The sequence below is a fragment of the Massilia sp. IC2-476 genome (assembly GCF_020707295.1).
In the GTDB taxonomy this organism is placed as follows: Bacteria; Pseudomonadota; Gammaproteobacteria; order Burkholderiales; family Burkholderiaceae_D; genus Telluria.
Genome location: NZ_JAJFER010000009.1, coordinates 224,960 through 281,958 on the forward strand (window position 1 = coordinate 224,960; position 56,999 = coordinate 281,958).

50 protein-coding genes (1 of these 50 cut by a window edge) are annotated in these 56,999 nt (G+C 65.6%); 26 read left to right on the top strand and 24 right to left on the bottom strand.

The features are described from left to right. The 10 genes from LK539_RS21665 to LK539_RS21710 all read right to left on the bottom strand — a co-directional run. On the bottom strand, positions 1-1,852 hold the 5' portion of the coding sequence (locus tag LK539_RS21665; protein ID WP_227803130.1) for a DNA internalization-related competence protein ComEC/Rec2. Its footprint begins 506 nt before the window's first position; only the first 1,852 of its 2,358 coding nucleotides appear in the window; the start codon lies at positions 1,850-1,852; its stop codon lies beyond the left edge, outside the window. A gap of 35 nt (positions 1,853-1,887) precedes the next feature. Beyond that, positions 1,888-2,196: a PAAR domain-containing protein gene (locus tag LK539_RS21670; protein WP_227803131.1), complete on the bottom strand. Its 309-nt coding sequence runs from the start codon at positions 2,194-2,196 to the stop codon at positions 1,888-1,890. A gap of 108 nt (positions 2,197-2,304) precedes the next feature. Next, positions 2,305-3,414: a T6SS immunity protein Tli4 family protein gene (locus LK539_RS21675; protein WP_227803132.1), complete on the bottom strand. Its 1,110-nt coding sequence runs from the start codon at positions 3,412-3,414 to the stop codon at positions 2,305-2,307. 111 nt (positions 3,415-3,525) lie between these two features. Beyond that, entirely contained in the window at positions 3,526-5,232 is a 1,707-nt protein-coding gene (locus LK539_RS21680; protein ID WP_227803133.1) for a T6SS immunity protein Tli4 family protein, read from the bottom strand. Next, complete coding sequence (locus LK539_RS21685; RefSeq protein WP_227803134.1) at positions 5,229-6,971, bottom strand: GPI inositol-deacylase; 1,743 nt, start codon at positions 6,969-6,971, stop codon at positions 5,229-5,231. The genes LK539_RS21680 and LK539_RS21685 overlap by 4 nt, the downstream gene beginning before the upstream one ends. Before the next feature lie 15 nt (positions 6,972-6,986). Continuing rightward, on the bottom strand, positions 6,987-9,788 hold the full coding sequence (locus LK539_RS21690) for a type VI secretion system Vgr family protein (RefSeq protein WP_227803135.1): 2,802 nt from the start codon (positions 9,786-9,788) through the stop codon (positions 6,987-6,989). 195 nt (positions 9,789-9,983) lie between these two features. After that, complete coding sequence (locus LK539_RS21695) at positions 9,984-10,793, bottom strand: TatD family hydrolase (RefSeq protein WP_227803136.1); 810 nt, start codon at positions 10,791-10,793, stop codon at positions 9,984-9,986. Between the two features lie 5 nt (positions 10,794-10,798). Next, on the bottom strand, positions 10,799-11,494 hold the full coding sequence (gene lolD, locus LK539_RS21700) for a lipoprotein-releasing ABC transporter ATP-binding protein LolD (RefSeq protein WP_227803137.1): 696 nt from the start codon (positions 11,492-11,494) through the stop codon (positions 10,799-10,801). Next, a complete protein-coding gene (locus LK539_RS21705) occupies positions 11,487-12,752 on the bottom strand; it encodes a lipoprotein-releasing ABC transporter permease subunit (RefSeq protein ID WP_227803138.1) in 1,266 nt (421 codons plus the stop codon). The genes lolD and LK539_RS21705 overlap by 8 nt, the downstream gene beginning before the upstream one ends. An 82-nt stretch (positions 12,753-12,834) precedes the next feature. Further along, positions 12,835-14,109: a lipoprotein-releasing ABC transporter permease subunit gene (locus LK539_RS21710; RefSeq protein WP_227803139.1), complete on the bottom strand. Its 1,275-nt coding sequence runs from the start codon at positions 14,107-14,109 to the stop codon at positions 12,835-12,837. A 134-nt stretch (positions 14,110-14,243) separates the two neighbouring features. On the opposite strand from LK539_RS21710, the gene LK539_RS21715 reads away from it, so the two are divergent. Then, the gene (locus tag LK539_RS21715; RefSeq protein WP_227803140.1) at positions 14,244-15,260 is read left to right on the top strand and encodes a hypothetical protein; all 1,017 of its coding nucleotides are present in this window, start codon (positions 14,244-14,246) and stop codon (positions 15,258-15,260) included. A 61-nt stretch (positions 15,261-15,321) separates the two neighbouring features. Then, positions 15,322-16,971: a single-stranded-DNA-specific exonuclease RecJ gene (gene recJ / locus LK539_RS21720; protein WP_227803191.1), complete on the top strand. Its 1,650-nt coding sequence runs from the start codon at positions 15,322-15,324 to the stop codon at positions 16,969-16,971. 7 nt (positions 16,972-16,978) lie between these two features. Here the strand turns inward: recJ and LK539_RS21725 are convergent, their stop codons facing one another. Further along, positions 16,979-17,866, bottom strand: coding sequence for a LysR substrate-binding domain-containing protein (locus tag LK539_RS21725; RefSeq protein WP_227803141.1), 888 nt, complete (start codon positions 17,864-17,866; stop codon positions 16,979-16,981). Between the two features lie 48 nt (positions 17,867-17,914). Here LK539_RS21725 and LK539_RS21730 point away from each other — a divergent pair, with 48 nt between their 5' ends. Continuing rightward, positions 17,915-18,907 carry an NADPH:quinone reductase gene (locus LK539_RS21730; RefSeq protein ID WP_227803142.1) on the top strand — a complete coding sequence of 331 codons (993 nt, stop codon included), beginning with the start codon at positions 17,915-17,917 and terminating at the stop codon, positions 18,905-18,907. Here LK539_RS21730 and LK539_RS21735 read toward each other — a convergent pair. Beyond that, positions 18,885-19,580, bottom strand: coding sequence for a DJ-1/PfpI family protein (locus LK539_RS21735; protein ID WP_227803143.1), 696 nt, complete (start codon positions 19,578-19,580; stop codon positions 18,885-18,887). The two genes, LK539_RS21730 and LK539_RS21735, sit on opposite strands and share 23 nt — an antisense overlap. 84 nt (positions 19,581-19,664) lie before the next feature. Between LK539_RS21735 and LK539_RS21740 the strand changes: the two genes are divergently transcribed. Beyond that, positions 19,665-20,633: a GlxA family transcriptional regulator gene (locus LK539_RS21740; RefSeq protein ID WP_227803144.1), complete on the top strand. Its 969-nt coding sequence runs from the start codon at positions 19,665-19,667 to the stop codon at positions 20,631-20,633. Positions 20,634-20,642: 9 nt separating this feature from the next. Here the strand turns inward: LK539_RS21740 and LK539_RS21745 are convergent, their stop codons facing one another. Beyond that, the gene (locus LK539_RS21745) at positions 20,643-21,074 is read right to left on the bottom strand and encodes a DUF4440 domain-containing protein (RefSeq protein ID WP_227803145.1); all 432 of its coding nucleotides are present in this window, start codon (positions 21,072-21,074) and stop codon (positions 20,643-20,645) included. 159 nt (positions 21,075-21,233) lie between these two features. On the opposite strand from LK539_RS21745, the gene LK539_RS21750 reads away from it, so the two are divergent. From LK539_RS21750 to LK539_RS21760, 3 genes are read left to right on the top strand one after another with little or no spacing between them, the layout of a single operon-like run. Further along, positions 21,234-21,671: an MbcA/ParS/Xre antitoxin family protein gene (locus LK539_RS21750; RefSeq protein WP_227803146.1), complete on the top strand. Its 438-nt coding sequence runs from the start codon at positions 21,234-21,236 to the stop codon at positions 21,669-21,671. Positions 21,672-21,673: 2 nt separating this feature from the next. Continuing rightward, on the top strand, positions 21,674-22,354 hold the full coding sequence (locus tag LK539_RS21755) for an RES family NAD+ phosphorylase (protein WP_227803147.1): 681 nt from the start codon (positions 21,674-21,676) through the stop codon (positions 22,352-22,354). A gap of 13 nt (positions 22,355-22,367) precedes the next feature. Further along, complete coding sequence (locus LK539_RS21760; protein WP_227803148.1) at positions 22,368-22,688, top strand: DUF2288 domain-containing protein; 321 nt, start codon at positions 22,368-22,370, stop codon at positions 22,686-22,688. A gap of 15 nt (positions 22,689-22,703) precedes the next feature. Here the strand turns inward: LK539_RS21760 and LK539_RS21765 are convergent, their stop codons facing one another. Then, positions 22,704-23,093: a hypothetical protein gene (locus LK539_RS21765; RefSeq protein ID WP_227803149.1), complete on the bottom strand. Its 390-nt coding sequence runs from the start codon at positions 23,091-23,093 to the stop codon at positions 22,704-22,706. Further along, positions 23,090-25,051 carry a bifunctional 2',3'-cyclic-nucleotide 2'-phosphodiesterase/3'-nucleotidase gene (locus LK539_RS21770; protein ID WP_227803150.1) on the bottom strand — a complete coding sequence of 654 codons (1,962 nt, stop codon included), beginning with the start codon at positions 25,049-25,051 and terminating at the stop codon, positions 23,090-23,092. Before LK539_RS21770 ends, LK539_RS21765 begins: the two co-directional genes overlap by 4 nt. A gap of 196 nt (positions 25,052-25,247) precedes the next feature. Between LK539_RS21770 and prfB the strand changes: the two genes are divergently transcribed. The 3 genes from prfB to lysS all read left to right on the top strand — a co-directional run bounded on the left by prfB (position 25,248) and on the right by lysS (position 28,582). Then, a protein-coding gene (gene prfB / locus LK539_RS21775) for a peptide chain release factor 2 (protein WP_227803151.1) occupies positions 25,248-26,352 on the top strand; the annotation gives its coding sequence in 2 pieces (ribosomal slippage) (positions 25,248-25,328 and positions 25,330-26,352; 1,104 coding nt in all). A gap of 3 nt (positions 26,353-26,355) precedes the next feature. Further along, positions 26,356-27,018, top strand: a complete 663-nt coding sequence (locus LK539_RS21780; protein ID WP_227803152.1) for an HAD family phosphatase — start codon at positions 26,356-26,358, stop codon at positions 27,016-27,018. A gap of 25 nt (positions 27,019-27,043) precedes the next feature. Then, positions 27,044-28,582: a lysine--tRNA ligase gene (gene lysS, locus LK539_RS21785; protein ID WP_227803153.1), complete on the top strand. Its 1,539-nt coding sequence runs from the start codon at positions 27,044-27,046 to the stop codon at positions 28,580-28,582. Between the two features lie 61 nt (positions 28,583-28,643). Here the strand turns inward: lysS and ppnN are convergent, their stop codons facing one another. Further along, positions 28,644-30,014, bottom strand: coding sequence for a nucleotide 5'-monophosphate nucleosidase PpnN (ppnN, locus tag LK539_RS21790; RefSeq protein ID WP_227803154.1), 1,371 nt, complete (start codon positions 30,012-30,014; stop codon positions 28,644-28,646). Positions 30,015-30,271: 257 nt separating this feature from the next. Between ppnN and LK539_RS21795 the strand changes: the two genes are divergently transcribed. Then, positions 30,272-31,771 carry a peptide MFS transporter gene (locus tag LK539_RS21795; protein WP_227803155.1) on the top strand — a complete coding sequence of 500 codons (1,500 nt, stop codon included), beginning with the start codon at positions 30,272-30,274 and terminating at the stop codon, positions 31,769-31,771. 64 nt (positions 31,772-31,835) lie between these two features. Here LK539_RS21795 and LK539_RS21800 read toward each other — a convergent pair whose 3' ends face one another. After that, positions 31,836-32,735 carry a LysR substrate-binding domain-containing protein gene (locus tag LK539_RS21800; RefSeq protein WP_227803156.1) on the bottom strand — a complete coding sequence of 300 codons (900 nt, stop codon included), beginning with the start codon at positions 32,733-32,735 and terminating at the stop codon, positions 31,836-31,838. 105 nt (positions 32,736-32,840) lie between these two features. On the opposite strand from LK539_RS21800, the gene LK539_RS21805 reads away from it, so the two are divergent. Beyond that, entirely contained in the window at positions 32,841-33,758 is a 918-nt protein-coding gene (locus LK539_RS21805) for an NAD-dependent epimerase/dehydratase family protein (protein ID WP_227803157.1), read from the top strand. A 48-nt stretch (positions 33,759-33,806) separates the two neighbouring features. Here LK539_RS21805 and LK539_RS21810 read toward each other — a convergent pair whose 3' ends face one another. Beyond that, a complete protein-coding gene (locus tag LK539_RS21810) occupies positions 33,807-36,074 on the bottom strand; it encodes an OPT family oligopeptide transporter (RefSeq protein ID WP_227803158.1) in 2,268 nt (755 codons plus the stop codon). 199 nt (positions 36,075-36,273) lie between these two features. On the opposite strand from LK539_RS21810, the gene LK539_RS21815 reads away from it, so the two are divergent. Further along, a complete protein-coding gene (locus LK539_RS21815; RefSeq protein WP_227803192.1) occupies positions 36,274-38,643 on the top strand; it encodes a penicillin-binding protein 1A in 2,370 nt (789 codons plus the stop codon). A gap of 101 nt (positions 38,644-38,744) precedes the next feature. Next, the gene (locus LK539_RS21820; protein ID WP_227803159.1) at positions 38,745-39,104 is read left to right on the top strand and encodes a DUF1428 domain-containing protein; all 360 of its coding nucleotides are present in this window, start codon (positions 38,745-38,747) and stop codon (positions 39,102-39,104) included. Positions 39,105-39,110: 6 nt separating this feature from the next. Here the strand turns inward: LK539_RS21820 and LK539_RS21825 are convergent, their stop codons facing one another. Further along, on the bottom strand, positions 39,111-40,346 hold the full coding sequence (locus LK539_RS21825) for an AMP-binding protein (protein WP_227803160.1): 1,236 nt from the start codon (positions 40,344-40,346) through the stop codon (positions 39,111-39,113). A 197-nt stretch (positions 40,347-40,543) separates the two neighbouring features. On the opposite strand from LK539_RS21825, the gene LK539_RS21830 reads away from it, so the two are divergent. The 6 genes from LK539_RS21830 (at position 40,544) to LK539_RS21855 (ending at position 46,038) form a co-directional block, all read left to right on the top strand. Then, on the top strand, positions 40,544-40,933 hold the full coding sequence (locus LK539_RS21830; RefSeq protein ID WP_227803161.1) for a PAS domain-containing protein: 390 nt from the start codon (positions 40,544-40,546) through the stop codon (positions 40,931-40,933). 15 nt (positions 40,934-40,948) lie between these two features. Further along, positions 40,949-42,298, top strand: coding sequence for a sensor domain-containing diguanylate cyclase (locus tag LK539_RS21835; RefSeq protein WP_227803162.1), 1,350 nt, complete (start codon positions 40,949-40,951; stop codon positions 42,296-42,298). Then, a complete protein-coding gene (locus tag LK539_RS21840; RefSeq protein ID WP_227803163.1) occupies positions 42,240-44,066 on the top strand; it encodes an EAL domain-containing protein in 1,827 nt (608 codons plus the stop codon). The genes LK539_RS21835 and LK539_RS21840 overlap by 59 nt, the downstream gene beginning before the upstream one ends. A 138-nt stretch (positions 44,067-44,204) precedes the next feature. After that, a complete protein-coding gene (locus LK539_RS21845) occupies positions 44,205-44,483 on the top strand; it encodes a hypothetical protein (RefSeq protein ID WP_227803164.1) in 279 nt (92 codons plus the stop codon). A 167-nt stretch (positions 44,484-44,650) separates the two neighbouring features. Next, entirely contained in the window at positions 44,651-44,908 is a 258-nt protein-coding gene (locus tag LK539_RS21850; protein WP_227803165.1) for a hypothetical protein, read from the top strand. A gap of 161 nt (positions 44,909-45,069) precedes the next feature. After that, a complete protein-coding gene (locus LK539_RS21855) occupies positions 45,070-46,038 on the top strand; it encodes an HDOD domain-containing protein (protein ID WP_227803166.1) in 969 nt (322 codons plus the stop codon). A gap of 58 nt (positions 46,039-46,096) precedes the next feature. Here the strand turns inward: LK539_RS21855 and LK539_RS21860 are convergent, their stop codons facing one another. Continuing rightward, positions 46,097-46,780, bottom strand: coding sequence for a class I SAM-dependent methyltransferase (locus LK539_RS21860; protein WP_227803168.1), 684 nt, complete (start codon positions 46,778-46,780; stop codon positions 46,097-46,099). A 115-nt stretch (positions 46,781-46,895) separates the two neighbouring features. Here LK539_RS21860 and mfd point away from each other — a divergent pair, with 115 nt between their 5' ends. The 4 genes from mfd (at position 46,896) to LK539_RS21880 (ending at position 53,280) form a co-directional block, all read left to right on the top strand. Then, a complete protein-coding gene (gene mfd, locus LK539_RS21865) occupies positions 46,896-50,342 on the top strand; it encodes a transcription-repair coupling factor (RefSeq protein ID WP_227803169.1) in 3,447 nt (1,148 codons plus the stop codon). 9 nt (positions 50,343-50,351) lie between these two features. Next, positions 50,352-51,194, top strand: coding sequence for a phosphoserine phosphatase SerB (gene serB / locus LK539_RS21870; protein ID WP_373889586.1), 843 nt, complete (start codon positions 50,352-50,354; stop codon positions 51,192-51,194). A gap of 506 nt (positions 51,195-51,700) precedes the next feature. After that, entirely contained in the window at positions 51,701-52,762 is a 1,062-nt protein-coding gene (locus LK539_RS21875) for an SGNH/GDSL hydrolase family protein (RefSeq protein WP_227803171.1), read from the top strand. Between the two features lie 98 nt (positions 52,763-52,860). Then, a complete protein-coding gene (locus LK539_RS21880) occupies positions 52,861-53,280 on the top strand; it encodes a hypothetical protein (protein WP_227803172.1) in 420 nt (139 codons plus the stop codon). A gap of 59 nt (positions 53,281-53,339) precedes the next feature. On the opposite strand, the gene LK539_RS21885 is transcribed toward LK539_RS21880, so the two are convergent. From LK539_RS21885 to LK539_RS21900, 4 genes are all read right to left on the bottom strand, one after another. Next, positions 53,340-53,729 (bottom strand): cupin domain-containing protein, encoded by a 390-nt coding sequence (locus LK539_RS21885; RefSeq protein WP_227803173.1) that lies wholly within the window; start codon positions 53,727-53,729, stop codon positions 53,340-53,342. Positions 53,730-53,823: 94 nt separating this feature from the next. Next, positions 53,824-54,156, bottom strand: coding sequence for a hypothetical protein (locus LK539_RS21890; RefSeq protein WP_227803174.1), 333 nt, complete (start codon positions 54,154-54,156; stop codon positions 53,824-53,826). A gap of 88 nt (positions 54,157-54,244) precedes the next feature. Further along, the gene (locus tag LK539_RS21895) at positions 54,245-55,006 is read right to left on the bottom strand and encodes a Mut7-C ubiquitin/RNAse domain-containing protein (RefSeq protein WP_227803175.1); all 762 of its coding nucleotides are present in this window, start codon (positions 55,004-55,006) and stop codon (positions 54,245-54,247) included. After that, the gene (locus tag LK539_RS21900; RefSeq protein WP_227803176.1) at positions 55,000-55,800 is read right to left on the bottom strand and encodes a DUF72 domain-containing protein; all 801 of its coding nucleotides are present in this window, start codon (positions 55,798-55,800) and stop codon (positions 55,000-55,002) included. The genes LK539_RS21895 and LK539_RS21900 overlap by 7 nt, the downstream gene beginning before the upstream one ends. A 125-nt stretch (positions 55,801-55,925) precedes the next feature. Between LK539_RS21900 and trxC the strand changes: the two genes are divergently transcribed. Beyond that, positions 55,926-56,369 (top strand): thioredoxin TrxC, encoded by a 444-nt coding sequence (gene trxC, locus LK539_RS21905; protein WP_227803178.1) that lies wholly within the window; start codon positions 55,926-55,928, stop codon positions 56,367-56,369. 100 nt (positions 56,370-56,469) lie between these two features. Continuing rightward, positions 56,470-56,832 carry a hypothetical protein gene (locus LK539_RS21910; RefSeq protein ID WP_227803179.1) on the top strand — a complete coding sequence of 121 codons (363 nt, stop codon included), beginning with the start codon at positions 56,470-56,472 and terminating at the stop codon, positions 56,830-56,832. Positions 56,833-56,999: the final 167 nt, after the last annotated feature.

Below are 56,999 nucleotides of genomic sequence, written 5' to 3' on the forward strand. Positions count from 1 at the left end.
CGACCGGATGGCCGGCGGCGAGCGAAGAATGCACCTGTGCCACCTTGACGCCGCCCAGCAGCGTGCGGGCGCCGCCAGCGTGATCGACGTCGCTGTGCGAAACCACCAGCGCATCGAGTTTCCCGATCCCGCGCCCGCGCAAATACGGCAGCAGGATGCGGCCGGCGGCGTCGGCCCCAGGCGCGTACTGGGGTCCGGCGTCGTACAGCAGGCGGTGGCCCCTCGTCTCCACCAGCAGGGCCATGCCCTGGCCGACGTCGAATGCTGTCACCGTGAAGCTGCCGGCGGGAGGCGCGGTCGGCAGCTGGGTCAGCATCGGCATCCATGCCGCCAGCCCCGCCCAGCGGTGCGGCCACCCGCGCGGGGCCAGCATCCAGGCCGTGCCACTGAGGGCCAGCAGGAAGACCCAGGGCTGCGGCGCCGGAGCGTTCAGCACCGCGAGCGGACTGGCGGCGAGCAGCGCGAGGGCGTCGGCCAGCAGCTCGACCGCCAGGTGCGCCAGGCCGAGCACGGGGCCGGCCAGCGGCGCCGGCAACATGGCGCCCAGCAGGGCCAGCGGCGTCACCAAGAGGCTGATGACCGGGATTGCTATCGCGTTCGCGACCGGGCTGGCCACAGACACCTGGGAGAAGAGCAGCATCGTCAGCGGCACCAGGCCGATGGTGACCGCATACTGCGTGCGGGCCGCCACGGCGAGTGTGCGGCGCCAGCCGGTTTCGATCTGCACGCGCCCGAGGTTCGCGTACAGGATGACGGCCACCGCGCCGAAGGACAGCCAGAAGCCCGCGCCCAGCACCGCCCAGGGATCGATCAGCACCACCACGGCCAGCGCCAGGCACAGCACGTGCGAGAGCGCGACCACCCGCCCGAACCAGAGCGCAGCCGCAACCGCCGCCAGCATGTAGAAGGTGCGCTGCGCAGGCACGCCGAATCCGGCCAGCAGCACGTACAGCAGCGCCACCAGTGCGCCCGCCAACGCCGCCGCCTTCTGGGCCGGCAGCGTCAAGGGCAAGGCGGCGCCATCGATGAAGAAGGAGCGGCGCCACAGGTAGGAAATCGCCCACGCCGCCAGGCCTGCCACCATCGTGATATGCAGGCCGGAGATCGACACCAGGTGGCTGATGCCGGTGCGGTTGAAGACGTCCCAGTCCGACTGCGGGATGCCGCGCTGGTCGCCGATGACCAGGGCGACGATCACGCCGGCGTAGCGCTTGCCCTCGAGCTGCTGCAGGATGTGCCGCCGCAGCGCGGCACGGGCGCGTTCCACCACGTGGCCGAAGCGCGGCACGAAGCCATCCAGGCGCTGGTTGCGCGGGCCGGCGGGCCGCACGTAGCCGGTGGCGCGCACGCCTTGCTCGAGCAGCCAGGCTTCGTAGTCGAAACCGTAAGGGTTGGCATTGCCGTGCGGGCGCTGCAGGCGCACGACCAGTTGCCAGCGTTCGCCCGGCTGCACTGGTTCCCGCGCGCCGCCTGCGGGGGCGACCTGGCCGTACCACGAGACGGCGATCGTTCTCGGGACGCTGGCGCCTGGCGTCAGAATCCGCTCGACCCGGACGTTGAAGCGTGAGCCGCCCTCGAATTCGTGCGGCAGGCTGTCGACGGTGCCGATGATGGCGACGTCGCGGCCCTCCATCTCGCGTGGTAGCGCGTCGGCGATGGCCAGGTGGGCCAGTACGGCAGCCCATGAGGCGCCGAGGAGCGCTGCCCCGAGGATGTTCGCGCCATGCCGGCGCAATGCGCAGAGCAGCAGTGCGATGACGACGGCGCTGGCTATGTGTTCAGGTGCGGGCAGCTCGGCGCGTGTCTGCAGCCAGCAGGCGCCGGCGACGAAGGCCAGGATGGCGCAGCGCATTGCTTGGGGCGGCGGTCCGCGCGCTAGATGACGCGCTATCCGAGCAGGCTGTCGGCGACGATCTGGAAGTCGTCGAACTGGTCGGCCAGCAGCTTGGGCGCTGGTGTACAGCCGCACAGGCACAGGTCGTCGCTCAGTGCGTACTGCCTGCCTTCAGACTGGTCCTGGAGGCGCGGGGCGGCGCACTGGATGATGCCCTGTTCGCCGCATGCAGGGCACTCGACCGGATCGCCTTCGCGAGCGAGCGCCCTGCCGTCCTGGGCGCTGAATGTGCAGGATGCCTTGACGACGCCATCGGCGGTGGTCTTCGCGCCGTCGCGGATGTAATAGCGTTTCTGGCTCATTCCTGCTCTCCATGGTGCGGAAAGATGGAATGTAGCGGAATGAGATTGTTCGCCTTTGCGACAACGCAGGCGATTCACGTCAAATGACCGTCAGAGAGGCGCTACACGCTATCTCGCAACGACTGATGCCGGCATTGATGTTCCACGCTGACTGTGATCGATTGGCCGAATCCGAATACTGGACGATATCTTGTCCCACAGACCTAGTGCTGCGCCGTTAGACAGCGAGGACGGAACGGGTTTCCGATCGCCGTTCCCGGTACTCATTCTGAATACAACGTGTGGGACAAAAACATTGTCTTCGGTCCCGCTAAGCTCCCACCAGAAACTGTGGCCACGTGTTTCATTTTCCTCTACCACCAGCTCCACCAGTTCCTCCCCGACCAAGCCACCAATGTTTCGCGGCGCGGCCCGCAACCTGGTAATACGCATGCGTTCGACTAACGACAGCCGACTGTCTGCAAGCTCGTTCCTTGCCAGGACGCCGTCCTTCTCGGGCTTGAGTCCTGCCGAGACAATAAACATGAACTCAATATCCGGATGATGTGGCAGACGGGCGAACATCATGATTTGTTCGCGTTGATCGGCACTGAGCAGGTCGCGGACATAGGCGCGGTCGATGCAGAATCCCGGTTCGGACGGGATACGGTTATCGGGGTTCGGCACCAGCTGGTTGACCAGCTTGGGCAAATCCTCGATCCACTCGATGTCCCGACCCTCCGAAAACAGATCAATGCTGATGCCACGGCCATGCACCAAGGCTTCGGTAGAAATGCCTTCATAACGATAGCGCTCTACGCCGCCAAGGCCGTTTCCACGAGTTCCCTCCTCCACCGTTCGGCTGTGGATGAATATCCGTCCAACAAGGCCACTGTCGGTCTTCACATCCGTCGCCGACTCCAGGTTCTTGTCGCCGCCGCGCCAGTCCGGCTTTGCCCTGACTTCTGCCTCCCGGTCGGCAATTCGCTTCTGGAACTCCCCCGCTGTTTCGTCGAATGCCGAAACATCGAAACCGTCGATCCTCGCCTGTCCCCACCCGATCTGAATTCCTTCAGGCATGTCGATCAGAAATCTGCCGACGCACACCGTCTTCATTCTTCCACTGATCCGTTCCACCTCTTGTTTTTCTCGCTCAGAACGCGCGTTCGCAGTCACAACTCCGGCTACGATGAATCCGGCCACCGCAACTGCAAGTCCGATCCGAAATGACGATCTCATGTCAGCTCCAAGTAGATCCGGGCCTGCAAACACCTGGCGAAGTCGATAGTCATCGCGACAGGCCAAGGGTTCACGTCATCAGGGACGAGATCGGCGAGTCTCGCGTGGCGCTTAGACACTGCCCACCTGATCAGGCGCCTCGCCTAGTCGCATCAACCGCCACGCGCTACGGCGCTGAATTGCTTGCGGTGCGTTCGGTGCGTGACCGAAGATGCCTGGAGCGACTGCGAATGTTGCGGGTGGAAGCAGGCTGCCCTGAGCAAACCATCGGGTTCCATCCAGTGCATGCGATTCCTCGCAGCGCCACCAGCCACTTGCCGGGCATGGGCTACCAGTCGAGGAGAAGCTACCTACTGCAACCTGTTGTCCGTCTGCGTCGCGGGTTTGAGAGACAATCATCGTTATGCCTGCCGCTACAGATGCCTTTGCAAGCGGCAGTGTTGGCGGCACTCTCTTACGTGCACGATTATCGACCAGTTTCCAGGCCGTTCGGCTCGACGATTCAGCTGTAGGTTGCAGCCCCCGCAATTTCTCCCAAAGGCTCTGCGGCAAAAGAAGCAAAGCCTGCGGCATGCGCTCGCCTTGCTTGATGTATTGACGCTGACCGCCTAACACGCGTGTTCCGCTGCTGCCATCGCTGCAGACCCACCACCCGCTGTGAGGACAGCGATCGCCGGCCCACGCTTGCATACCGAGACGCGATTCCGGCGTCACGGCATTGCCGGCTTCCTGTGCTTGTGTCGGACGCAAGCGAATGGTCGACGAAATCCTGTCCCATAGTCCCAGTGCCGCTTCTTCTGACATCGACGTTGGAACGGGGCCATTTTCGCTCTTGCCCGTGGCCATCTTAAAAACGATGTGCGGAACGAACACGTCGTCCTCTTTCCCGTTCACCTCCCACCAGAAGCTATAGACTTGAGCATCATTCGCTTCCACGCCTCGTTTGACCAGCTCTTCGCCGCTCAGACCGCCAATTGTGCGGGGCGCAGCCCGTATTCTGGTGATCCGCATCCTGTCGTTGAGCGAAAGTCGATCCTCTGCGTCGCTGCTCCTTTCGAGCAGTCCTTGCTCATCAGGCTTTTGTCCCGCCGCGAGGATCATCATGAACTCCACGTCTGGATGATCCGGCAGACGGGCGAACATCATGACCCGTTCGCCTTGATCCGCCAAAAGTGGGTCCAGAAAATGGGCCCGACCTATACAGAATCCTGACCCAAGCGGAACGCGGCCGTCCGGAATAGGTTCGAGTTTCGCGACCAGCTTTGGTAGATTGTCTATAAGGTCAGGATCGTAGTATTCCGACGCAAGATCAAAACTGACCCCATCAGCATGCACCAGGGCTTCGATAGCAATGCCCTCGTTTCGATACCGCTCGATCTCCAAACCCCTGGCACGTGTACCTTCGGTCACTTTACGACTGTGAGCAAATACCTTTCCGATGACGCCATGATCCGTTTTTACCTCCCGCACCAATTCGAGATTTCGATTGCCGCCTGTGTAGTCCGGCATCGCTTTAACCTGCGCCTCGCGGTCGGCAAGCCGCTTGTGAAACTCCTCGGTGGTCTCGTTGAACACAGCCATATCGAAACCGTCGATGTTAGGGCGGGCGAGCTCGATCTGGGCATCTGCGGGCATATCGATTAGGAATCTGCCCACACAAACGGTTTTCATTTTTCCGGTCATTTGCGCTACCTCGTCATGGCTCCGACGTGCCGTATCGCCTTCGATTACATTGCCGACGGCCCAGGTCATTATTAATCCGGCGCAAGTGATCCCGGCCAGCACTCTTGCCAGCCTGTCCTGGATCCACTTGTTCACGGTGACCCCTGGACGATTTTTACGATCAGTCGCAACGTCAGCATCACCATATCGTCGTCGTTATAGGAGCTTTGATGATCGTAGCCCTGAGTAGCAAATGCCTTTTTTACTTTGCTCGTCAAATCTGCTTCGCCGGACTGATGAGGAACAGTACCATCCCCTCTTGCGTCTTGTGGTTCAGGTTCAAACTGGAGCTCGGTCTTATTTTCGACAAGAACACGTCGTTGTCCGCGAGCGGTGCGACCAATAAAACGTGCTGATGCAATGTTGGCTGCGGTAAAGGCCGTTGCGGACGCGCCCTGTTGGTGCGCAACCAAGCTGATTTGTCCAAACGACAGTTTATTGCGGTCGTCGCCGTAGAAGGCGTAGGTATTTGGATGGTAAAAACTGCCCAAGGCGTCGTGAAATTTCTCGGCAGTAGCGATCGCGTTTTCGATTGCTTCTGTAATACCTCTCTTAAATCTCTTGTACTTTCCCGCAGGGTCCGCTATCGAAGGATCAATCAGTCGATACCAGGAGCTCGTATCGCGGTACAGATCGTAAGGGTTAGAGACCTTGCCGTTAGGTAGGTGCAGTACGTCGTACGGTACTGTCTTGTAGCGGATGATGTCGTCCTTGACACTGTGAGTTGGTGCGGCAACGGGCTTCAAGGACTTGAGGATCCTTACGTGAAGCCACGGTTGCGGATACCGTTGATTCGGCAGTAGCTCCAGCGCACCAGGGGAAACGGCCAATACTGGCGTAGTTTTCTGGGTCGTGTTGCCCAGGACCTTTGCCAGTCCGTTTGCAACCAGGTTCTCGAGTGGGTTATTGCTGGGGCTCGAGCTCTCGGTACCGAAGGCGAGCCGTCGATATGCCGCCGGGGCGCCCAGAACCGGCATTACACCATGGATCACCCCTGCAATCTTGTCGGGGATACGTTTCGCGCATGCACGTGCGACTAATCCCCCCATAGAGTGCGTAACCAGAATTACCTGTTCACAACTCCGCTTTGTTTGTTTCCACGAATCGATAATTTCGAGGATTCTCTGCTCCAGTCGCCTCGACGACTTCTCACAGTCATCGAGCCAGCAGTAGCCGACCGAATACACAGGAAAATAATGCTTTGCGTGATTTTCTAGATGGGGCTCAGTCAAAGGCTCGAACTCCCGCAGCCCCCATTTTTTTGGGTCGCAGTCGATCACCTCTTTCCAGTGCTGTTTGATTGAGCGCTTCTTTTTCCCATCGTCAAACTCGAACGTTTGATTCAGGCGCCTCTGCAGTGCCAGCAACAACTTTCCGTACGAATCGGCGTGCACCTCGCCCCAGCCACGGGCACGAACTTCTTGTTCGGTCAGGAGATACCCATCATCTGCGTCGGGTATGACGACGGCTCCACCATCGTCCACTTCAAGGGTCGGGGCATCGAACAGCAGCTGACGATCACGCGGCGAATGGCTATCCCAATCACTTGCGGCAAAAGCGCCATCGCGCATTCCATTAGGTGGACGCCAGACCGGCTCCCCTGGAGCCACCTTTGCGTTCCTTTCGTCTGGTAACCTGCCGAGCCGGGGCTTGCGCTTGGCTCTAAGGTTGGTACCCATCACTCCCGGCACCACAATCACGGGGATGATCGAATTCGGAGGCATGAGACCAAGGCCGCGTATCGTATATTCCGCCGAGGACATATACGAGTTTACTTCCCATCCGCCATGAGGCAAAGGGACGAGCGAAGGCAATGGCCTAGTCGGTTCACGCATGACGGTTCCGACAGCTTAATTAGACGATGGAAGAAGCTCGAAGCGCACCGGCCCCAGCTCATCGCTCTGCACCAGCGCAGTGCGCCCTTCTTCGTCGCTGGTGCCCTGGACGGTACGGCCGTCGCTGAGATGGGCAATGTAATTTTGATATGGAATCGGTTCGCGCGTTTGGAGATGGCGCAGGACAACTCTTTCTGTTGTCTTCAACGTGGTCTTTGCAAACTCGGGCTTGGTGGGATCACCACCACCCGCGCCTCCCCGCACCAGGCTACTCGCCTTGATCGTATGCTCGGCGGAGCTTTGCTGGGTGATGGTACCGTTCGCCCATTCCGTTTGCGCACCCTGGGAGATGATGCGGACATTAGGCGCCTCAATATGGATCGCTTCCGCCGAGATCAGGCTGATCTTGCCCGAGGATTTGATTTCGACCGCCCCCTGGTGGGCCTCGAACAGGATATTCCCCTTGCCTGCCACGAGCTTTACCCCGAGCGCCTGGGCAAAGGCGCTGATTCCCCGCGCCGCGCGCAGGAAGATGTTGCGGCCGGCCGAGGTGCGGGCGTCGCCGCCGCTGACCACATCCAGCTGGGTCTCGGAGCCGAGCGCCACGTTGTCCTGGCTGGCGACCACGATGCCGGCCGGCGCCGTTACCGCCACGATCGGCTCGCCACCCTTGTCCCCGGGGGCGACGTTGGTGCCCCCGTCCCAGCGCCGCAGCTTGTCCGACAGCTCGGCCAGGCGCTGGCCCCCCGGCTCGTCGTCCGTGTGCTGTTCGGCGAGCTTGGCCACTTCGTCCGCAATGCTTTGCATCAAGTCCGCCAGGCCGACCAGGCCGGCGCGGGCCAGGTGGGTGCCCTGGCCGGCGCCCAACGGCTCCGCGGTGAGCAGCACACCCTGCTTCCCACGGATCGCCACCGTCTGGTCGCTGCGCAGCTCCGCGCCCTCCCCGCGCGGCTCGGCCGTTCCGTTGGCTTTCGGCTGGCTCAGCCAGCCCAGGTTGAGCTGGGCGGCGCCATGGTCGCTGGCCAGCTGGGCGCTGATCTCGCCGCGGGTGTCGTCAAAGCGCAGCTGGTTGCCGCGGGCGCCGCCGATTTCGCGGGTGCGGGTGCCGGACAGGTAGCGGTTGCCGGGCAGTGCGCCCGCGCTGCTCAGCGCCGGCGGCTCGCCGCGCTGGTTGAAGACCTGGGACAGGATCACCGGCCGGTCCGGGTCGCCACCCAGGAAAGCCACCAGGACTTCACTGCCGACACGCGGCAGCGACAGCGTGCCGCACTGCTGGCCTGATCCGGGGCCGTTGCCGGCCCAGTTGGAGGCGACCCGTACCCAGGCCGAGTCGGCCGGGGTGTCGGAAGCGCCGGCGCCGTGCGCATGCTTGTGGTCGGCCACGCGCATGCCGGGGAAGCGGATTTTCACCCGTCCCAGTGCGTCGCAATGCACTTCCTCGCCCGGCGGGCCAGTGACGATGGCGGTTTGCAGCTCCGGGTGCGGCAGGTCGATGCGCGCATCGAAAGCCGGCACCAGCGGGATGCCGCGGCGGACTGCGTCGAAGCGCATTTTTACCCGCACGCCGTCGCCCCCCACCGGGTGTTCGTTCGGCGCCAGCATGGCCCCCTGCGGGCTGTAGGGGCCCAGCAGGCGGCGCACGCGCGCCGACAGGTCGGCCGGCAGGTTGTTCTCGGCTTCCAGCCAGACTGCCGTGACGACGAAGTCGCGCTCGGCTTCCGGGTGGGTGTCGATCTCGGGGTGGCCCGACAGGGTGAAGTATTCGCCGGCGCACAGGTCGCGCACGCTGCCTTCGCCGTGGAAGCACTTGGTGTCGAACTCGTGCCGGTTCATGCGCACCTGGCCCAGGCGCCAGTGGTCTTCGACGTCGTTGCCGGCATGCGGCAGCTCGACCAGGTAGTCGTCGAGCGTGGCTGCCAGCGCGTTGCCGCTGCGGCCCTGGTCGGCCATGCTGCGCGCGGTGGTGGTCATGTGCTGGGTGCCGGAAGGGTTGCGGTAGTCCCAGCTGTGGCGGGTGATGCTGCCCGGCTGCAGGCGGCGGGCGGCGCACCAGGACACGACCGTGTCGCGCTCCTCGGTGGCATCGATGCGGTGGTAGCGCACGGTGCCGGCGGCGCTGCGCGGCAGCGAGGCCGGGTCGGAGAACAGCACCATCGTGTGCGAGGGGGTGTCGTCGGATTCCTGTTCGGCGGCGCCGGCGCGGGCGCGGCCCGGGCGGAAGGTCCAGGCGATACCGCGCCGCTTGAGCAGGCGGCGCACGAACGCGGCGTCGGACTCGTTGTACTGCATGGTCTGTTCGCGCGGCGGATACAGGCGCATGTCGAACAGCGGATCGAGTTCGTAGTCGAAGGCGCTGGCCATGACGCTGTTGGAGTGGCGCCATTCGTCGAACAGCACCTGCACGATCTCGAGTTCGTTCTGGTAGCGGAACACGCGGCTGTTGACGCGCTTTTCCATGATCGCCAGGGCGTCGCGCAGCACCAGCTGGTACACAGCCAGGCCGCCGTCGTGGTCGCCGGCGCGGGCCTCGGCCACGATGCCGCAGATGCCGCGCAGCTGGCCGCGATCGGTCACCATCTGCAGTTCGGCCGGGAGGGCGATGAGTTCCTTGAGCGGCAGGCGCGGCGTGTCGGCGACGCAGGTGACGATGTACTCGAAACCGCCGCACACCGATTCCTGGCCCTGCACGCGCTGCGGCAGCAGGAGTTCGTCGGCCAGGTGGTCGGCATGGCCCAGGCGCAGTCGGATCGGCCGGTGGGCGGTGGTCAGCGATTTCTCGTGCCGTAGCATCCGCAGGAATTCGCTCGCGCTGTCCAAGTCACTCTCCGTCGTGTCGTTGCTGCGGTCGCAGCGAAGAGTGCATCTTGGCAGAACGGAATAGTTGCAGCCTTGTCTTGCCTCAGCGCTGCAAACGAACTAAACCGGATAGCCACGGTCGCGGGTGCACGATGCGCGCCCATTGCTACCACGCGGCGCAAGCTCTGCTACTTTACTAATTAGCTATTTGATTGGCTATTTGTCCAGTGCCTGCCTGGCCGCCAGGCGCGGAATCGCGGCCAGCGTGTTCCGATGAACAGCCGCACGTACCTCGTCGAGCTCGACACGGCGCAGTTCGGCGAGGGTGGCGCCGATGACCGGCAGCTGGTTGGGGCTGTTGCGTCCCGGGTGAATCCACGCGGGCGCGATGTCCGGCGCATCGGTCTCCAGCACGATGGCGGACAATGGCAGCTCGGTAGCCAGGCGCCGGATCTGCAGCGCGCGGGTAAAGGTCATGGCGCCGCCGAAACCCAGGTGAAAACCGAGGTCGATGAAGCTCTGCGCCTGCTGGAAGCTGCCGTTGAAGGCGTGGGCGATGCCGGCGGGCGGGCGAATCTGGCGCAGATGCTTGAGCACTTGGTCCTGCGAGCGGCGCACATGCATGAAGACCGGCAGGCCGAAGTCGCGCGCGATGCGCAGCTGTTCGCGCAGGAAGCGTTCCTGTTTGGCGCGCATCTCGGGTTCGCACAGCAGCGGAATGAAGAAGTCGAGCCCGATCTCGCCGACACCGACAAAGTTCGGATCAGCCAGCGCCGCCTCCACCGCGCCGCGCAGCAGCGCCAGGTCTTCGTCACGCGCCTGCGGCACGCAGATCGGGTGGATGCCGAGGGCATAGGTCACGTTCGGCGCGCGTGCGGCCAGACTGGAGACTGCCTCAAAATTGCCGACTTCGACCGCCATCGCCACGATGGTCGACACCCCTGCCCCCGCCGCCTGGGCGGCGACGTCCAGCGACCCGGTGCCGAATTCGGCGGCGTCGAGGTGGCAGTGGGTGTCGATCCACATCGTGCTCAGGCCTCCACTGCCTGCAGACCGTGCTCGGTCAGCCGGAACACGCGGTCGCAGCGGCGCGCCAGCTCCATGTCGTGGGTAACGATGACGAAGGCGGTGCCGAGGGTGCGCGACAGCTCGAGCATCAGGTCGAAGATGGTCTGCGCGGTGCTGTGGTCGAGGTTCCCGGTCGGTTCGTCCGCCAGCACGCAGGCCGGTTGGGTGACCAGGGCGCGCGCCAGTGCCACGCGCTGGCGTTCGCCGCCGGAGAGCTCGCCCGGACGGTGCACCACGCGCTTGCCCAGGCCGACGCGGCCCAGGATCGCCTCCGCCTTCTTCAAGGCCGCCTCACGCGCCTCGCGCCGGATCATCAAGGGCATCATGACGTTGTCGAGGGCCGAGAATTCCGGGAGCAGGTGGTGGAACTGGTAGACGAAGCCGAGCGACGAGTTGCGCTGCTCGCCGCGCCGGGTCTCGGACAGGGTGGCGAAGTCTTCGCCCAGAAGCGTGACGGAGCCGGTGGACGGCGTGTCGAGCCCGCCCAGCAGGTGCAGCAGGGTCGACTTGCCGGAACCGGACGCGCCGACGATGGCGACCCGCTCGCCACGGTGGATGGCGAAATCAATGCCGTCCAGGACCTTGACGGTGTAGTCGCCCTGCTTGAAGGTCTTGCCCAGGCCGCGGCAGGACAGGACCGGAAGGGTTGAATCATTCATAACGCAGCGCCTCCGCAGGTTTTACGCGCGACGCCGACCAGCTCGGGTACAGGGTCGCAGCAAACGCCAGCAGCACGGACACGCCGCCGATCTTGAACACGTCCGGCCAGCGCAGGTCGGATGGCACCGCGCTGATCAGGTAAATATCTTTCGACAAGAACTGCACTCCCAACAAACGTTCGATAAACGGGACGATGACGTCGATGTTCAGGGCCACCAGCACGCCCCCGCCGACACCGATTGCGGTGCCGAGGATGCCGACCAGCGCGCCCTGCACCATGAAGATCTTCTGGATCGAGCGCGGCGACGCGCCCAGGGTGCGCAGGATCGCGATGTCGGCCTGCTTGTCGGTCACCGTCATCACCAGGGTCGACACCAGGTTGAAGGCGGCCACCGCGATGATCAGGGTGAGGATGATGAACATCATCTTCTTTTCCGTCTGTACGGCGCCGAACCAGGTGGCGTTGAGCTTGGACCAGTCACGCATTCCCAGGTTGCCGGGCATGGCGCGCTTCAGTTCCGCCGCCACCACGGGCGCCTGGTGCATGTCGGCGATGCGCAGGCGCAGGCCCATCGGCGCCGGCAGGCGTTCCATGCGCTGCGCATCCTCCACGTGGATGAAGGAGAGCGCGGCGTCGAACTCGGGGTGGCCGGCCTCGAAGATGCCGGACACCGTGAAGCTGCGGCTGCGTGGCAGCAGGCCGGCCGGCGTGACCTGGCCCTGGGCCAGCAGCATGGTGAGCTTGTCGCCCATGCCGACGTTGAGCGAGCGTGCCAGAGAGTAGCCGAGCACGATGTTGTAGGCGCCCGGCTGCAGCGAATCGAGGCTGCCCTGCCGGATCTGTTTCGCGATGTCCGACACCTTCGGTTCTTCCGACGGCAGGATGCCGCGGATGACCGAAGGCGCCATCACGCCCTGCCCCTCCAGCAGCCCCTGGGTTTCGACGAAAGGCGCGGCGCCGCGCACCGCGGGGTTCCTGAGCGCCTGCTGCCCGGCCGCACGCCAGTCCGGCATGCTCCCGGACTGGTCGAACACCTCGATATGGGCCAGCACCGACAGCATGCGGTCGGTGACTTCCTTCTGGAAGCCGTTCATCACCGACAGGACGATGATCAGGGCGGCCACGCCCAGCGCGATGCCGGCGACGGAGATCAGGGAGATGAAGGAAATGAAGCTGTTGCGGCCACTACGCTTGCCGGCGCGCGTGTAGCGCAGGCCGACCAGCCATTCGTAGGGTAGATTCTGGGTGAGTCTCATGGTCTCCGTCGATGTTACGCGAGGCCGCAGTGTGCCATACATGGGCAGGCTGCGCTTATCACAATGGAATCATTCATGCGCATCATTCGTACCTGAGCGCTTCGGCCGGCTTCACCCGCGCGGCCGACCAGCTCGGGTACAGGGTCGCAAGAAAAGCCAGCAGCACGGCCACGCCGCCGATCCAGCCGACGTCGCTCCAGCGCAGCTGCGAAGGAATCTCGCTGATCAGGTAGATCTCCTGCGACAGGAACTGCACCTTGAAGGTCCGTTCGATGAAGGGCACGATGCGGTCGATGTTCAGGGCCACCAGCACGCCCGTGCCCACGCCCAGGGCCGCGCCCAGCACGCCGACCAGGGTGCCCTGCACCATGAAGATGGTCATGATCGAGCGCGGCGAAGCGCCCAGGGTGCGCAGGATGGCGATGTCGGATTGCTTGTCGCGCACCGTCATCACCAGGGTCGAGACCAGGTTGAAGGCGGCCACCGCCACGATCATGGTGAGAATGATGAACATCATGCGCTTTTGCGATTCGACGGCGGCGAACCAGAGCGCGTTGACCTTCGACCAGTCGCGGATGTACGGCTCGCCCGACATGCTGCGCTGCAGTTCGGCCGCCACGCGCGGCGCCGCGTGCATGTCGGCCAGGCGCAGGCGGATGCCGGCCGGCGCCGCCACGCCCGCCAGCGCCTGGGTGTCCTCGATGCTGGCGAAGGCCAGCGCGGAATCGAACTCGAAGTGGCCCGCTTCGAAGATGCCGGCCACGGTCAGGGGGCGGGTGCGCGGCAGTGCGCTGCCCGAGGCGCTGCCCGCCACCGGGGTGGACGCCATCAGCAGCGTCACCCGGTCGCCCACGCCGACGTCGAGCGACCTGGCCAGCGCGCGCCCGATCACGATGTTGAAGCTGCCCGGCTGCAGGGCGTCGAAGCGCCCTTCGCGCATGTGTTTCGCGACATCCGACACCTTGACCTCTTCGGCGGGCGCGATCCCGCGCAGCAGCACCGGCTTCATGACGCCGTCGCTGAGCAGCATGGCGCGGGTCTCGGCAAACGGCGCGGCGGCACGCACCTCCGGGTTGCGCAGCGCTTCCTGAATCGAGGTGCGCCATCCCGGCATCTCGCCGCGCACGTCGAATACCTCGACGTGGGCCAGCACCGACAGCATGCGCGCCGTTACTTCCTTCTGGAAGCCGTTCATCACCGACAGCACCACGATCAGGGCGGCCACCCCGAGCGCAATGCCGGCCACCGAGGCCATCGAAATGAAGGAAATGAAGCTGTTGCGCCCGCTGCGCTTGCCGGCGCGGGTGTAGCGCAGGCCGACCTGCCATTCGTAAGGCAGCTTGTGGGTGAGGCTCATGAAGTCGGTAAAGATGCGTTATGGGTTTGCCAACCCGACAGTTTGCCAGACATCGGGCTTTCATGGCGCAAAAACGACGAACCCGTCCGCTGCACGACCGTTCGCTCGGTCCGTATTTGCCCTAAAATAGCGGTATGTCGCACATTACGCTCGTCCTGCCCCACCTGCTGCCGCTCCCCGAATTCGCGCCCGACCTGGTCCGCGCCCTGCAGACCCCGGCGCTGGCCGCCCTGCTCACCCGCACGAGCACCTACGGGCGCCACCCTGCACCCGACACGGCGCGCGCGCTGCCGCACGAGCAGTGGCTGGCGCGCGCGCTCGGCGTGGCGCCCGACGGCCAGCCGGCCTTTGCCGCCAGCGCGATGCGCGGCTTCGGGCTGGAGCCTGACGTCGGCACCTGGTACATCGTCAATCCCGCCCATATCCAGATCGCGCGCAGCCACTCGATGATGGCCGATCTGCGCCAGCTGGGCTTAAGCGAAGATGAAAGCCGCCTGCTGTTCGAGGCGGCGCGGCCGCTGTGCGAAGAGATTGGCCATCCGCTGCGCTACGGCGACGCAACGACCTGGTTCCTGCGCGCCGACGACTGGGACGGCATCGACGCCGCCACTCCGGACACCGTCACCGGCATGGACCTGACCGACTTCGTCCCGCGCGGCAAGCAGGCGCTTCCCTTGCGCCGCCTGCAGAACGAAGTGCAGATGCTGTGGCACGCCCATCCGGTGAACGCCGCCCGCGAAGCGCGCCGCCTGCCCGCCATCAACTCGTTCTGGCTGTGGGGCGCCTCGTCAAGCGCCGGCACGGCCCCGGGACGCGTCACCGGCATCGACGTCCCCGGCTGGCTGCGCGGCCTGTCGGACCAGAGCTACGCGCGTCCCGAGCGTATCGACGAAGTGCTGGCGCAGGATGGCCTGGTGGTGGTCGGCACGCTGGCCGCGAGTGCGATCGCCGCCGACTGGGGCAGCTGGCTGCAGGGGGTCCAGCAGCTGGAAGAGAGCCTGTTCGCGCCGCTGCATGCGGCGCTGGTGGGGGGCCGCGTGAAGGAGCTGCGCCTTGTGCTCAGCAGCCGCGAAACCCTTGCCGAATTCACCACGACCGCCATGGCCCAGCGCAAATTCTGGCGCCGGCCGACCCTGGACCGACTTAGCTGAGCACACTTTGAGTATCACGACCCGCATCACCACCCGTCCCTGCCCCTTCCGCAGCTCCGAGATGCTGCGCCAGGGCGGGATCCACCCGGTCCTCGCGCGCATCTACGCCGCGCGCGGCCTGACCGACCCGCGCGAGCTCTCCAGCGAGCTGGCGGCCCTGGTGCCGCCGGGCTCATTGCGTCACATCGACGCGGCCGCCGTATTCCTGGCCGACGCCATTGGCGCGAACAAGCGCATGACCATCGTCGCCGACTACGACTGCGACGGCGCCACCGCCTGCGCGGTCGCCCTGCGCGGCCTGCGCATGATGGGCGCGAACGTCGACTACATCGTGCCCAACCGCTTCGAGTACGGCTATGGCCTGACGCCCGAGATCGTGGAACTGACGGCGCGCGAAAAGTCGCCCGACATCATCATCACGGTCGATAACGGCATTGCCAGCATCGACGGCGTCCTGGAAGCGAACCGGCGCGGCATCGAAGTGGTGGTGACCGACCACCACTTGCCGGGCGACGCATTGCCGCCGGCGCGCGTGATCGTCAACCCGAACCAGCCCGAGTGCGGCTTCCCCAGCAAGCACCTGGCCGGCGTCGGCGTGGTGTTCTACGTGCTGCTGGCCCTGCGCGCGGAGCTGCGCAAGCGCGGCGTGTTCGACGCGCAGAACCAGCCCAAGCTCGACAGCCTGCTCGACCTGGTGGCGCTCGGCACGGTGGCCGACGTGGTGCGCCTGGATACCAACAACCGCATCCTGGTGGCCCAGGGCATCAAGCGCATGCGCGCGGGCCGCATGCATGCCGGCGTGGCCGCGCTGTTCCGGGTCGCCGGACGCGAAGCGCGCTGCGCCTCGCCCTTCGACCTGGGCTTTGCACTGGGGCCGCGCCTGAACGCCGCCGGCCGGCTGGAAGACATGTCGCTCGGGATCGAATGCCTCGTCACCGACGACGTCGGCCGCGCCTGGGCCATCGCCCAGCAGCTCAACGAGATCAACCTCAAGCGCCGCGAGATCGAGGCCGAGATGCAGGACACCGCCCTGCTGCACCTGGACAGCTTCGAGCCTTCGGGCGCCAGCACCATCAGCGTGTTCGACGAAGGCTGGCACCAGGGCGTGATCGGTATCGTCGCCTCGCGCCTGAAGGAAAAGTTCTACCGCCCGACCATCACCTTCGCGCCGGGCAGCGAAGGCTGGATCAAGGGCTCCGGTCGCTCGATCCCGGGCTTTCACATGCGCGACGCGCTCGACCTGGTGTCCAAGCGCGTGCCCGGCCTGATCGACAAGTTCGGCGGCCATGCGATGGCGGCCGGCCTGACCATCCGCGCCGACCACTTCGGCAACTTCCAGCAAGCCTTCGAGGCGGTCGGCCAGGCCTGGCTGACGCAGGCGCAGCTGGAGCGCATCATCGAGACCGACGGCCCGCTCGAGGACGAGTTCTACTCGACCCAGTTCATCGAAGAGATGGACGGCCAGGTATGGGGCCAGGGCTTCGCGCCGCCCGTGTTCTGCGACGAGTTCCGCGTGGTCAGCCAGCGCATCCTGAAGGAACGCCACCTCAAGCTGCTGCTGGAGAAGAACGGCCGCCGCTACGATGCGATCTGGTTCGGCCACACCGACAGCCTGCCGGAACGGGCACGCGTCGCGTTCCGGCTGGACGCCAACGAGTACAACGGCGTCACCAAGGTCCAGCTGCTGGTGGAGCACGCCGAACCGGCCTGACGCCGGATCAGGCTCCCCCCAGCGCCGCCTCCAGCGCGGTTTCGATCCTCCGGCGCACCAGCTGGATCAGGGCGTTCTCGCGCTGCGCGCCATGGAACACCAGGTACACCGGCTTCTCCAGCGGCGGCGTGCCGGGCAGCGCAAGCAGGCCGCCGTGCAGGCGCGCCAGGTAGTCCGGCAGCAGTCCGCGGGCGCCGCCGCTGCGCACGCTCTCGTACTGGGCCGCCAGGCTGTTGCTGCGCAAGGCCGGTTCCTGGTCCGGATAGTGGGTGCGTAGATAGAGCGATTCCGGCAGCAGCCCGGCCGCACGGTCGTACGCGGTGAGCGGCAGCTGCGCCGGTTCGGCTACCCCGGACGCCGCATACATCGCATAGCGCAGCGGCGCCAGCGCCACGGCAACCAGGTTGCCGTCTTCCGGACGGGCCAGCCGGACCGCGAGGTCGGCCTCTTTGTGGCTGATGCTCAGGACCGCCGACGTCGCCTGCAGCTCAATGCGCAGGCCGGGATGTTCGCGTTGCAGCTGTGCCAGCGCCGGCGCCAGCACGAACGCGGAAATCCCTTCCGGCGCCGTCACCCGCACCAGTCCCGCCAACCCGCCGGCGGGCGCCCGCTGGCCAAGGCTGGCCACCAGTTCGTTCATCTCGTGGGCGGTCGCCACTACCTGGCGCGCCGCTTCCGTCAGGTTCACCGCGCCCTGCCGCTCCTCCACCAGCGGATAGCCGAGCGCTTCCTCGAGGCGGCGCATGCGGCGCGCGACCGTCACCCGCGTCAGGCCAAGCGCCCGGGCAGTGGCGGAATAGCTGCCATTGCGCGCCAGGGTCGACAGGGTCAGGAGGTCGTCCCACGACAGCGAACTTTTTTGTACGGCACTGTCCATTTTCTTGCGTTGGTCCACGCGGCAGTCCTTCCTACAATAGGCCGGTCACATGCGAGGGAGAATCGGATGAAAGCTGTAGTGTATCGGAACATGGGAGAGGCGCAGGCGGTGCTCGAGCTGGTCGAGTTGCCCACGCCCGCGCCCGGGCCGGGCGAAGTGCGCGTGCGCGTTGCCTATTCAGGCGTCAATCCGTCGGACACCAAGGCCAGGGGCGGCGTGTCGCTTGCCGCCATGCCCTATCCTTACGTGGTCCCGCACAGCGACGGCAGCGGCGTCGTGGACGCGATCGGACCTGGGGCCGACCGCAGCCTGCGGGGACGGCGGGTGTGGTTCTTCAATGCGCAATGGCTGCGCCAGCACGGATCGGCCGCGGACTACGTCTGCCTGCCGGAGCAGCTAGTGCGCCCGCTGCCCGATCATGTCGGCCTGCTCGATGCTGCCGGGATCGGCATCCCGCTGCTGACGGCCTGGCACGCGGTGCACGCCTACACCGACGTCTGGAACAGGACCGTGCTGGTCACGGGCGGCGCGGGCAATGTCGGCCTGCATGCGATCCAGCTCGCCAGGCGCGCCGGCGCCCGGGTGCTCGCCACCGCCAGTTCCGCCGCCAAGGCAGGCCTGGCGCGCGCGGCGGGCGCACACGACGTGTTCGCCTATGACGACCCTGCAGTGCTGGCCGCACGAGTCAAGGACGCCAGCGGCGGCAAGGGCGCCGATTTGCTCGTCGACGTCGATGCTGCCTTCTATGCCCCGCTCTATCCCCAGCTGCTGGCCGAAGGCGGCAGCGCCGTCGTCTACGGGTCGCGCGCGCCCGATATCCGGCTCGACTACCGCGGCATGATGCGGGTAGCCGGCAGTGTCAGCCACTTCCTGGTCTACAAGCTGGGCGGTGTTGCGCTGGCCCAGGCACTACAGGGGGTCGACACGCTGCTCGACAGCGGCGGCCACCATTTCGCGCCCGCCACCGTCTTTGCCGGCAGCGAAGCGGCGCTGGCGCACGTTTTTGTCGAGCAGGCGCGGCCAGGCAAGGCTCTGCTCAGCTTCCTGCCCGAAGGCTGAGCGAGGCCACTGCGACGGCCCGCTCGGCCGCCTGCATGCGCGGCGCCAGCCGTTCCTGGTAAGCGGCGACCCGCGCCGCGCCCGCGCGCGCCGGACTGCCGCAATCGAAAGGCGGCTGTGGATCGTACTCGAAACCGAGTTGCAGCATCCTGGCCGTTTCCTCTCCGGCCAGCTCAGCCGCCAACGCCAATGCAAAGTCGATCCCGGCCGTCACGCCGCCGCCCGAAATGCGGTTGCGGTCGCGCACGATGCGCTCGTCGCCTGGGATCGCCCCGAAGGCGGGAAGGTAGTGGCGCCAGTTCCAGTGACAGGCCGAGCGGTAGCCCTGCAGCAGCCCGGCTGCACCGAGCACCAGCGAACCATTGCAGACCGAGGTGACGTAGCGCGCCGCGGCGGCTTGCCGGCGCAGGAAATCCAGCGTCCCGGAATCGCCCAGCAGGTCGACGATGCCGAAGCCGCCCGGCACGCACAGCACGTCGAGCTGCGGGCAGTCGTCGAAGGCAGTGGTCGGGTTGATGCTGAAGCCGGCGTCGGTCATGACCGGCGCCTTGGCCTTCCACAGCAGGTGGACGCAGGCGCCGGGTACCCGACTGAGGATCTGGACGGGACCGGTCAGGTCCAGCTGGGTCACTTGGGGGAACAGCAGCATGCCGATGTGGCAGGTTTCGCTCATGGTGGTCTCCATCAGGTAAGTCGAGCCGCCATTCTAGGGAGCGATCGCTTGGCAGAAATGCCATTCTCTGGTTAAATCCTGCCAATGCACCCACTCCGCCAGATTGCCCTGATTGCCTTCGATGGCGTCCAGGCCCTCGACGTCACCGGTCCTGCCAGCGTCTTCTCGGCGGCCAACGAGGCCGCAGGCCACCCCAGCTACCAGATTCACATTCTCTCGCCGTGCGGCGGTGCGGTCACCTCGGGCAGCGGCGTCAGGCTGTTGACCGAAGCGATTGGCGAACTAGACCCCGGCTCCTTCGACACGGTCCTGATCGCGGGCGGGAACAAGGCGGGTCTCTCCTCCCTGGCGCGCGATGCCGGCTTCGCCGACTGGATGGCGCGCGCCTGCGCCAGGTCACGCCGCTACGGTTCGGTGTGTACCGGCGCCTTCGCCCTCGCCCACCTGGGCCTGGTCACCCGCCAGCGCGTCGCCACCCACTGGGAGGGAACGGAACTGCTCGCCCGCGCCTACCCGGCCCTGACGGTGGATCCGGACGCGCTCTACGTGGAAGACGGCAAGGTATGGACCTCGGCCGGCATCACTACCGGCATCGACATGTGCATGGCGCTGGTGGCGCGCGACCTGGGCGAGGCGGTGGCCAATAGCGTGGCCAGGATGCTGGTGGTGTATGCGCGGCGGCCGGGCTATCAGTCGCAGTTCAGCCCAGTGCTGGGGGCACAGTCGAAGGCGTCTCATGGCTTCGCGGCGCTGCTGGACTGGATCGGCGAGCACCTGGACCAGCCGCTCGAAGTCAGCCTGCTGGCGGACCGCGCCAGCATGTCGGCGCGCAGTTTTCATCGCAAGTTCACGGACGCCACCGGGCAAACGCCGGCGCGTTTCATCGAGACCATGCGCCTGGACCGCGCCCGCGCGCTGCTGCCAAGCGTCGCTTCACTCAAGGAAATCGCGGCCAGGTGCGGCTATGCGACGGCCGGGCAGATGTCGAAGGCTTTCGTCCGCCGCTATGGCGTGAGCCCAGCCCTGTTTCGCGAGATGCACGGCCGGGATTGACGCGGCAGCTTATTTTTTCGGCTGCGGCGGGCCGAAGTCCGAGCCGCGGTCGAACACCACTTCCCACTGCCCCGGTGCCTTCAGGCGCCAGACCGAATTGAAGCGGCCGATGCGCTGTCCTTGCGCGTTGTAGATCGGACCGCCGCTATAGGCCAGCGTGCCCGAATCCACCACTTCGACCTCTTCCGGCTCCCACGAGAACGGCGCCTGCGGCTTGTCGTAGAACTGGCGCCAGCCCTTGGCGATCGCCCCTTTGCCGCGCAGCGGCCCCTCGGCCCCGAAGAAGATCGCTTCGTCCGCGATGTAGCGGGTGAAGCCGTCGAAATCGCGCGCCTTCATGGTGGCGGCGAATCCACGCTCGGCTTCGATGACCTGCTTTTTGAGCTCGGCGTTCGTTTCCCTGGCCGAACTGCCTGTGCTGGCCAGTGCCGCGACCAGCATGAGAGATGTGGAAAGCAAACCTTGGCGCATCCGAAAACCTCCCTAAGCCTTTTCTATATGGAAAGATTAACGATTCTGTCATGGGTCAACACGACTGACAACCGGTAGTTGCAATCGGTCCGAAATTGGAGTATAAAGGCTCCAATTACGGAGAACACCATGAGCCTAGCCTACTCCTACCCCAAGAGCCGCTTTGAGCCGGCGGTGCTGGTCGACCTGAATTCACGGTCCGAACGCGAGCGCTTGTCGCGTTCGGCCCTGCTGGGCTTTTTCAAGCTGGCGGCAAGCTGGCAGTTGCGCGACGACGATGCGCGCGAGCTGCTCGGCGGCCTCTCGTCCTCGTCCTGGTACGACTGGAAGAAGAATCCCGACCGCGTGCTCGAAGTCGACCGGATTACGCGCGTTTCCTACCTGCTGGGAATTTATAAAGCCCTGCACATCCTGTACGGCGACAAGCTCGCCGACGAATGGATCCACCTGCCGAACACCAACCAGGTCTTCGGCGGCCGCACGCCGCTGGCCTACATGCTGGGCGGCGGCCTGATCGCCATGCAAACAGTGCGCAAGCTCTTGGATGCACGCCGCGGAGGTCTCTGATCTTGCCGCTGCATAAACTCACCCAGCTGCGCCAGTACGACACCTGCCGCCTGATCCCCTCGCGCTTTGCCGATGTCGAGGATTCCGTGCTGGCGCCGCTGGCAGACAACGACCGCATCCTGCGCGACCTGTTCGACCTCGACAACGCCACCAATGAGCGCCTGCGCGGCGAATCCGGCCTGCTGCCCGGGATCGGGATGGACGAACTGGTGTTCGGCGTGCCCAACTTCCGCATCATCAATGCCGCCTTCACCTATGCGCGGCCGGAAGGTAGCCGCTTCAACGATGGCGAACGCGGCGCCTGGTATTGCGCCTTCGCGGCCGAGACCGCGCTGGCCGAAGTCATCTTCCACAAGACGGTCGAGTATGCAGAGATCGCCCGCTTCGACGACAGCGTCAGCTACCAGATGCTGCTGGCCGACTTTAGCGCGGGCTTCCACGACCTGCGCGGAAAGGACGCCTACCAAAGCTGCCTCGACCCAAGCAGCTACCTTGCGTCGCAAGCGCTGGCCGCCGAGCTACTCGAGCATGGCTCGATGGGCGTGATCTACCCGAGCGTGCGCGACCCGGGCGGCACCTGCCTCGCCTGCTTCCGGCCCGCACTGGTGGGCAATGTGCGCAAGGCGCAGACCTATCGGTTAACATGGGCGGGCTCGCCGCAACCGGCGGTCGAGATCATCTAGATTGTAGAAACGTATGAAGACGAATCCCGAGAAAGACACCGAACTGCACGACAAGATCAACCGCGAGACCGGCCGCATCCAGTGGAGCGAACTGTCCCGCCATTTCGCCAGCGGCTCGGTGATCTATGTGAGCGAAGAACTGGACCTGATCGACGTGGCCCTGCGCATCGCGCACGACGACAAGGAAAGCATCACGAAGTGGATGGCCGCAGGGAGCGTGGCCAAGGTCAGCGACCTGCAGGCGCAGACCTGGACGGAATCCGATGCCACGCTATGGGCGTCGGTGGTGAGCCCGTTCGTGCTGGTGCAGCCGGAGAAGAAGCAGCTGCACTAAAGTAGCGGCCTGGCTTTAGCGCTTGAGCTCCCCCCGGTGGGTGAGCGCATGCGCCGCCCTCCGGAAATACTGCCCCGCCTTCTCCGGATCCTTTTCCATCATCCCCAGCTGCTGCCAGGCCTCCGGATAATCCTGCTCGGTCGCCGCCGCGAGCCAGCGTCTGGCGGCCGCTTCGTCCTTCGGCACCCCATCCCCTTCCAGCAGCATGTTCGCCAGCAGGAACATCGCCTCGGGCATGCCGCGCGCCGCGGCGACGCCGAGCCAGTGCGCCGCCAGTCCGGGATTGCCGTTGTCGCGGTAAGTCATGGCGCGGCGCAGCGCCAGGTCGCCCTCCTCGCCATGCTGGGCCAGGGCCGGCTGGACCACCAGCAAAGCGGCCAGCGCCGCTGCCAGCAAGCGCTTCATTTCGACAGGTCGATCGCGTACAGCGCCATGCCCTTGCCGCGGCCGTCGTCGGTGGCCACCTGGCTGACGTTGTGCAGGCCCGCGTCGTGCGCGAGTTCGACCATGCCCGGCGCCGACGAGAACACCACCGGGCCGCTTGTCTTGACCGGCACGAAACGCCAGCTGCGGTTGGAAGCATTGGCGACACGGGTCAGGCGCTTGGCTTCGCGCACGTAGGCGATCATGACGTCGCGGTTGTTGTCGGGCGACGCAATCACGGTCTTGCTGCCGTCCAGGCCCGGGAAGTGGCCGCCGCCGCTGGCGCGGTAGTTATTGGTCGCGACCAGGAATTCCTGGCCTGGCTCCACCGGCTTGCCACGCCATGACAGGTTGCGGATACGCTCGCCCGGCGCGCGCGTCACGTCGATCTCGTAGCGCACGTCCGGCGAGGTAATCGTGTCGAAGTTATAGCTCGGCACGGCCAGGTTCACCAGCTGTTGCGGCTCCGCCTTTGCCGGGTCGATGGTGTTGAAACGCTGGGCCGCCTTTTCCAGCCAGGCTTTCAACTGGGCGCCGTTCACCTTCACGGCATACAGCGCATTCGGGTAGAGGTACAGGTCGGCCGCATTGTTCAGGGCCAGGTCGCCCGCCTTCACGTCGGTGTAGTCGCTCGGGCCGGCCACGCCGCTCTTGAAGGGCGCCGTCACGGACAGCACCGGCAGATCCTTGTACTGCGGCAGGTTGGTGGCAACAAAGGCGCGCACGTACTCGCTCTGCGCCTGGTTCACGGTCTGCAATGCCGAGATGTCGCCTACGTCGGCGAAGTAGCTCGACATGCGGAACTCGGTCGAGCCGACCGGAGTCTTCACATAACGGATGGTCGCTTCGTGCTCATCCTTCACCAAGGCCATGACGGCCGGATCGGCCTCGACGTACGCCTTGGCACCGGTCTGCGCCGCGCGCGCCTCGACGAGGGTCTTGTCGCGCTCCACCATCCAGCGCTTGCCGTCATGCTTCAGGTGCAGCTGAACAACGCCCAGGTGCTTGCCCCACAGGTTGGCCATCACGGTCGGCACACCGTGCACCAGGCCCCTGGCCTTGTCCACGCCCGGCAGGTTGAATTGCGGCGCGGTGCTGTCCTTGCTGGGGAAGAGCTGGTGCGAGTGGCCGAGCAGCATGGCGTCGATACTCGGCACCTGGGCGAGGTACCAGTTGGCGTTTTCCATGGCCGGCGTGTAGGGGCTGGCGTCCAGGCCGCCGTGCGAGATCGCGATCACCAGGTCGGCGCCCTTCCTGCGCATCTCGGGCACGTACTTCTGCGCCGCCTCGCGGATGCCGGTGGTGTACACGCGGCCCTCGAGCCAGCGCTTGTCCCATTCCATGATCGTAGGCGGGGTGAAGCCGATGATCCCGACGCGCACCACGGTTTTCACCGGCTTGCCCGCCGCGTCGAGCGCATCGACCTGTTTGTCGATGATGGCGTATGGACTGAACAGCGGCTGCTTCGTCTGCGCGCTGTAGACGTTGGCCAGCACCATCGGGAAGGCCGGACCGGCGCACTTCTTCGGCTGCTCGACACCCTTGACCTGGAAACGGTTGCCGGTCACTTGGTTTAGGTAGGCCAGGCCATAATTGAATTCGTGGTTACCGACGCCGGCGCCATCGAACTTCAAGCCGTTCATGATCTTGTAGATGCCAAGCGTTTCGCCGCAGCCCAACGGTTTTACCTGCGCCTGGTAATCCGCCAGCGCGTTGCCCTGGATGGTGTCGCCATTGTCGAGCAGGAGCGTGTTCGGGAATTCCTTGCGCGCCTGGTGGATCAGGGTGGCGGTGCGGTCCAGGCCATGCGAGGGCTCGGGCGCCAGCTTGTAGTAGTCATAGCCGACCACGTTCGAATGCAGGTCAGTCGTCTCCAGCACCGCCAGCAGGGCCGTGGTGCCGGCCCTGGGGGCCTTGGCCGCGAGGACGGGGCTGCTCATGAGCGCGGGGACGAGCGCGATGCAGAATTTGCAAGAAAAGCGAGGGGCCATGACGAATCCGGAGTACAAAACCGGTCGATGATAAGGCAGCAAGAAGGGGCGAAGCAAGCAGACAGCCCGCTCCAAGGGATTCCGATCGCGCCTTGGGGTATAATCTAGGGTTCGATTCAACCTATTCAGAAGACTGCCAAAGACCATGGAAGCTGAACGCATCAACGCCATTTCCGCCCTGCTGAACGACCTGACCAGCCGTGAAGCCGAACTTCGGAGGTATCTTTGACTTCGATCGCAAGTCAGAGAAACTAGAACAGGTCAACCAGGAGCTCGAGGACCCGACCATCTGGAATGACCAGAAACGGGCCCAGGACCTCGGCAAGGAAAAGAAGGCGCTCGAAGGCGTCGTGCTGACGCTCGAGAAAGCGAAGACCGACCTGGCCGACGCCACCGACCTGTTCGAGATGGCAAAGGAAGAAGGCGACCACGGCACGCTGGAATCGATCGGCAGCGACGCCGAAGAAATCCAGAAGACCATCGAAGCGATGGAATTCCGCCGCATGTTCAGCAACCCGATGGACCACGCCAACTGCTTCATCGACATCCAGGCCGGCGCCGGCGGTACCGAAGCCCAGGACTGGGCCTCGATGCTGCTGCGCCAGTACCTGCGCTACTGCGAACGCAAGGGTTTCAAGGCCGAGATCCTGGAACAGTCCGAGGGTGAAGTTGCGGGCATCAAGACCGCCACCATCAAGGTCGATGGCGAGTATGCCTATGGCCACCTGCGCACCGAGACCGGCGTGCACCGCCTGGTGCGCAAGTCGCCGTTCGACTCGGCCAACGGACGCCACACCTCGTTCACCTCGCTGTTCGTGTACCCGGAAGTCGACGATTCGATCGAAATCGAAATCAACCCGGCCGACGTGCGCATCGATACCTACCGCGCCTCGGGTGCGGGTGGTCAGCACATCAACAAGACCGACTCCGCGGTGCGCCTGACGCACGGCCCGTCAGGCATCGTGGTGCAGTGCCAGAACGACCGCTCGCAGCACCGCAACAAGGCCGAGGCCTGGGACATGCTGCGTGCGAAGCTGTACGAACTCGAACTGCGCAACCGCATGAGCGAGCAGCAGAAACTGGAAGACTCCAAGACCGACGTCGGCTGGGGCCACCAGATCCGCTCCTACGTGCTGGACCAGTCGCGCATCAAGGACCTGCGTACCGGTTTCGAGACCGGCAACACCAAGAACGTGCTGGACGGCGACCTGGACGACTTCATCTCGGCCTCGCTCAAGCAGGGCGTATAAGCGATGACGACAATCCCACGTGCCTTCCTGTTCGACATGGACGGCACCATCGTCGACAACATGGCCTTCCACACCGACTCGTGGATCACCTTCTTCGAGCGCCGTGGCCAGGCCATCGACCCGGACGAGTTCTTCCGGGCGACGGCCGGCCGCCAGGGCGGCGAGATCATCCGCAGCTACCTGGACGCGCACCTGCTCGATGACGAGGTCGCGGCGCTGAACCACGAGAAGGAATCGGTCTACCGCGAGCTGTATGCGCCGCATCGCAAGACGGTCGACGGCTTCGACAGGCTGATCGCGCAGGCGAAAGCGAACGGCGTCAAGCTGGCCGTCGGCACCGCGGCGCCACCCGCCAACGTCGAGTTCACGCTCGACGGCCTAGACCTGCGCAAGCACTTCAACGCCATCGTCGGCGCTACCGATGTTGCGCGCGGCAAGCCGCACCCGGACGTGTTCCTGAAAGCGGCCGAGCTGTGCGGCGTGGCGCCCGAACACTGCATCGTATTCGAAGACGCACCGCTGGGCGTGGAAGCGGCGCGCCGCGCCGGCATGCGCTGCGTGGTCCTGACAACCACCCTGCCGCGCGACGCGTTTACCGCGTTCGACAACGTCATCGCCATCGTGCGCGACTTCTCCGAACTGAAGGCCGAACTGCTGTTCGCCTGAACCAAACAAGAACTGCTATCCAATCATGACTACGGAAAACCAAGACCAGTCGCCCGTCGTGGCGCACGACGAAAACAAGATCATGGCCGAGCGCCGCGCCAAGCTGGCCGCGCTGCGCCAGCAGGGCAATCCCTTCCCGAACGACTTCGTCCCGCAGGACAAGGCGGCGGACCTGGTCGAGACCCATGGCGGCAAGAGCCGCGAAGAGCTGGAAGCCGAGCCGGTGGCAGTGACGCTGGCCGGCCGCATGATGCTGCGCCGCGAAGCGGGCAAGAAGGCCGCGTTCGCGACGCTGCAGGACAGCTCGGGCCCGATGGCGAGCGGCCGCATCCAGATCTACATCACCGTCGACAGCGCCGGCGAAGAAGCCATGGAAGCGCTGCGCAGCTACGACCTGGGCGACATCCTGGGCGTCGAGGGCACGCTGTTCAAGACCAAGGTCGAGGAGCTGACCATCAAGGTCACGAAGCTGCGCCTGATCTCCAAGGCCCTGCGCCCGCTGCCGGACAAGTTCCACGGCCTGGCCGACCAGGAGACCAAGTACCGCCAGCGCTACGTCGACCTGATCATGAACGAAGAGACGCGCCGCACCTTCAAGGCGCGTACCGCCGCGATGTCGTCGATGCGCCGCTTCATGGAAAAGCACGGTTTCATGGAAGTCGAGACCCCGATGCTGCACCCGATCCCGGGCGGCGCCGCGGCCAAGCCTTTCATCACCCACCACAACGCGCTCGACATGGAGATGTACCTGCGCATCGCGCCCGAACTGTACCTGAAGCGCCTGGTGGTGGGCGGTTTCGACCGCGTGTTCGAGATCAACCGCAACTTCCGTAACGAAGGCGTGTCGGTCCGTCACAACCCGGAATTCACGATGATGGAATTCTATGCGGCCTACACCGACTACAAGTGGATCATGGACTTCACCGAACAGGTGATCCGCCAGGCTGCGATCGATTCGAACGGCAGTGCCGTACTGACCTACGGCGGCCGCGAGCTGGACCTGTCCAAGCCCTTCCAACGCCTGACCATCGTCGAGGCGATCGACAAGTACGCGCCGGGATACACCTCGGTGCAGCTGAACGACGCCGAGTTCATCAAGCAGGAACTCAAAACAAAGTTCGGCGTGAAGCCTTTCGCCAACGCCGGCCTGGGCGCGCTGCAGCTGGCGCTGTTCGAAGAGACCGCCGAAGCCCTGCTGTGGGAGCCGACCTTCATCATCGACTATCCGGTCGAAGTGTCGCCGCTGGCGCGCGCATCGGACAGCCGCGAAGGCATCACCGAGCGCTTCGAGCTGTTCATGGTGGGCCGCGAGATCGCCAACGGTTTCTCGGAGCTGAACGATCCGGAAGACCAGGCCGCGCGCTTCCTGTCCCAGGTGGCCGCCAAGGAAGCCGGCGACGACGAAGCGATGTACTTCGACGCCGACTACATCCGCGCGCTGGAATACGGCATGCCGCCGGCCGGCGGCTGCGGCATCGGCATCGACCGCCTGATGATGCTGATCACCGATTCGCCGAATATCCGCGACGTGCTGCTGTTCCCGCACCTGCGCAAGGAAGACTGAGCATCAAGCATCGAATAAAAAAGGCAGCCTGCAAGGCTGCCTTTTTTTCGTCCGGACGGGTTTATTGAACCACGGTGTAGCAAGGCGTATAGGCCTTGCCCGGCAGTTTCATCCGGCTCTGTTCCACGAACGAGGCCAGCAGCGCATCCATCGGTCCCATGATGGCGCTTTCGCCGAAGATCTCGTACTTGCCGTGCTGCTCGATCGCGCGGATGCCCTCTTCCTTCACGTTGCCGGCCACGATGCCCGAGAATGCGCGGCGCAGGTTGGCCGCCAGCTCGTGCGATTCCTGGTTGCGGTGCAGTTTCAGGTTGCGCATGTTTTCGTGGGTCGGACGGAAGGGCTTCTGGAATTCCGGATCGATCTTCAGGCGCCAGTTGAAGTAATAGGCATCGCTGTGCGCCTTGCGGAATTCGCGCACCATCTTGATGCCGGCATACATTTCCTGCGCCACCGCGTCCGGATCGTCGATGATGATCTTGTAGCGCTTCTGCGCCTGGGCGCCGAGCGTCAGGCCGATGAACTGGTCGATCTGCTCGAAATACGCGCGCGCCGTCGCCGGACCGGTAAAGATCAGCGGGAAAGGCATTTCGGCGTTTTCCGGATGCAGCAGGAGACCGAGGATATACAGGATTTCCTCGGCGGTGCCGGCGCCGCCCGGGAACACAATGATGCCGTGACCGGTGCGCACAAACGCTTCGAGGCGCTTTTCGATATCCGGCATGATCACCAGGTCGTTCACGATCGGGTTCGGCGATTCGGCGGCGATGATGCCCGGTTCGGAAATGCCGAGATAGCGTCCACCCTTGATGCGCTGCTTCGAGTGGCCGATGGCCGCGCCCTTCATCGGGCCCTTCATGGCGCCCGGGCCGCAGCCGGTGCAGATATCGAGCTCGCGCAGACCGAGCGCATAGCCGACTTCCTTGGTGTAGTTGTATTCGACCCGGTTGATCGAATGGCCGCCCCAGCACACGACCATGTTCGGATTGCGCTGCGGCTGGAACACGTTGGCGTTGCGCAGGATATGGAACACCGCGTCGGTAATGCCTTCCGGGCGGTTCAGGTCGAATTTCGGATTGTCGGTGACTTCGAAATGGACGTAGACGATATCGCGCAGCACCGAGAACAGGTGCTCGTGGATACCGCGGATCATTTTGCCGTCAACGAAGGCGTGGGCCGGCGCGCTGCGGATGTCGAGCTTGATGCCGCGCTCGCGCTGGAGAATGCTGATATCGAAATCGCGGTAGCGTTCCAGCAGTTCCTTGCCATCGTCGATCGAGCTGCCGGAATTGAGCACGGCGAGCGCGCATTTGCGGAAGATATCGTACAAACCGCTCTTGCTGGTGTCGAGCAGCTTGGCGACTTCGGCTTTCGACAGGACTTCGAGGCGGCCTTCCGGAGAGATGAGTGCGTCGATTACTTCATGGGTCATGGTTTTGTTATCCCTTTCGAACGGTAAAACGGACTGGCCTGGTTGCCAATATACGCCAAAGCGCAAGCTTTTGCGCCCCGATTGGGACAAGGCTCATAGGCAAATCACCCCGTTTTCGGCCGTCAATACCACATCCAGAAAAAGTTCGCTTGCGATGACCGATTTACACTAAAATGCGTGCCAACTGGAATTTCCGTGCATATGGCGATTCCATACAAAACCACCAAGTCAGATAACTACATTTCGGGAGGAACCGCATGAGCGGTGCAGCTACTTCAGCCAAGGGACCGATCCCAGAATTCAAGCAGATCATGGGCCATCCAGCTCCGTTGTGGATGCTGTTCATGACCGAGTTCTGGGAACGCTTCGCGTTCTACGGCATCCGTTGGGCCCTGGTGCTCTACATCGTCGCCCAGTTCTACGGCGGCAATGCCGTCGGCCAGGCCGACGCCAACCTGACCTACGGTTCCTACCTGGCGCTGGTGTATGCCGGCGCCGTGTTCGGCGGCTTCATTGCCGACCGCGTCATCGGCTACCAGCGTTCGATCCTCGTCGGCGCGATCTTCATGGCAGCCGGCTTGTTCATGATCACCCTGCCGAACCAGGATATCTTCAAGCTCGGCCTGGCAACCATCATCGTCGGCAACGGCATGTTCAAGCCGAACATCTCGGCCATGGTTGGCCAGCTGTACGCGCTGAACGACACCCGTCGCGATTCGGGCTTCACCATCTTCTACATGGGCATCAATGCCGGCGCCTTCTTCGCACCGATCATTACTGGTGAACTGGCAGAACGTCTGAGCGATGGCGCCTTCCCGGCCTACAAGGCGGTGTTCTTCGCCTCGGGCGTGGGCATGCTGATCGCACTGGTCTGGTTCTACATCGGCCGCAAGCAGCTCAAGGGCATCGGCGCCCCGGTCGGCGAACTGGCCAGCCCGAAGCGCCTGATCGGTGTCATCGTCGGCTCGCTGGTGGTGATCCCGGGCGTCTATCTGCTGCTGCAGGCCGGCGCCGCCAACCTGCAGATCGTGCTGTCGATCCTGTTCATCATCCTGGCCCTGATGCTGATCGTCGAAGGCGTCCGCGAAGGCAAGGTGTCGCGCGACAAGACCATCGCCATGATGATCATCTTCTTCTTCAACATCCTGTTCTGGTGCTTCTTCGAACAGGCAGGCAGCTCCTTCACCTTCCTGGCCGACCAGATCGTCAACCGTAACTTCGGCGAGAAGATCTTCCCGGTGGCCTGGTTCCAGTCGGTGAACTCGGTGGCCATCATCGTATTTGCGCCGATCATCGCCGCGATCTGGGTCGCCATGGGCAAGCGCAACGTGAACCCGTCGATCCCGCGCAAGTTCGGCCTCGGCATCATCTTCAACGGCCTCGCCTTCGGCCTGCTGATGTACGCACTGACCCAGCTGATCGACGACCAGGGCAAGATCCCGTTCTGGACCCTGTTCATGGTCTACGTGATCCAGTCGATCGGTGAGCTGTGCCTGTCGCCAATCGGCCTGTCGATGGTGACCAAGCTGGCGCCGACCCGCCTGGTCGGCCTGGGCATGGGCGGCTGGTTCCTGTCGACCGGTATCGGCAACAACCTGTCGGGCATCTTCGCCTCGCACGTTTCGGGCGAGAGCGGCATGTCGGTGGCCTCGGCCCTGGACGGCTACACCTTCGGCTTCTGGATCCTGCTGGGCGGCGGCGTGCTGCTGTTCCTGCTCGCACCGCTCATCCAGAAACTGATGCACGGCGTGAAGTAATCAGGCAATCGTCCCAATGAAAACGGCAGCCCGCGGGCTGCCGTTTTTGTTTCGTCCGACAGAATCAGCGCCGGTCGAGGGTCGCCTCCATCTCGCGCATCTCGGCCACCATCCACTCCCGGAAGCGTTGCACCTTGAGCATGTGCTCCTTGTGCGGATTGACCAGGAAACGGTAGCCGCTCTCGAAGCGCGCGCTCCTGCACGGAATCTGGCGCAGCGCGCCCGACTTGATGTCCTCGAACGCGATCCCGTAGGGCACCAGGGCCACGCCCTGCCCCGCCACCGCGGCCTGCACCAGCACACCCCAATGCGTGTACACGCGCGAAAAATCGTACTTGCCCTTGAGCGCGCGGTTCTCGTTGAGCAGCTGCAGCCAGGCCTCGGGGGACTGCACCACCAGCAGGTGATGCTGCGGCAGGTCGGCCAGGCCCAAGGCCTCCTGGCCGGGCGCCAGCAGCTCGGGGCTGTACACCGGCACCAGGCGCTCCCGGAACAGCACCGTCGCATCGCCCTCGGTCACCTGGCCATAGCGGATCGCGACATCGGTGCTGTCGGCCTGCAGGTCGACCGGCGCATCGTTGGAATCGATCCGGATATCGAGCTCCGGATACAGTTTGGTGAAGCGGTGCATGCGCGGCACCAGCCACTTGATCGCGAACGAATGCGTGGTCGAGATGCGCAGCACGGCCTCTTCGTCGCCCCGCTGCAGCGCCGCAAGCTTGGCGCGCAGGTCGGCCAGCATGCGGCTGGTGGCGATCGCCAGTTCCTGGCCCTTCTCGGTCAGCGAGATGTGGCGCGGATGGCGCACGAACAGCGGGAAGCCGACGTTTTCTTCGAGCTGCTTCACCTGCAGGCTGACCGCCGCAGGGGTCTTGTGCAGCTCGCGCGCGGCCAGCTTGAAGCTGCCCCAGCGCGCGGCGCAGTCGAAGTCGATCAGGCCCGACAGGCTCCGCAAGGGCTTCATGCCGCCTCCATGCATAAGTTTTTCTTATTCAACGTCTGTACTTTTTCTCGGTTGAAGGTTTTTGCTGCTTTGCAGAAAATATACTCGATCCAATAAGGAAAAGTCATGCCAAAAAATATACTGGTGATCGGCGGTACCCGTTATTTCGGCAAACTCCTCGTCCAGCGCCTGCTGCGCGCGGGCCACAGCGTGACCATTGCCACCCGCGGCTACGCTCCGGACCCGTTCGGCAAGCGGATCGCGCGCATCCGCGTCGACCGCCGCAACGAACATGCGATGCGCAACGCCTTCCGCGACGCCCGTTTCGACATCGTCTACGACCAGATGTGCTATTCGCCGCTGGACGCCGCGATCTCGGTACGCGTCTTCGCCGGCAAGGTCGGACGCTATGTCATGACTTCCACCATCGACGCCTATCGCGAGGCCGCCCCGCGCGAGGCCTTCCGTGAAAGCGACCTGCCGGTACTGGCGCAGCCGATCGACACGACGTATCCATGGCACGACCCGGCGCGCGCGATCGAAAGCTACGTGGCCGGCAAGGTGCAGGCCGAGGCCTACCTGGTGCGCGACGGTAGCCTGCCGCTGGCGACCGTGCGCCTGGCCCACGTACTTGGCGGGCCGGAAGACTTCACCGGCCGCCTGGCCCACTATGTCGACCTGGTGCGCATGAAAGGCACCCTGCGCTACGCCGACGCTGCAGCCAGGGTCTCGTTCATGGAAGCCCAGGAAGCAGCCGATTTCCTTGCCTGGGCCGGCATGCAGGACTTCCGCGGTCCGGTCAATGCCGCGTCCGACGGCGCGCTGTCGGCCTGCGAACTGCATGCGCGGATCGCCGACGTGCTCGACGAGACGCCGCGCAGCCTGAAAGTGGCAGCGCAGGCGCCGGGACTGCTCTCGCCCTTCGATTTCGCCACGCCCCTGGTGCTCGACACCGCGCGCGCCAAGGCGCTCGGCTACCGTTTCGGCCATACCAAGGAATGGCTGGAGGACGTGATCCGGCATCACGACCTGGCCTTCATCTAAGGCAGCCTGGATACAAACATGGCCCGGATCGCTCCGGGCCATGTGCTTTTAGCGCTGCGCCTTTTCCCGCGCCACCCAGTACAGCAGCGCGATGATCAAAGCATACGGGATCAGGGTCAGCAGGTGCGAATCCGGCCCCGCAAAGAAGGGGTTCGAGGCTTCCGCCCACTTGGCCATGCGGCTGTCGAAGTCGGTGAGCACGCCTGCCGTGATCGCGATGATGATGCCGGCTAGCGCCCCGCCCGCGATATAGCCCGAGGCCAGCAAGGTGCCCGAGCTGCGGTCGCCGGCTGCCTGGCGCTCTTCCTCGTTCAGCTTTGCAAACTGCGGCAGCCTGTTGTTGCGGCGGTCCGCCACCCAGCGCACCAGGCCGCCGATCGCGATCGGCAGGGTCGAGACCAGCGGCAGGTAGACACCCACCGAGAAGGCCAGCGCGTGCACGCCCGCCATCTCCAGCACCACCGAGATCATCACGCCGAACAGCACCAGGGTCCAGGGCAGCTGCTGGTCGAGGATGCCCTTGATGATGTAGGACATGAGCACGGCCTTGGGCGCGTCGTACTTCTTCACTTCGGTGCCGTCCGGACGGACCTTGTGGGTGCCGTTGATGCCCGGGTCGACCAGGTAGGCCAGCTTGCCGTCGTCCGCCACCAGGTACTTGCCGGCCGGGCCACCCGCGGTATCGCTCTTCTGCCACACCTTGTAGGTCTTACTGTCCGTCGCCGCCTGCGGGCCCGCTAGCCTCGCAGTCTCGGTGAGCTTCGAGGCGTCCACGGTGAGGCCGGGCGCCACCTGGGCCGCCGGCACATAGACGGTGCCCGCTTCGTTCAGTTTCAGCAGGATCGGGCCCAGGATCAGGGCCGAGGCAAAGGCGCCGCACAGGATCGCGTACTGCTGCAGGCGCGGCGTCGAGCCGACCAGGAAGCCGGTCTTCAGGTCCTGCGAGGTGGTGCCGGCGTTGCTGGCGGCGATGCAGACGATGGCGCCGACCGACAAGGCCGTGACGTAGTAGCGACCGCCGGTCCAGCCCATCACCAGGAAGATCAGGCAGGTGAACAGCAGCGTGGCCACGGCCATGCCCGAGATCGGGTTCGAGGAAGAACCCACTTCACCGGTCAGGCGCGAGGACACGGTGGCGAACAGGAAGCCGAACACCAGGATCAGCAGCGCGCCCAGCAGGTTCATGTGCAGAGGGGTGGCGACCGTGATCACGGCGATGATGGCGAGGCAGCCGATGAACACCCACTTGAGCGGAATGTCCTGGTCGGTGCGCTTCGACTTGTCAGCCGCCGAACCTTTCCCGATGCCGGACAGGCCGCCAGTCAAGCCCTTCCAGATGGTCGGCATCGAGCGCACCAGCGAGATCAGGCCGCCGGCCGCCACGGCGCCCGCGCCGATGTACAGCACATAGGCGTTGCGGATGTCGTCCGGACCCATCTCGCGGATCAGGGTGGTAGCTGGCGCCAGCGGCACGGTGAGCAGGTCACCGAAAAACTTGATCATCGGGATCAGGAGCAGATAGGACAGCACGCCACCGGCCGCCATCGTCAGCGCAATGCGCGGGCCGATGATGTAGCCGACGCCCAGCAGCTCGGGCGAGACTTCGGCGCCGGCCGAGCCGCCCTTGAGCGGGTTGCCGAACTCGAAGTTGACATAGTCGCGCCAGCCCTTGAACGAGACGCTCAGGGTCTTGTAGGCCAGGCCGATGCCGAAGCCGCCGAAGATCAGCATGGCGCGGCGCTTGGCTTCGCGTGCGGCGTCGGAGCCGTCTTCGCGGGTTTCGCCGGCGGCGATGCGCGAGGTCTCGGTGGCGGCGGCCTTGAGCACCTCGGCGCAGGCGGTGCCTTCCGGGTACTTCAGTTCGCGGTGGGCGTCGACGATCATGGTGCGGCGCATCGGGATCATCATCAGGATCCCGAGCAAACCACCCAGCACGCCCACCAGCATGACGCGCGAGATCTCCAGGTCGAAGCCGAGGATCATGATCGCCGGCATGGTGACGCCCAGGCCGAAGGCGAGCGACTCTCCGGCGGAACCCGCGGTCTGGGTAATGCTGTTTTCCAGGATGGTCGATTCGCGTGCGCCGAACTTCTTCGCGGTGTGGAACAGGGTGATGGCGATCACCGCCACCGGGATCGAGGCGCTCACCGTCAGGCCCACCTTCAGCACCAGGTAGAGCGAGGAGGCGCCGAAGATCATCCCCAGCACGGTGCCCATGATCAGGGCGCGCAGCGTCATCTCCGGCAGCTGCGCGCTGGCCGGGATATAGGGCTTGAAGGCGCTCGGGGGCGAGCTTGGCGGCGAGTCGTAAGGCATGGACGGTCCCTTGGAATTCATACTTTGGTAAGACTTAAGGCGTGACTATCGCACATGGCGATATGGAAGAAAAGCGGTTTGAAGCCTTAGAATGCGCAAGATACAATGCGTCGTGCCGACCCGTACATACGGCCGATTTTGAAAGCTGCTAGTGACCAAGTCCGATACCAAGCCTCCCCAACGCCCCCGCCGCCTGCGCATGTTCCTGTTCTTCAGCCTTGCCGCCATGGTGGGGCTGGCCGCCGGCGTCGTGATCTACCTCATGACGGTGATCCTGCCGAACGTGCCGAAGATCGACGCGGTGCTCGATTACCAGCCGAAGATCCCGCTGCGGGTCTACACCGCGGACAATCACCTGATCGGGGAATTCGGCGTCGAGCGGCGCGACTTTGTCACCATCGACAAGATACCGAACCGCATGAAGCAGGCCTTGCTCGCGATCGAGGACGCCCATTTCTACCAGCACCAGGGCATCGACTGGCGCGGCGCCGCGCGTGCCGTCATCGCCAACCTGCGCGAAGGCTTCGGCGCCGGCGGCGCGTCGACCATCACGATGCAGGTGGCGCGCAACTTCTTCCTGTCGAAGGAAAAGGTCTTGTCGCGCAAGCTGACCGAGATCGCCCTCGCCTACCGCATCGAGGATGCGCTCACCAAGGACCAGATCCTCGAGCTGTACATGAACCAGATCTTCCTGGGCAACCGCTCCTACGGCTTTTCCAGCGCGGCGCGCAGCTACTTCGGGAAGTCGCTCGACCAGCTCACCCTGGCGGAGACCGCAATGCTGGCCGGCCTGCCGCAGAACCCGTCGCGCCATAACCCGATCGCCAACCCGAAACGCGCGCAGCAGCGCCAGCACGCGGTGCTCAAGCGCCTCTATGAACTAGGCCAGATCAGCGAACCCGAATACCGCCAGGCCCTGGCCGAACCGCTGCGCATCCGCCGCACCGGCCAGGTGTTCGATACCAGGGCCGACTACGTCGCGGAACTGGCGCGCCAGGCGGTGTTCGCCCAGTTCGGCGAAGAAGCCTACGAACGCGGCATCGTGGTCACCACCACCATCCTCAAGGCGGAACAGGACGCGGCCTACGAATCGGTGCGCCGCAACGTGCTGGACTACGACCAGCGCCACGGCTACCGCGGTCCGGAAGCGCGCATCGAGCTGCCGCAGGATCCGCTCGAGCGCGAGGAAGCGATCATCGACGCGCTGCAGAAGCGCCCGCAGAGCGACGGATTGACGCCGGCGGTGGTGCTCGCGGCTTCGCCGCAGCAGGTGCGGGTCGAGCTCTTATCCGGGGACGAAGTGACGATCGAAGGCGCCGGCCTGAAGTTCGCCGCGCGCGGCCTGGCTGCAAATGCCAAGGAGAGCCTGCGCATTGCGCCGGGCGCGGTGGTGCGCATCACCCAGCGCAAGGAAAAGGACAAGGACAGCTGGGCCATCGTCCAGGTACCGCAGGTCGCGGCCGCGTTCGTGGCGATCGACGCCGACACCGGCGCCTACCACGCGCTGGTCGGCGGCTTCGATTACAACCTGCAGAAGTTCAACCACGTCACCCAGGCCTGGCGCCAGCCCGGCTCCGCGATCAAGCCTTTCGTGTACGCCGCGGGCCTGGACAAGGGCTACTCGCCGGGCACGCGCATCCTCGACGAACCGCTCGACATGCCGGGCGAGAACGCCGGCGAGACCTGGTCGCCGCAGAACGACGACGGCGTCTTCGACGGCCCGATCACCATGCGCTATTCGCTGGCGCATTCGAAGAACGTGACCACCGTGCGCCTGATCCGCGCGCTCGGCGTCGACTACACCCACGAGTACCTGGGCCGCTTCGGCTTCGACCTGCCGCGCCACCCGAAGAACCTGACCCTGGCGCTGGGCACCGGTGCGGTGACGCCGCTGCAGATGGCCGGCGCCTACGCGGCGTTCGCCAACGGCGGCTACCGCGTCAAGCCCTACCTGATCGCCCAGATCCGCGACGGCAACGGGACCATCCTCCAGGAAAACAAGCCGCAGCAGCGCCAGGACAGCGACCGCGTGATCGATGCCCGCACTGCCTTCGTCACGGACAGCATGCTGCGCGACGTGACCCGCTACGGCACCGGCGCGGCGTCGGTGAAGCAGCTCGGACGTACGGATATCGCCGGCAAGACCGGCACCACCAGCGACGCCATCGACGGCTGGTTCGCCGGCTACGGAGGCAGGGTGGTGGCGGTGGCCTGGATGGGCTACGACGAACCGCGCTCGCTGGGCGGACGCGAGTTCGGCGCCACCCTGGCGCTGCCGATCTGGATCGACTACATGCGCGCGGCCCTGGCCAAGGTGCCGCCGCAGGAAGCACAGATCGAGCCGGAAGGCGTGGTGCGCGAGAACGACGACTGGGTGTTCGAGGAATTCGTCGAGCGTCCCGACCTGCGCGCAATCGATATCGATCCGGGGCTGGACAATCCGCCGGTCGAAGTCGACCCGGTCACCGGAGAGCCGCTGACGCCGCCCCCGCAACCCGCGGCTCCCGCAGCGCCGGCGGCGCCGGCCACGCCGCAGCCTCCGCCGCCACCGCCTTCCACGGTTTTCTGATGCTATGCTGATGTGCTTCCCGCCGCGTGCGGGAACAATGCGCGCTGTTCACAGGTCTGTTACTGGGCAGCGCGCATCCACAACCACTTGAGGAGAACAGCATGGCCTATGTCGATGGTTTCGTCCTTCCCCTTCCCAAAGCAAAGCTGGAGCAATACAAGGAGCTCGCCAACCTGTCGGCCACCGTGTGGCGCGAACACGGGGCGCTCGAGTACCGCGAATGCATCGCCGACGACGTCAAGCCGGGCAAGCTGACGTCCTTCCCGCAGAGCGTCAACCTGGAAGATGGCGAAACCGTGGTGCTGGCCTGGATCGTCTACGAATCGCGCGCGAAGCGCGACGAGGTCAACGACAAGGTCATGAAAGACCCGCGCCTGGCGCACATGATGTCGCCGGACGGCCTGCCCTTCGACGGCAAGCGCATGTTCTGGGGCGGCTTCGAGATGTTCATCGACCGCTAGCCGCCTTCAGTCGTCGGTATCGATGATCCAGTCGGCCAGCTTGCCGCTGGCCTGGCGCGGCAGCGCGGAACCGAACGTCCAGGCCGCGGGCCGCTCCGGCGTCGACAGGCGCTCGGCTATCCAGGCGTCCAGTTCCGCGCGCAGGCTCGCTGCCTGCGCGCCGTGGCGCGGCACCACGAAAGCTTTCAGGCGCTGGCCTTCGTCGGGACGCATGGCGCGCACGGTGGCGTCGTCCACGTGCGGATGCATGCGCAGCACGTCGGCCACGTAAGCCGGGAACACGTTGACGCCGCCCACCTGCACCGCGTGGTCGATGCGGCCGGACGGAAGGAAACGGCCCGGCGCGCTCCAGACCAGCTTGTCCTGCAGCGGGAAAACCGCCCGGCTGCCATCGCGCCGCAGGCGCGTCAGGACGCTTGGGTCGGCGCCGGCTTCCCAGTAGGGGAAGAGCTGGTAGTCGCGCTCGGGCCCGTCGCGCCAGCCGACGCCGGCCGTTTCCGAGCTGCCGTAGACCTGCACCAGGCGCGCCACACCCGCACTGGTCAGCGCCCGCGCTACCTCGTCCGGACAGGGCGCGGTGGAACTCACTCCCGTTACACCTTGCGGCAAGCTTGATTGCGCCACCGGCGCGAAGGCGCGCCAGAAATCCGGGAAGCCGACCACCAGGTCGTCCGCCTGCAGGCTGCGCGCCACCGCGCCGGGCGAGGCCCCGCGCAGATCCAGCACTGCGCCCGCTTCGAGCCCGAGCACGCGTGGCAGCAGCACGGTGAACAGGAAACCGTAAATATGGTGCGCAGGGACGAGGCCGACAATGCGGCGCGTGCCCGGGAACAGCGCGGCCAGCTCGCCGCCCTCCTGCCACAGGTCGGCCAGCAGGTGGGTGCAGGTCTTGGGCGCGCCCGAACTGCCGGAGGTGCGAAAACGCATGACGCGCGCCCCCTGCTCCAGCCCGCTGGCCGCCGCCTCCAGCCAGGCATCGAGGCGCGGCGCCGCCAGCACCCGCTCCTCGCCGATGCAGCCGATGCCCAACACCTGTTCCATTGCCGTGGCCAGCCCCAGCAGTTCGAGCGAATCGGCGCCAAGCTCGGCCATCAGGTCGAGTTCAGGCGGCCAGGGCAAGGGGCGGCGCTGGACGCCCGGCCGCATGGAGGCCAGTTCGCCGGCCAGCAGGTCGGACAGCACCCGCAGCAGGGTCGGCCGGTGGGTCCACCAGCGGTGTTCGGGAGCTGTCGTGACGGTCATGGGAGGCAGGGCAAATGGGAAGCGGTGATGGTGCCGAGCGGGCCAGGCGCTGTCAAGCCGGCGAAGAATGTCGGCTAAAAGTGATATTTGACAACGTTAACTGTCAAGCGAGGGTGCGCACAATTGACAAGCATCTGACGACATGCCAACATCAATTTCCGCAAATCAATTAATTCCTACCGGATACCACACCCGCCATGAATGCTTCCCCGCTGTCGTTTTCGACCACCGACCTGGCTTCGCAACTCGACAAGTTTACCGAGGAGCAGCTCGACCAGCTCGATTTCGGCGTGATCGGTTTTGACACCGACACCAATGTCCAACGTTACAACGCCTTTGAATCGCAGGCTGCCGGCCTGTCGCCGCAGCGGGTGATCGGCCAGCCGCTGTTCACCAATGTCGCGCCCTGCCTGAACAACTTCATGGTGGCCCAGCGCTTCGAGGATGCCATGGAACAGGGCAGCAGCCTGGACGATACCATCGACTACGTCCTGACCCTGCGCATGCGCCCGGTGAAGGTGGCCTTGCGCCTGCTGGCCAGCCCGGCCAGCGGCAACCGCTACGTGCTGGTCCAGCGCCAGCGCTGATCGGGTCGGCGCATCATGGACGATATCGCCCAGCTCCGTGCCGAGCACGAGGCACTGATCCAGTTCCTGTACCTCGCCCCCGTCGGCCTGGTGCAGGCGGACATCGACGGCAGTATCGTCATGATGAACCCGATCTCCGCCCAGCTCCTGATGCCGCTGTCGCGCGACGGCGGGCTCGATAACCTGTTCACGGCGCTGGAAGGCGTCGCACCCGAGCTGCGCCACCTGTGCGCGGCCTACGATCGCCCATCCGGCAAGATCTGCGACGGCCTGCACGTGCACCTGAACGCCGGCGGCGCGGGCAAGAAGCTGCCGCAGATCCTGGCGATCAGCCTGCTCAAGCTCGACGCGCGCCGCCTGATGGCGGTGATCGACGACGTCACCCTGCAGGTGCGGCGCGACCGCCAGCTGCGCCAGAACGACGCCTGGCTCAACGCCATCCTGACCGGCATCACCGACTACGCCCTGGTCGGCCTCGACGCGAACGGCGCCATCCTTGAGTGGAACCCGAGCATCGGCCGCGTTACCGGCTTCGGGCAGGACGCGGTGGGCCAAGCCTACTCGATCTTCTATCCGGCGGATGCGATGACGCCGGAACACCTGCTCGACCGCCTGCGCGACGCCGAGCGCGACGGCTGGAGCCTGGACGAGGGCAAGCGCGTGCGCGCCGACGGCAGCGCCTTCTGGGGCAGCGTCCTGATCGCGCCGCTGCCCGAGCGCGAGCCGCCCTGCGGGACCGAGCCGGAAGGCCCGGCCTTCTGCCTGATCCTGCGCGACATCACCGACAAGCGCGACGCCAGCGAACGGCGCCGCCGAGAAGCCTTCGGCGACTACCTCACCGGCCTGGCAAACCGCCGTGCGTTCTTCGAGGCGGCCGAGCAGGAGCTCACGCGCAGCAACACGGTGCCGCGCCCCACGGCCGTGATCGCGTTCGACGCCGACCATTTCAAGACCATCAACGACCGCTTCGGCCACCCGGGCGGCGACGCTGTGCTGCAGCACCTGGCCGCGATCCTCGGCGAGACCTTCCGCGAGGTCGACGTGGTGGCGCGTATCGGCGGCGAGGAATTCGCCGTGCTGCTGCCCTCCACCGATCTGCCGCGCGCGGCGGTGGTCGCCGAGCGCCTGCGCTCCGCCGTCGCTTCGCAGGTCGTGCACTTCGAAGGCCAGCGAATCCGCTACACTGTCAGCGCCGGCGTGGCCAGCCTGGACGACGGCGCCGGCGGGATCGACCTGCTGCTCAAGCGCGCCGACCAGGCCCTGTACGCGGCCAAGCGCGCGGGCCGCAACCGGGTCGAACGCTGGCGTGCCGAACTGGCCTGCGCGCCGGGCCACCAACCTGAAGGAGACCGCGATGCTGCCTGACCCGAGCACCGCCTACGAAGCCCTGGTGCAGTTCCTGTACCGCGCGCCGATCGGCCTGGCCCAGATCGCGCCGGACGGCACGGTGGACATGCTCAACCCGATGGCCTCGAGTCTCCTGATGCCGATCGCCCGCGACACGGGCCTGGACAACCTGTACGCCGTGCTGGCGCCGATCGCGCCCCAGCTGCCCCAGCTGGCAAGCGAGTTCGGCGAGCCGTCGGGCGTCATCTGCGAAGGCTTGCGCGCCCCGCTGCCGCTCGAACTGACGGCGCACGGCAGCCCGCAGGTGCTGGCGATCAGCCTGATGAAGCTCGACAGCGAGCGGCTGATGGCGGTCGTCAACGACGTCACCCTCGAAGTGCAACGCGAGCAGGACACCCTGGTACGGCGCCTGCGCAACGCCGCCCGCACCGACGCCCTGACGCGCATGCCGAACCGCGAAGCCGTGCGCGAGCAGCTCCAGCACCTGGTCGACCGCCCCCTGGCGGCGGCCCAGTCCGAATCGAATTTCGCGGTGCTGTTCATGAACTGCGACCGCTTCCGCCAGATCAACGATACCCTCGGCCAGGCCGCCGGCGACGAACTCCTGGTGCAGATCGCCGACCGCATCCGCGGCGCGCTGCGTCCTCCGAGCGACCGCATCGAGACCATCAACGGCACCGGCCAGCTGGCCGCGCGCGTGGGCGGCGACGAATTCGTCGTGGTGCTCGACGGGATGCGTTCGCGCGAAGATGCCGAGCGCGTCGCCGGCCGGATCCTCGATGCGCTGGCGCGCCCTTACCGGGTGCAGGGCCACGAGGTCGTGTGCGGCACCAGCCTGGGCCTGGCCTGGGGTGCCGATGTTGCACAAGGCGCGGCGCGCGACGCCGACGAAATCCTGCGCGACGCCGGCATCGCCATGGTCGAAGCCAAGCGCGCCGGCGGCGCCCGCCACCTGGTGTTCGAAACCGCGATGCGCGAACGGGCCGAACGGCGCGCCGACATCGAGGCCGAACTGCGCCAGGCCCTCGCCGAAGAACAGCTGTTCGTGGTCTACCAGCCGGTGGTCGGCCTGCTGCCGGACGGCGGCACCGACTACGCCGCCGGGGTCGAAGCCCTGGTGCGCTGGCGCCATCCGGTGCGCGGCATCGTGCCGCCGATCGAATTCATCACCGTGGCCGAGGAGTGCGGCCTGATTGGCGCGGTGGGCGACTTCGTGCTGGAGCGCTCCTGCCGCGACTTCATGGACTGGCAGGCGCGCCTGGGCGAAGCGGCCCCGCGCCTGATCGCCGTGAACCTGTCGCGCGCCCAGCTGGGCCAGCCCGGCTGGATCGACAGCGTGCGCCGCGTGCTGCAGGTCACCGGTATGCCGGCCGACCAGCTGCAGCTCGAAGTCACAGAGAGCCTGGCGGCCCAGGACCAGGGCATCGCCCAGCGCCTGCACGAACTCAAGGCGCTCGGCATCCAGCTCGCGCTCGACGACTTCGGCACCGGCTACTCGTCGCTCTCGAGCCTGCACCTGCTGCCGGTCGACACGGTCAAGATCGACCGCTCCTTCGTGAGCCAGGCCGACACCAGCCACCATCATCGCGTGCTGATCGAAGCCACGGTCAAGGTCGCACAGAGCCTTGGCATGAAGACTGTGGCCGAAGGCATCGAGACCGAGTCGCAGGCCGCGGTGGTGCGCGCCGAGTCCTGCGCCAAGGGCCAGGGCTACTTCTACAGCCGCCCGCTGGTGTCCAGCGACCTGCTGGCCTGGCTGGCCAGCCACGAGGCGCTCGCCGCCTGAGCCGGCCTGGCGGGCGCACGGCCGACGTATTGTCGGGTTTGTGCGCCCGATCCTACATCGATGAACGCCCTGTTCCTATTTCACGTGCAGCGGGCTGCTCGCATGATTGGCGAACCCAACCAAACGAGGAGTACACACATGAAAGCGATCCACAGCACCCTGCTGGGCGGCGTCCTGGCCCTGTCGCTGGCAGCCTGCAGCTCGACCGCCACCGACGCGACCTCGACCACCTCGGGCTCGACCACCCCGGGCGCCAGCACCGCCACCGGCATGGGCGGCACCAACAACGGCGTAACCCGCGACAGCACCACCGGCACCGGCGTCCCGTCCTCGGCAGGACAGGCCGGCACCAACAACTCGAACACCACGACCACCAGCAACAACACGGCCACCAGCACCACCAACCCTGGCCGCTGAGCTCGAGCGTTCCCGTTCTGCCAGCCCGGCTCGCCGGGCTGTTCTGTATTAAAGCTTGCGCACAGTATGTACGCTCGATCCTACAGTGCGTGACGCTTTGTTCCTATTTCACGCGCCGTGCCGTCCTCGCATGATGGTCTGACCCATCCACACCGAGGAGAATTCGAATGAACAAGTTCCACACAGCCCTGCTGGGCGGCATCATGGCCCTGTCCCTGGCTGCCTGCAGCACCACGGGCACCGATTCGGGCTCCGGCTCGAGCACCGGCTCGTCGATGGGCACGGGCGCCACCGGCACCAGCCCCTCGGGCCAGAGCGGCACCAACACCGGCACGACCAACGACGTGAACAGCGGCACCTCGTCGACCCCGGCTACCCAGACCCCGCCGGTCACCAACTCGTCGAGCTCCGGCACCAGTCGCTGAGCCAGCCTTGCGGGCCAGGCGCGCAAGCATCGCGACGACCCGCGCCCTTCGGCCGGATCCCCGGCCCCACAGCCCGGCCAACGCGCCGGGCTGTTGTCATGCCGGCCTGTATGACAGACGCGTCGGTTAGAATCGACCCATCCCGGCCTTGGCTTCCCATCATGAAAAATTGGCTCGCACGCCTATTCGGCGGCCCGGCGCGTCTGGAACGCGCTGCGGCTTCCGCGCAGCACGTTTCCGCCCCCTCCGGCGTGGTGGATTCACCACGCTTGTTCGAGCTCGACCTGGCGTTTTATCGCTGGCTTGCGGGCGGTACCGTGCATGCAGGTGAAGCCCCCGAGGGCGCTATCCTCGATGAACTGGCGCGGCTGGCGCGCGATCCGCAAGCCGCGGCCGGCCTGGTGCCACGTGTGCCGGCCGTGATTCCCCAGCTGCTGCGCAGCCTGCGTGACGAGGGGATGTCGGCTTCCGAGCTGGCGCGCCAGGTCGGGCAGGACGTGAGCCTGGTCGCTGAAGTGATCCGCGAAGTAAACAGCCCGTATTACCGGGCCGGGACGAAGATCGGCAATATCGAGGGCGCGCTGATGCTGCTGGGCCAGAACGGCCTGCGCATGCTGCTGGCGCGCGTGGCTTTCCGTCCCGTGATCGGCGCCCAGAGCGGGCGCCTGGCGCGCCAGGCGGCGCCCCTGGTCTGGAGCCAGTCGGAGAAATGCGCGCTGGCGGCCAGCATGGCGGCGCCGTCCCTGGGCGCCGATCCCTTCGAAGCCTACCTCGCCGGACTGACCCGCAACGTCGGCCTGATCGTGGCCTTCCGCCTGGCCGACCAGGTACTTGGACCCGCCGCGCTGCCGCAGTCGGACGTCTTTGCCCACGCGCTGCTGGACAGCGCACGCACCCTGTCGGCGCGTATCGCCACGCTGTGGGAGCTGCCGCCGCCGGTCGGCCAGGCGATCCTGCAGGCGGGTCAACACGACGCAACGCCACTCGCACAGGCGCTGCACGAGGGCGACCGGCTGGCCATGCTGCGCGTACTGTTCGACGCCGGCGTCGAGGGCGCCGAGGGAGCAGCGGCCGCGCTGCCGGGCGCGCAACAGCGCATCTTCGACAAGCTGCAATCTGCCGAAGAATGATGTGCGGCCGCCATCTACATTGAGCTTGTTGAACGCGCGGTCGGCATAGCCGACCACCCTACGCGTAGCCGATCCATCCGCGGAATACGCCGGCGGCGTAGAACAGGCTCACATCCTTGAAGCCTTCTTCGCGCAACAATGCCTCTTCCTGCTCCGGCGCCAGCACCGGCAGCACCCGCTCGATCACCTCGCGCCGGTGATGCGCTTCCTCGGGCGGCGCGCCAGAGGCCACCGCGTAGGCTTCGTCGCGCGCCAGCCACAGGGCGCGCTCGTCCTCGTCCTGTGCAAAGCTCATGTGCGCCACCACGAAGGGCGCGCCGCGTTTCAAGCGCTGGCGCAGGACCCGCAAGGCATGGCGGCGTTCGCACAGCGGCATGAAGTGCATGGTCATCAGGCAGGCCGCCGCATCGAAGGGGCCGGCGGGGGCGACGTCGACATAGCCCTCGTGCAGCCGCACGCGCCCAGCGTGCTCGCCCACGGTATCCAGCGCCAGTTCCAGCATCTCGTGCGATGGGTCGACGCCGTCGAAGGTCCATCCGGGCTGGGCGTCGGCAAAGGCTTTCAGTTCCAGACCGCCGCCGGCGCCCAGCACCAGGATCCGCGCGTCCGCCGGCGCCCGCTCGGCCAGCAGCACCTGCGCCAGCCGCTGCAGGTCGCAGAACCCGGGCACCAGCCGTGGCGGACCTTCATGGTAATGGGCCACCGCTCCCGGATCGGAAAAATGCCTCAATGCAGCTCTCATGCTTTACCTCGTTCTTCCAGCGGCGGACTGCACGCCGCCAGGCTTCCTGCCCGGCGTCAGGACTGCCATTCGTCTATAATGGTCAGCCACTGTTGCGAACGTCACTGCGCGCTCAATGCCCTTCGATCTCAAGAAAAATCTTCCCAAGCCAGGAACCCGTTTTGCCCTGCCGACCCTGCACGGTTCGAGCGATGCCTATGCGCTCGCCCTTGCCGCGCTGGCACTGAAAGCCAAGGACCAGATCCTTACCGTCATCGTGGCCAATGCCAGCGACGGCCAGCGCCTGCTCGACGAGATTCCCTGGTTTGCGGACGGCAAGCTCTCTTGCCACCTGCTGCCGGACTGGGAAACCCTGCCCTACGACGCGTTTTCGCCGCACCAGGACCTGGTCTCGGAGCGCCTCGCCACGCTGCACGAAATCCGCAACGGCCAGTGCGACGTGCTGGTGGTGCCCGCCACCACCGCGCTGGTGCGGCTGGCCCCGCCATCCTTCCTCGCAGCCTACACCTTCTTTTTCCGGCAAGGCGAACGCCTGGACGAGGCCAGGCTCAAGGCCCAGTTGACGCTGGCCGGCTACACCCACGTGTCGCAGGTGATGTCGCCCGGTGAATACTCGGTGCGCGGCGGCCTGATCGACCTGTTCCCGATGGGTTCCGCCCTGCCCTATCGTCTCGATCTGTTCGGCGACGAGATCGAGACCATCCGCACCTTCGACGCCGACACCCAGCGCTCGCTCTATCCGGTGAAGGAAGTGCGCCTGCTGCCGGGCCGCGAGTTCCCGATGGACGAAGCGGCCCGCACCGCCTTCCGCGGCCGCTGGCGCGAGCGCTTCGAGGGCGATCCTTCGCGCTCGCCGATCTACCGCGACATCGGCAACGGCATCGCCTCGGCCGGCATCGAGTACTACCTGCCGCTCTTCTTCGAAGAGACGGCGACCCTGTTCGACTACCTGCCGCAGGATGCGACCCTGGCGCTGGTCGGCGACATCGAAGCCGCAATCCAGCGCTTCTGGCTCGATACCGAGTCGCGCTACAAGTTCCTGAAGAGCGACCGCGAACGCCCGATCCTGGAGCCGCGCGAGCTGTTCCTGGGCGCCGAACAGTTCTTCACCTGCGCCAAGCCGCACGGCCGCTGGACCATCGCCAGGGACCCGTCCACACCTGCCTCCGAGCTGTCGGCGCCGATCCCGGACATCGCCGTCAACCGGCGCCTGGACGACCCACTGACCAACCTGCGCGCATATTTGCTGCGCCAGGATGCGCGCGTGATGATCGTCGCCGATTCGGCCGGCCGCCGCGAGACCCTACAGCAGTACTTCCACGAATACCAGCTCGAGCTGGCCCCGGTCGAAGGCTTCGAGGGCTTCCGCAGCACCGACGCCAAACTGGCGCTGGGCGTGGCGCCCCTGCAGGCCGGTTTCGAGCTGACCGAGGACCATGCCGGCCGCCTGGTCTTCATCACCGAGACCGAGCTGTATGCCGGTTCGGGCCGCCGCGCCGGCAAGAAGAAGCAGGAAGCGACCAGCCAGGTCGAATCGATGGTGCGCGACCTGTCCGAGCTGAAGGTGGGCGACCCGGTGGTGCATATCAACCATGGCATCGGCCGCTACATGGGCCTCATGAGCATGGACCTCGGCGAAGGCGAGACCGAGTTCCTGCACCTGGAATACGCGAAAGAGACCAAGCTGTATGTGCCGGTCTCGCAGCTGCACGTGATCTCGCGCTACTCCGGCACCTCGCCCGAGGACGCGCCGCTGCACACCCTCGGCTCCGGCCAGTGGGACAAGGCGAAGAGAAAAGCGGCCGAACAGGTACGCGACACCGCGGCGGAACTGCTCAACCTGTACGCGCGCCGCGCCGCGCGCCAGGGCCATGCCTTCGAGTATTCCGCCATCGACTACGAGAACTTCGCCGGCAGCTTCGGCTTCGACGAGACGCCGGACCAGGCCGAGGCGATTCACAACGTGATCAAGGATATGACCTCGGGCCGCCCGATGGACCGCCTGGTGTGCGGCGACGTCGGCTTCGGCAAGACCGAAGTGGCGCTGCGTGCGGCCTTCATCGCCGTCATGGGCGGCAAGCAGGTCGCGATCCTGGCGCCGACCACCCTGCTGGCCGAGCAGCATGCCCAGACCTTCGCCGACCGCTTCGCCGAATGGCCGGTGAAGATCGCCGAGCTGTCGCGCTTCCGCACCGGCAAGGAAATCAACAACGCGATCAAGGGCATGGCCGACGGCACCCTCGACATCGTGATCGGCACCCATAAGCTGCTGTCGCCGGACGTGAAATTCACCCGCCTGGGGCTGGTCATCATCGACGAGGAACACCGTTTCGGCGTGCGCCAGAAGGAAGCACTGAAGGCCCTGCGCGCCGAGGTCGACGTCCTGACCCTGACCGCGACGCCGATCCCGCGCACCCTCGGCATGGCGCTGGAAGGCCTGCGCGACTTCTCGATCATCGCCACTGCGCCGCAGAAGCGACTGGCGATCAAGACTTTCGTGCGCAGCGAGGACGGCTCCGTGATCCGCGAAGCCTGCCTGCGCGAACTGAAACGCGGCGGCCAGATCTACTTCCTCCACAACGAGGTCGAGACCATCGAGAACCGGCGCGCCATGTTGCAGGAACTGCTGCCGGAAGCGCGCATCGGCGTGGCCCACGGCCAGATGCACGAGCGCGACCTGGAAAAGGTGATGCGCGACTTCGTCTCGCAGCGCTTCAACATCCTGCTCTGCACCACCATCATCGAAACCGGCATCGACGTGCCGACCGCGAACACCATCATCATGCACCGCGCCGACCGCTTCGGCCTGGCCCAGCTGCACCAGCTGCGCGGGCGCGTGGGACGCTCGCACCACCAGGCCTATGCCTACCTCCTGGTCAGCGATGTTTCCGGCCTGACCAAGCAGGCGCAGCGCCGCCTGGATGCGATCCAGGCGATGGAAGAACTGGGCAGCGGCTTCTACCTGGCCATGCACGACCTGGAGATCCGCGGCGCCGGCGAAGTGCTGGGCGAGAACCAGTCCGGCGAGATGCTGGAAGTCGGCTTCCAGCTGTATTCGGACATGCTCAACGAAGCCGTGAAGTCGCTGAAGGCCGGCAAGGAGCCGGACCTGGCGGCGCCGCTGTCCTCGACCACCGAGATCAACCTGCACGTGCCGGCCCTGCTGCCCTCGGACTACTGCGGCGACGTCCACGAACGCCTGTCGATCTACAAGCGCCTGGCCAACTGCGAGACCCAGGACAAGATCGACGGCATGCAGGAAGAGCTGATCGACCGCTTCGGCAAGATGCCGGACCAGGTCAAGGCCTTGATCGAGACCCACCGCCTGCGCATCGCCGCAAAGTCGGTCGGCATCGTCAAGATCGACGCCCACGGCGAAGCGGCCAACCTGCAGTTCATGGAAAAGCCGCCGATCGACCCGATCAGGATCATCACGCTGATCCAGAAGAACCGCCACATCAAGCTGGCGGGCCAGGACAAGCTGCGCATCACGGCCAGCATGCCGGACCTGGCGGCCCGTGTGACGCAGGTAAAACAGACCATCAAACAGCTACTCGCCTAACTTATGTCCATGAACCTGGTGCTGCAGGGGCCGCAGGCCTCGCAAGAATCGCTCGACCAACTGGCCGCGCTCGCCGGAGCCGCACGCGTGGTGCGCCTCGGCGAACATGCGCTGCGCTGCGAGGACGTGCCGTTCACAACGGAGCTGAAAGAGCGTATCGACGCGGCCGCCTACGCGGCGCAGGTCGACGCCTGCTTCATCGAGACCGGGCGTACCCTTGACGACTTCAGGCTGGTCGCCATGGACATGGACTCGACCCTGATCACCATCGAGTGCATCGACGAGATCGCGGACATGCAGGGCCTGAAGCCCCAGGTGGCCGAGATCACCGAAGCGGCGATGCGCGGCGAACTCGATTTCGCGGCCAGCCTGACGCGCCGCGTCGCGCTGCTCGAAGGCCTCGACGCCACTGCGCTGCAGCGCGTCTATGAGGAGCGCCTGCGCATCTCGATGGGCGGCGAAACGATGCTGCGCGCGGTGCAGGCGGCCGGCCTGAAGACCCTGCTGGTGTCGGGCGGCTTCACCTTTTTCACCGACCGTCTCAAGGAGCGCCTGTCGCTCGACTTCACCCACGCCAACACGCTGGAAGTGGCGGACGGCAAGCTGACTGGCCGCGTGCTGGGCGGCATTGTCGACGCGGAAGAAAAGATGCGCACCGTCCAGCGTGTGTGCGCGCAACTCGGCATCGATCCGCGCCAGGCGATCGTGATGGGCGACGGCGCCAACGACCTCAGGATGATGGGCATTGCCGGCCTGTCGGTGGCCTTCCGCGCCAAGCCGGTGGTGCGCGCGCAGGCTTCGGTGGCACTGAATTTTTCCGGACTCGATGGCTTGCTGACGATCCTGCGCTGAAAGCTTTCCGGCTTGGCTCGGCGATTGTCAGCACGGCATCGTGCCTGGATTGACGGGCGAAATGCGAAATTTCATGCCCAGGTGAACCCTCGCATTTCTAGTAAGTTTCCACTGTTCAGATAGTTCGCTGAGCAAGCACGAGCCAGCGCAAAAGATGTGCCGCGCACGATTGGATGTGCTGTGCTACTGGTCTATGTTGACGATGCGGCCGCGCCGCGGCTGCACCTCATCGACAGGAGCATGCCATGCCCATCCCGGCTTTCCGCGCGTCGTTTCCCTCTCTTTCCAACTCCCACACTATCCCGTACCGCGCTGCAAGCACAGTCCGCGGCCGAAGGCATTTCCTGCTTGGTGTCCCGGCGCTCGCGGGCGCCCTCGGGCTGGCGCCGCGTTCCGCGTTCGCGCAGTCATGGCGCGGCGAGGGCTGGTCGGCGACCTGGGGCTGCGCGCCGGCCGGGCCGCCGCCCGCGGCCAGCACAACGAGTTTCAGTGGGCAAACGGTCCGCATGATCGTGCGGACCAGCATTGGCGGCAACAGGATCCGGGTGCGCCTGACCAACGAGATGGGCAACGCGCCCCTGACGATCGGCGCCGCCCAGGTCGGCCTGCGCGCGAGCGCCCAGGCGGTGGTGGCCGGTTCCAACCATCCACTGACCTTCGGCGGACGGACCTCGGTCACCATCCAGCCTGGCTCACCGCTTCTCTCCGACCCCGTGTATTTCCAGGTCGCGCCCTTCGCCGACCTGGCGATCAGCCTGTACTTCCCCGGCACCGCGTTGGGCACCACCATCCACCGCGACTCCTGGCAAACCAACTACGTCTCTACTCCCGGCAATTTCGCTGCGAGCAGCACCTTCACCGTCTCGCGCAGCTTCGCATCCTGGCCTTTCCTGTCCGAAGTGGATGTCGACGGCGGTGCTCCCTGCGTGGTTGCCATCGGCGATTCGATCACGGACGGCCAGGGCAGCACGGCGAACCAGAACCGGCGCTGGCCGGACTACCTGGCGCGCAGGCTGCAGTCGGAACTGGGGACGGCGGGACGGATCGGCGTCGTCAACCGCGGCATTGCCGGCAACCGCCTGTTGCTGGACGACCCGAACGCGCTGCTGGCGGGACGCGACGTGCTGGAACGCTTCGACCGCGACGTGCTGGCGACACCGGGAATCCGCGCTGTGATCGTGGCGATCGGCATCAACGACATCGTGTATGCATCCGGCACGGCGCTGGGTGAGATGCGCGACGACCTGGTCGCCGGCTACCGCCAGCTGATCGCACGGGCCCATGCGCGCGGCATCGCCATCCTGGGCGCGACCCTGCCGCCGATGGCGGGCTTCGTGTACTACACGGCGGCGCGCGAGGCGGTACGCCAGCAGGTCAACAGCTGGCTGCGCTCGGCGAACGAGTTCGATGCGCTGATCGACTGGGACACGGTGCTGCGCGACCCCAGCTCGCCGGCGCGTATCCGCCCCGACTACAACAGCCGCGACTGGCTGCATCCGAACGATGCCGGCTACGGGGCGCTGGCGAATGCCGTACCGCTGGGCGAGCTCATCAGCATGGTTGCTTGAATGGGTACGTTTCCGGGCCTATGGGAGTGTAACAAACGGTAATACCCGGAGGCATGAGGTCCGGAACTTCTTATCATGGCTGAATCAGGAGGACCGCCATGAAGAAACTCATCATTGTTACCGCATCGCTGGCCGTGCTGGCCGGTTGCGCCGCGCCCGGCCCGAACTACTACGGCAGCCAGGCTTATCCGCGTTCGGGCGACCCGAACGGGTGGCAAGTCGTGTCCGTGACCCCGGTACCGGTCGGCACCGGCGCGCGCGCCGCCGCCTCGGGCGGAACCAGCACCACGACCTACAGCAGCTCCCCGGTGTACACGCAGCAGCAACCGGTGTACGTGCAGCAGCAACCCGTGTACGTACCGCAACCGGTGTACGTGCCGGAACCGGTGTACCAGCCGCGCTACTACTATCCGCCGGTCTCGATCGGCCTCGGCTTCAATTTCGGCCGCGGCTGGGGGCACCACCGCGGCTGGGGCGGGCACGTCGGGACGCGCTTCCCCTACCACTGGCGTCGTTGAGACGGGCACCAGCAACGAGGCCGGCAGAAATGCCGGCCTTTTTTTCGTCCGGAATCCGGTCAATGACCGTGGTGCTGCTCCTCGTACTCGTCCGCTTCCGCCTTGGTGGCGTGGACGATGCCGTCCGGATGCTCCGGCGGAGTATACAGGGTGTACAGGCGCATCGGCTCGCTTTCCGAGGTATTGATCACGTTGTGCTCGGTGCCGGCGGGAATGACAACCGCGACGCCGTCTTCCAGCTTGTGCTCTTCGCCGTCCAGGATGGCGACGCCCTCGCCCGCTTCGACACGGATGAACTGATCATGGCCTTCGTGGTGCTCGAGGCCGATTTCCTCGCCCGGCTGCAGGGTCATGATGACGAGCTGGCTGCGCTCGGTGGTGTAAAGCACCTCACGGAAATTGTTGCCGTTGAGGGTTTTCTCTTCAATGTTGATGCTGTAGCCCGACATGGGGTGTTCTCCTGAAAACGTCACACTGGCGGCCGTTGCCGCCTCGTCCATATTGTATAAGAGCCAAGGCAAATGCGTGCGGAAGTGGCCTCTGTCAGGGTGAGCCGAACAGGTCGTGGGCGTCGAGCAGGGCGTAGGCAATCTCGGGCCGCTCGCTCAGGCAGCGCCGCACGGCCGCCGGCACCGACTGGCGCGCCTTCTTGCACAAGCCCGGCTTTTCTTCCAGCACGACGATGATGCCGCGCACGGTGCGCACCTCGTTCGGGCCCGGTTCGATGCGCAGCTCGGCGCCGAGGTTGTTCCTGATCAGTTGCTGGACGTGCTTCAGGTCCTCGTAGCTGCTGACTCGCTCGATGCGTTCGAGTAGTTTCTGCTCCTGCTGGCGTGTCAATGCGAGCGGCCGGTGGTCGGCCCCGGGATCGGCCATGACACGGTCGCGCTCGCACACGCAGGCGCCGGGCGGGCACTCCGTGCGAACAGGGAAAGGAAACGGCGAAACAGGATCGTTCACGCTGTCATGGATGCGAGTCAGGGGACGGCGGCAATTCTACATCAGCGAGCAAGGCGCACATGCGCGCATGGTGCGAACCCTTCCAGTACACCCGTGCGCAATGGTCGCAGGTGGTGAAGTCGTCGTGCAGCTCGGCCACGCGCGGCAGCAGGCGATCGCGCACCTCCGCCTTGTCCACCTGGCGGAGCAGCAGGTTGCAGTGCAGGCAGAGCGTGAACGGACGCATGTCCCCGCCCAGGCGCAGGCGCGCGAACAACTCGCGCAGCTGCTGCGCCGGATCGAGAGCATGCAGGTAGCAGCCGAATTCCACGCTGCGGCGCTTGAGCAGTTCGCGGTCGCGCGTGAGCATCACCCGCCCCTGCTCGCGTGCGAGGCGTTCGATCTCGTCGTCGTGGTAATGGTTGTCGTAGAGAGTGTCGTAGCCGGCCATGCGCAGCAGGCGCGCCAGGCCGCCGAGGTGGGCGTCGGCGACGAAGCGCGGGCGTTCGTCGGGCCAGCTGCGCAGGCGCTGCAGCTCGCGCACGTCGAGCCGGGCGAAGCCCGGGTAGACCGCCACCCCGTCGCCCTCGCGCAGCAGGTGGTCGAAGCCGGCCGATTCGCCATTCACCAGCAGCAGCTCGACCTCGGTGTGCGGCACGCCGAGGGCTTCGATCATGTGCTTGGCGGTAGCGTCGCGCGCACAGGGTGTGCTGAAGGTGCGGCCGCGCCGCTCGCGCGGCAGGAAGTCGCCGAGCCCGTCGTAGAAGCGGAAACTGGCGCTCACCATGGCGCGGCAGGCACCGTGGACTCGTCCAGCGCCTGCCCGTCCGGGCCGTGCAGGAGCTGGAGCGCATTCGGCACCGCCTCGAAGGCGGCGGTGTTATCGAAGATGCACCAGCAGGTCCGTCCGGCCGCCATTTGGAGCGAAAGCGCGCGCCGCACCGATTCGACGTATTCGGCCGAATAGCGCGAGTAATAGATGCGCGGCGTCCCGTGCAGGCGCACGTAGACGCTGTCCGTGCTGGTCGGCACGTGCGGACCGGGCTGGCCCGCGGCCGGGTCGGCGATCACGCGCGTGACGCCGCTTTCCACCAGCAGCTCGGTGGCTGCTTCCGAGAACCAGCTCGGGTGACGGGCTTCGAAGGCTACCGTGCATCCGAACAGATTGTGGAGCTGGCGGAAGAAGATGCGCGCCGGCTCGTCGATGAAGCCGAACTTCGGCGGCAGCTGCACCAGCAGGCAGCCGAGCTTCTCGCCCAGCTCGCCGGCCTCCGCGGCGAACTGCACCAGCTGCTGTTCCACGTCCGTCATGCGCGCGTCGTGGGTGATCGCGCGCGGCACCTTGACGGCAAAGCGGAAGTCGTCGGGCACGCAGGCAGCCCACTTGGCGTAGGTGGCGGGGCGGTGCGGACGGTAGAAGGACGAGTTGATTTCCACCGCCGGGAACACGGCGGCGTAGCGTTCCAGGTGGCTGCCCTCTTCCGGAAAGGCTGCCGCCTCGGCCTTCGGCAGGCTCCAGCCGGCGCAGCCGACCAGCAATCGGCCCGGTTCAAGCGTGAGGTCCTCGGTGCGATCGGTCATTGTTCTGGCAAAAATGGCAATAAGCCGATTCTACGGAATGCCCGCCTGCGGCGGCGCATGCCTGCGGCGCGGGGATGATCGGCTTACAATTAGCGCCAGCAAATCTTGAACGGAGGGAGAACCCGATGAGCGACCCGATCCATGTCGTGTGTCCGCAGTGCGAGGCGGTGAACCGCCTGGCGGCCGAGCGCCTGCGCGACGCCCCGGTCTGCGGCAAGTGTTCGCAAGCGCTGTTCAGCGGCCGGCCGCTGGACGTCGACAGCGCCCGCTTCACCAGGCACGTGACGCGCAACGACATCCCGGTACTGGTCGACTTCTGGGCCGAGTGGTGCGGCCCCTGCAAGATGATGGCGCCCCATTACGCCCAAGCGGCCCAGCGGCTGGAGCCGGCGCTGCGGCTCCTGAAAGTCGACACCGAGCGCAGCCAGGACCTGGCGGCGCAGTTCGCGATCCGCAGCATTCCGACGCTCGCGCTGTTTCGCGGCGGGCGCGAAATCGCGCGCCAGTCGGGCGCCATGGATGCGGGGCGGCTGGTGGCCTGGGTCGAATCCCAGCTGCGCCAGACTTGAAAAAAAGGCATCCCGGCCTCATGTTGGCAAAACGGCAGCACTGGCTGCTACAATCCCATCGCCTGCCGGGCGTTTCCGGCGACCACTGAGGAGAATACTGATGTCGCAAGACCTGGTAATGGATCGCGGAACCGAGGACGCCAAGCAGTTCGCGCGCATCCTGTATGTCGCACACGCCCTGACCTTCCTGTTTTCGGCCGGTCTGCTGTCGATCCTGGTACTGATCGTTAACTACGTCAAGCGTCCGGAAACGGCAGGCACGATCGTCTACTCGCACCACAGCTGGATGATCCGCACCTTCTGGTGGTACGTGGTCTGGTCCGCCGTCGCCTGGGTGTTCGCCGTGACCTTCATCGGCATCCCGGTGGCGCTGCTGATCTGGGGCATCAGCTGGCTGTGGGCCGCCTATCGCATCATCCGCGGCTTCCTCGACCTGAACAGCAACCGCGCACTGCCGGCCTGACCGCCCCGATACGAAAAAAAGGGACGTCCGCAGCGATGCGGTGAACTGACCCCCAAAAGTTGGACACAACTTTTGGGGTTTTTTCATGACCAAGTACAGCGAGCAATTCAAGCTCGCGGTTGTCCAAGACTATCTAGCCGACAGCTCTATTGGGTATCGTGGGATCG

What these genes read in the sequence shown, in the direction of transcription:
- LK539_RS21670 (WP_227803131.1), bottom strand. Translation starts at nt 2,196, where the DNA reads ATGAGCCAGAAACGCTATTACATCCGCGACGGCGCGAAGACCACCGCC.
- LK539_RS21675 (WP_227803132.1), bottom strand. Translation starts at nt 3,414, where the DNA reads ATGAGATCGTCATTTCGGATCGGACTTGCAGTTGCGGTGGCCGGATTC.
- LK539_RS21685 (WP_227803134.1), bottom strand. Translation starts at nt 6,971, where the DNA reads ATGCGTGAACCGACTAGGCCATTGCCTTCGCTCGTCCCTTTGCCTCAT.
- LK539_RS21695 (WP_227803136.1), bottom strand. Translation starts at nt 10,793, where the DNA reads ATGTGGATCGACACCCACTGCCACCTCGACGCCGCCGAATTCGGCACC.
- lolD (WP_227803137.1), bottom strand. Translation starts at nt 11,494, where the DNA reads ATGAATGATTCAACCCTTCCGGTCCTGTCCTGCCGCGGCCTGGGCAAG.
- LK539_RS21705 (WP_227803138.1), bottom strand. Translation starts at nt 12,752, where the DNA reads ATGAGACTCACCCAGAATCTACCCTACGAATGGCTGGTCGGCCTGCGC.
- LK539_RS21710 (WP_227803139.1), bottom strand. Translation starts at nt 14,109, where the DNA reads ATGAGCCTCACCCACAAGCTGCCTTACGAATGGCAGGTCGGCCTGCGC.
- LK539_RS21715 (WP_227803140.1), top strand. Translation starts at nt 14,244, where the DNA reads ATGTCGCACATTACGCTCGTCCTGCCCCACCTGCTGCCGCTCCCCGAA.
- recJ (WP_227803191.1), top strand. Translation starts at nt 15,322, where the DNA reads ATGCTGCGCCAGGGCGGGATCCACCCGGTCCTCGCGCGCATCTACGCC.
- LK539_RS21730 (WP_227803142.1), top strand. Translation starts at nt 17,915, where the DNA reads ATGAAAGCTGTAGTGTATCGGAACATGGGAGAGGCGCAGGCGGTGCTC.
- LK539_RS21735 (WP_227803143.1), bottom strand. Translation starts at nt 19,580, where the DNA reads ATGAGCGAAACCTGCCACATCGGCATGCTGCTGTTCCCCCAAGTGACC.
- LK539_RS21740 (WP_227803144.1), top strand. Translation starts at nt 19,665, where the DNA reads ATGCACCCACTCCGCCAGATTGCCCTGATTGCCTTCGATGGCGTCCAG.
- LK539_RS21745 (WP_227803145.1), bottom strand. Translation starts at nt 21,074, where the DNA reads ATGCTGGTCGCGGCACTGGCCAGCACAGGCAGTTCGGCCAGGGAAACG.
- LK539_RS21750 (WP_227803146.1), top strand. Translation starts at nt 21,234, where the DNA reads ATGAGCCTAGCCTACTCCTACCCCAAGAGCCGCTTTGAGCCGGCGGTG.
- LK539_RS21760 (WP_227803148.1), top strand. Translation starts at nt 22,368, where the DNA reads ATGAAGACGAATCCCGAGAAAGACACCGAACTGCACGACAAGATCAAC.
- LK539_RS21765 (WP_227803149.1), bottom strand. Translation starts at nt 23,093, where the DNA reads ATGAAGCGCTTGCTGGCAGCGGCGCTGGCCGCTTTGCTGGTGGTCCAG.
- LK539_RS21770 (WP_227803150.1), bottom strand. Translation starts at nt 25,051, where the DNA reads ATGAGCAGCCCCGTCCTCGCGGCCAAGGCCCCCAGGGCCGGCACCACG.
- LK539_RS21780 (WP_227803152.1), top strand. Translation starts at nt 26,356, where the DNA reads ATGACGACAATCCCACGTGCCTTCCTGTTCGACATGGACGGCACCATC.
- lysS (WP_227803153.1), top strand. Translation starts at nt 27,044, where the DNA reads ATGACTACGGAAAACCAAGACCAGTCGCCCGTCGTGGCGCACGACGAA.
- ppnN (WP_227803154.1), bottom strand. Translation starts at nt 30,014, where the DNA reads ATGACCCATGAAGTAATCGACGCACTCATCTCTCCGGAAGGCCGCCTC.
- LK539_RS21795 (WP_227803155.1), top strand. Translation starts at nt 30,272, where the DNA reads ATGAGCGGTGCAGCTACTTCAGCCAAGGGACCGATCCCAGAATTCAAG.
- LK539_RS21800 (WP_227803156.1), bottom strand. Translation starts at nt 32,735, where the DNA reads ATGAAGCCCTTGCGGAGCCTGTCGGGCCTGATCGACTTCGACTGCGCC.
- LK539_RS21805 (WP_227803157.1), top strand. Translation starts at nt 32,841, where the DNA reads ATGCCAAAAAATATACTGGTGATCGGCGGTACCCGTTATTTCGGCAAA.
- LK539_RS21810 (WP_227803158.1), bottom strand. Translation starts at nt 36,074, where the DNA reads ATGCCTTACGACTCGCCGCCAAGCTCGCCCCCGAGCGCCTTCAAGCCC.
- LK539_RS21815 (WP_227803192.1), top strand. Translation starts at nt 36,274, where the DNA reads ATGTTCCTGTTCTTCAGCCTTGCCGCCATGGTGGGGCTGGCCGCCGGC.
- LK539_RS21820 (WP_227803159.1), top strand. Translation starts at nt 38,745, where the DNA reads ATGGCCTATGTCGATGGTTTCGTCCTTCCCCTTCCCAAAGCAAAGCTG.
- LK539_RS21825 (WP_227803160.1), bottom strand. Translation starts at nt 40,346, where the DNA reads ATGACCGTCACGACAGCTCCCGAACACCGCTGGTGGACCCACCGGCCG.
- LK539_RS21830 (WP_227803161.1), top strand. Translation starts at nt 40,544, where the DNA reads ATGAATGCTTCCCCGCTGTCGTTTTCGACCACCGACCTGGCTTCGCAA.
- LK539_RS21835 (WP_227803162.1), top strand. Translation starts at nt 40,949, where the DNA reads ATGGACGATATCGCCCAGCTCCGTGCCGAGCACGAGGCACTGATCCAG.
- LK539_RS21845 (WP_227803164.1), top strand. Translation starts at nt 44,205, where the DNA reads ATGAAAGCGATCCACAGCACCCTGCTGGGCGGCGTCCTGGCCCTGTCG.
- LK539_RS21850 (WP_227803165.1), top strand. Translation starts at nt 44,651, where the DNA reads ATGAACAAGTTCCACACAGCCCTGCTGGGCGGCATCATGGCCCTGTCC.
- LK539_RS21855 (WP_227803166.1), top strand. Translation starts at nt 45,070, where the DNA reads ATGAAAAATTGGCTCGCACGCCTATTCGGCGGCCCGGCGCGTCTGGAA.
- LK539_RS21860 (WP_227803168.1), bottom strand. Translation starts at nt 46,780, where the DNA reads ATGAGAGCTGCATTGAGGCATTTTTCCGATCCGGGAGCGGTGGCCCAT.
- mfd (WP_227803169.1), top strand. Translation starts at nt 46,896, where the DNA reads ATGCCCTTCGATCTCAAGAAAAATCTTCCCAAGCCAGGAACCCGTTTT.
- serB (WP_373889586.1), top strand. Translation starts at nt 50,352, where the DNA reads ATGAACCTGGTGCTGCAGGGGCCGCAGGCCTCGCAAGAATCGCTCGAC.
- LK539_RS21875 (WP_227803171.1), top strand. Translation starts at nt 51,701, where the DNA reads ATGATCGTGCGGACCAGCATTGGCGGCAACAGGATCCGGGTGCGCCTG.
- LK539_RS21880 (WP_227803172.1), top strand. Translation starts at nt 52,861, where the DNA reads ATGAAGAAACTCATCATTGTTACCGCATCGCTGGCCGTGCTGGCCGGT.
- LK539_RS21885 (WP_227803173.1), bottom strand. Translation starts at nt 53,729, where the DNA reads ATGTCGGGCTACAGCATCAACATTGAAGAGAAAACCCTCAACGGCAAC.
- LK539_RS21890 (WP_227803174.1), bottom strand. Translation starts at nt 54,156, where the DNA reads ATGGCCGATCCCGGGGCCGACCACCGGCCGCTCGCATTGACACGCCAG.
- LK539_RS21895 (WP_227803175.1), bottom strand. Translation starts at nt 55,006, where the DNA reads ATGGTGAGCGCCAGTTTCCGCTTCTACGACGGGCTCGGCGACTTCCTG.
- LK539_RS21900 (WP_227803176.1), bottom strand. Translation starts at nt 55,800, where the DNA reads ATGACCGATCGCACCGAGGACCTCACGCTTGAACCGGGCCGATTGCTG.
- trxC (WP_227803178.1), top strand. Translation starts at nt 55,926, where the DNA reads ATGAGCGACCCGATCCATGTCGTGTGTCCGCAGTGCGAGGCGGTGAAC.
- LK539_RS21910 (WP_227803179.1), top strand. Translation starts at nt 56,470, where the DNA reads ATGTCGCAAGACCTGGTAATGGATCGCGGAACCGAGGACGCCAAGCAG.